General features: G+C 43.0%; 52 protein-coding genes, 1 pseudogene and 1 riboswitch (2 of these 54 cut by a window edge). Of the genes and pseudogenes, 36 read left to right on the top strand and 17 right to left on the bottom strand.

Annotation, left to right across the window (positions count from 1 at the left end; genetic code table 11):
* Nucleotides 1-600 carry the 5' portion of a PGAP1-like alpha/beta domain-containing protein gene (locus tag B9T38_RS09465; protein WP_086196562.1) on the bottom strand. It extends 732 nt beyond the left edge of the window, so 600 of the gene's 1,332 nt are visible here — the first part of the coding sequence; its start codon is at nucleotides 598-600; its stop codon lies beyond the left edge, outside the window.
* Between the two features lie 249 nt (nucleotides 601-849).
* Between B9T38_RS09465 and B9T38_RS09460 the strand changes: the two genes are divergently transcribed.
* Nucleotides 850-1,437, top strand: a complete 588-nt coding sequence (locus tag B9T38_RS09460) for a YqiA/YcfP family alpha/beta fold hydrolase (protein WP_086196561.1) — start codon at nucleotides 850-852, stop codon at nucleotides 1,435-1,437.
* A 14-nt stretch (nucleotides 1,438-1,451) separates the two neighbouring features.
* Nucleotides 1,452-3,332 carry a DNA topoisomerase IV subunit B gene (gene parE / locus B9T38_RS09455; RefSeq protein ID WP_086196560.1) on the top strand — a complete coding sequence of 627 codons (1,881 nt, stop codon included), beginning with the start codon at nucleotides 1,452-1,454 and terminating at the stop codon, nucleotides 3,330-3,332.
* A 54-nt stretch (nucleotides 3,333-3,386) separates the two neighbouring features.
* On the opposite strand, the gene B9T38_RS09450 is transcribed toward parE, so the two are convergent.
* On the bottom strand, nucleotides 3,387-3,893 hold the full coding sequence (locus B9T38_RS09450; protein ID WP_086196559.1) for a GNAT family N-acetyltransferase: 507 nt from the start codon (nucleotides 3,891-3,893) through the stop codon (nucleotides 3,387-3,389).
* A gap of 111 nt (nucleotides 3,894-4,004) precedes the next feature.
* Nucleotides 4,005-4,742, bottom strand: coding sequence for an outer membrane protein OmpK (locus B9T38_RS09445; protein ID WP_086196558.1), 738 nt, complete (start codon nucleotides 4,740-4,742; stop codon nucleotides 4,005-4,007).
* 493 nt (nucleotides 4,743-5,235) lie between these two features.
* Here B9T38_RS09445 and B9T38_RS09440 point away from each other — a divergent pair, with 493 nt between their 5' ends.
* The 5 genes from B9T38_RS09440 (at nucleotide 5,236) to B9T38_RS09420 (ending at nucleotide 9,659) form a co-directional block, all read left to right on the top strand.
* Nucleotides 5,236-5,613: an HPF/RaiA family ribosome-associated protein gene (locus B9T38_RS09440; protein WP_086196557.1), complete on the top strand. Its 378-nt coding sequence runs from the start codon at nucleotides 5,236-5,238 to the stop codon at nucleotides 5,611-5,613.
* A gap of 175 nt (nucleotides 5,614-5,788) precedes the next feature.
* Nucleotides 5,789-6,331: an ankyrin repeat domain-containing protein gene (locus tag B9T38_RS09435; protein ID WP_086196556.1), complete on the top strand. Its 543-nt coding sequence runs from the start codon at nucleotides 5,789-5,791 to the stop codon at nucleotides 6,329-6,331.
* A gap of 14 nt (nucleotides 6,332-6,345) precedes the next feature.
* Nucleotides 6,346-7,116, top strand: coding sequence for a transporter (locus B9T38_RS09430; protein WP_086196555.1), 771 nt, complete (start codon nucleotides 6,346-6,348; stop codon nucleotides 7,114-7,116).
* A 19-nt stretch (nucleotides 7,117-7,135) separates the two neighbouring features.
* The gene (dsbD, locus tag B9T38_RS09425; protein ID WP_086196554.1) at nucleotides 7,136-8,974 is read left to right on the top strand and encodes a protein-disulfide reductase DsbD; all 1,839 of its coding nucleotides are present in this window, start codon (nucleotides 7,136-7,138) and stop codon (nucleotides 8,972-8,974) included.
* A 4-nt stretch (nucleotides 8,975-8,978) separates the two neighbouring features.
* The gene (locus B9T38_RS09420) at nucleotides 8,979-9,659 is read left to right on the top strand and encodes a glutathione S-transferase family protein (RefSeq protein WP_086196553.1); all 681 of its coding nucleotides are present in this window, start codon (nucleotides 8,979-8,981) and stop codon (nucleotides 9,657-9,659) included.
* Here B9T38_RS09420 and B9T38_RS09415 read toward each other — a convergent pair.
* A complete protein-coding gene (locus B9T38_RS09415) occupies nucleotides 9,656-10,855 on the bottom strand; it encodes a GGDEF domain-containing protein (protein ID WP_086196552.1) in 1,200 nt (399 codons plus the stop codon). The two genes, B9T38_RS09420 and B9T38_RS09415, sit on opposite strands and share 4 nt — an antisense overlap.
* Before the next feature lie 259 nt (nucleotides 10,856-11,114).
* Here B9T38_RS09415 and B9T38_RS09410 point away from each other — a divergent pair, with 259 nt between their 5' ends.
* Nucleotides 11,115-11,681 (top strand): FMN-dependent NADH-azoreductase, encoded by a 567-nt coding sequence (locus tag B9T38_RS09410; RefSeq protein ID WP_086196551.1) that lies wholly within the window; start codon nucleotides 11,115-11,117, stop codon nucleotides 11,679-11,681.
* A gap of 83 nt (nucleotides 11,682-11,764) precedes the next feature.
* Here B9T38_RS09410 and B9T38_RS09405 read toward each other — a convergent pair whose 3' ends face one another.
* Nucleotides 11,765-12,676 (bottom strand): alpha/beta hydrolase, encoded by a 912-nt coding sequence (locus B9T38_RS09405; protein ID WP_086196550.1) that lies wholly within the window; start codon nucleotides 12,674-12,676, stop codon nucleotides 11,765-11,767.
* Nucleotides 12,677-12,830: 154 nt separating this feature from the next.
* Between B9T38_RS09405 and B9T38_RS09400 the strand changes: the two genes are divergently transcribed.
* Nucleotides 12,831-13,268, top strand: a complete 438-nt coding sequence (locus B9T38_RS09400; protein ID WP_086196549.1) for a DUF2147 domain-containing protein — start codon at nucleotides 12,831-12,833, stop codon at nucleotides 13,266-13,268.
* A 75-nt stretch (nucleotides 13,269-13,343) separates the two neighbouring features.
* Here B9T38_RS09400 and B9T38_RS09395 read toward each other — a convergent pair whose 3' ends face one another.
* Both B9T38_RS09395 and B9T38_RS09390 read right to left on the bottom strand, forming a co-directional pair.
* Complete coding sequence (locus B9T38_RS09395) at nucleotides 13,344-13,691, bottom strand: Spx/MgsR family RNA polymerase-binding regulatory protein (protein ID WP_086196548.1); 348 nt, start codon at nucleotides 13,689-13,691, stop codon at nucleotides 13,344-13,346.
* 479 nt (nucleotides 13,692-14,170) lie between these two features.
* Entirely contained in the window at nucleotides 14,171-14,989 is an 819-nt protein-coding gene (locus B9T38_RS09390) for an exodeoxyribonuclease III (RefSeq protein ID WP_086196547.1), read from the bottom strand.
* 40 nt (nucleotides 14,990-15,029) lie between these two features.
* Here B9T38_RS09390 and pyrE point away from each other — a divergent pair, with 40 nt between their 5' ends.
* A complete protein-coding gene (gene pyrE, locus B9T38_RS09385; protein WP_086196546.1) occupies nucleotides 15,030-15,680 on the top strand; it encodes an orotate phosphoribosyltransferase in 651 nt (216 codons plus the stop codon).
* A gap of 956 nt (nucleotides 15,681-16,636) precedes the next feature.
* Nucleotides 16,637-17,101, top strand: coding sequence for a MarR family winged helix-turn-helix transcriptional regulator (locus B9T38_RS09380; RefSeq protein ID WP_086196545.1), 465 nt, complete (start codon nucleotides 16,637-16,639; stop codon nucleotides 17,099-17,101).
* A 367-nt stretch (nucleotides 17,102-17,468) separates the two neighbouring features.
* Here B9T38_RS09380 and B9T38_RS09375 read toward each other — a convergent pair whose 3' ends face one another.
* Nucleotides 17,469-17,660, bottom strand: coding sequence for a DUF3565 domain-containing protein (locus tag B9T38_RS09375; protein ID WP_086196544.1), 192 nt, complete (start codon nucleotides 17,658-17,660; stop codon nucleotides 17,469-17,471).
* Nucleotides 17,661-17,776: 116 nt separating this feature from the next.
* Between B9T38_RS09375 and gshB the strand changes: the two genes are divergently transcribed.
* The 8 genes from gshB to lpxC all read left to right on the top strand — a co-directional run bounded on the left by gshB (nucleotide 17,777) and on the right by lpxC (nucleotide 27,169).
* The gene (gene gshB, locus B9T38_RS09370; protein ID WP_086196543.1) at nucleotides 17,777-18,727 is read left to right on the top strand and encodes a glutathione synthase; all 951 of its coding nucleotides are present in this window, start codon (nucleotides 17,777-17,779) and stop codon (nucleotides 18,725-18,727) included.
* 326 nt (nucleotides 18,728-19,053) lie between these two features.
* Complete coding sequence (gene murG, locus B9T38_RS09365; RefSeq protein WP_086196542.1) at nucleotides 19,054-20,151, top strand: undecaprenyldiphospho-muramoylpentapeptide beta-N-acetylglucosaminyltransferase; 1,098 nt, start codon at nucleotides 19,054-19,056, stop codon at nucleotides 20,149-20,151.
* 14 nt (nucleotides 20,152-20,165) lie between these two features.
* Nucleotides 20,166-21,614 carry a UDP-N-acetylmuramate--L-alanine ligase gene (gene murC / locus B9T38_RS09360; protein WP_086196541.1) on the top strand — a complete coding sequence of 483 codons (1,449 nt, stop codon included), beginning with the start codon at nucleotides 20,166-20,168 and terminating at the stop codon, nucleotides 21,612-21,614.
* Between the two features lie 56 nt (nucleotides 21,615-21,670).
* A complete protein-coding gene (locus B9T38_RS09355; RefSeq protein WP_086196540.1) occupies nucleotides 21,671-22,600 on the top strand; it encodes a D-alanine--D-alanine ligase in 930 nt (309 codons plus the stop codon).
* A 3-nt stretch (nucleotides 22,601-22,603) separates the two neighbouring features.
* Complete coding sequence (locus tag B9T38_RS09350; protein WP_086196539.1) at nucleotides 22,604-23,458, top strand: cell division protein FtsQ/DivIB; 855 nt, start codon at nucleotides 22,604-22,606, stop codon at nucleotides 23,456-23,458.
* A gap of 71 nt (nucleotides 23,459-23,529) precedes the next feature.
* The gene (gene ftsA, locus B9T38_RS09345) at nucleotides 23,530-24,792 is read left to right on the top strand and encodes a cell division protein FtsA (RefSeq protein ID WP_086196538.1); all 1,263 of its coding nucleotides are present in this window, start codon (nucleotides 23,530-23,532) and stop codon (nucleotides 24,790-24,792) included.
* A 159-nt stretch (nucleotides 24,793-24,951) separates the two neighbouring features.
* Complete coding sequence (ftsZ, locus tag B9T38_RS09340) at nucleotides 24,952-26,142, top strand: cell division protein FtsZ (RefSeq protein ID WP_086196537.1); 1,191 nt, start codon at nucleotides 24,952-24,954, stop codon at nucleotides 26,140-26,142.
* Nucleotides 26,143-26,266: 124 nt separating this feature from the next.
* On the top strand, nucleotides 26,267-27,169 hold the full coding sequence (lpxC, locus tag B9T38_RS09335) for a UDP-3-O-acyl-N-acetylglucosamine deacetylase (RefSeq protein ID WP_086196536.1): 903 nt from the start codon (nucleotides 26,267-26,269) through the stop codon (nucleotides 27,167-27,169).
* Between the two features lie 97 nt (nucleotides 27,170-27,266).
* Here the strand turns inward: lpxC and B9T38_RS09330 are convergent, their stop codons facing one another.
* Entirely contained in the window at nucleotides 27,267-27,707 is a 441-nt protein-coding gene (locus B9T38_RS09330; RefSeq protein WP_086196535.1) for a DUF721 domain-containing protein, read from the bottom strand.
* Nucleotides 27,708-27,815: 108 nt separating this feature from the next.
* On the opposite strand from B9T38_RS09330, the gene B9T38_RS09325 reads away from it, so the two are divergent.
* From B9T38_RS09325 to recJ, 10 genes are all read left to right on the top strand, one after another.
* Nucleotides 27,816-28,505 carry a M23 family metallopeptidase gene (locus tag B9T38_RS09325; RefSeq protein WP_086196534.1) on the top strand — a complete coding sequence of 230 codons (690 nt, stop codon included), beginning with the start codon at nucleotides 27,816-27,818 and terminating at the stop codon, nucleotides 28,503-28,505.
* A 259-nt stretch (nucleotides 28,506-28,764) separates the two neighbouring features.
* On the top strand, nucleotides 28,765-31,479 hold the full coding sequence (gene aceE, locus B9T38_RS09320) for a pyruvate dehydrogenase (acetyl-transferring), homodimeric type (protein ID WP_086196533.1): 2,715 nt from the start codon (nucleotides 28,765-28,767) through the stop codon (nucleotides 31,477-31,479).
* A gap of 2 nt (nucleotides 31,480-31,481) precedes the next feature.
* Nucleotides 31,482-33,482 (top strand): 2-oxo acid dehydrogenase subunit E2, encoded by a 2,001-nt coding sequence (locus B9T38_RS09315; protein ID WP_086196532.1) that lies wholly within the window; start codon nucleotides 31,482-31,484, stop codon nucleotides 33,480-33,482.
* A 226-nt stretch (nucleotides 33,483-33,708) separates the two neighbouring features.
* Nucleotides 33,709-33,854: riboswitch (yybP-ykoY riboswitch) on the top strand.
* A gap of 72 nt (nucleotides 33,855-33,926) precedes the next feature.
* Entirely contained in the window at nucleotides 33,927-34,505 is a 579-nt protein-coding gene (locus B9T38_RS09310; protein ID WP_086196531.1) for a TMEM165/GDT1 family protein, read from the top strand.
* Nucleotides 34,506-34,686: 181 nt separating this feature from the next.
* Entirely contained in the window at nucleotides 34,687-35,484 is a 798-nt protein-coding gene (locus B9T38_RS09305; RefSeq protein WP_086196618.1) for an oxygen-binding di-iron domain-containing protein, read from the top strand.
* A 95-nt stretch (nucleotides 35,485-35,579) separates the two neighbouring features.
* Nucleotides 35,580-35,945, top strand: a complete 366-nt coding sequence (locus B9T38_RS09300) for a YkgJ family cysteine cluster protein (RefSeq protein WP_086196530.1) — start codon at nucleotides 35,580-35,582, stop codon at nucleotides 35,943-35,945.
* A gap of 333 nt (nucleotides 35,946-36,278) precedes the next feature.
* Nucleotides 36,279-37,745 (top strand): IMP dehydrogenase, encoded by a 1,467-nt coding sequence (gene guaB / locus B9T38_RS09295; RefSeq protein WP_086196529.1) that lies wholly within the window; start codon nucleotides 36,279-36,281, stop codon nucleotides 37,743-37,745.
* Nucleotides 37,746-37,877: 132 nt separating this feature from the next.
* Entirely contained in the window at nucleotides 37,878-39,209 is a 1,332-nt protein-coding gene (gene glmM / locus B9T38_RS09290) for a phosphoglucosamine mutase (protein WP_086196528.1), read from the top strand.
* A gap of 9 nt (nucleotides 39,210-39,218) precedes the next feature.
* Nucleotides 39,219-39,875 carry a pyridoxamine 5'-phosphate oxidase gene (pdxH, locus tag B9T38_RS09285; RefSeq protein ID WP_086196527.1) on the top strand — a complete coding sequence of 219 codons (657 nt, stop codon included), beginning with the start codon at nucleotides 39,219-39,221 and terminating at the stop codon, nucleotides 39,873-39,875.
* Nucleotides 39,875-41,578 carry a single-stranded-DNA-specific exonuclease RecJ gene (gene recJ, locus B9T38_RS09280; RefSeq protein WP_086196526.1) on the top strand — a complete coding sequence of 568 codons (1,704 nt, stop codon included), beginning with the start codon at nucleotides 39,875-39,877 and terminating at the stop codon, nucleotides 41,576-41,578. The genes pdxH and recJ overlap by 1 nt, the downstream gene beginning before the upstream one ends.
* 43 nt (nucleotides 41,579-41,621) lie before the next feature.
* On the opposite strand, the gene B9T38_RS09275 is transcribed toward recJ, so the two are convergent.
* Together B9T38_RS09275 and B9T38_RS09270 are read right to left on the bottom strand one after the other, a co-directional pair.
* Complete coding sequence (locus tag B9T38_RS09275; protein WP_086196525.1) at nucleotides 41,622-42,455, bottom strand: putative porin; 834 nt, start codon at nucleotides 42,453-42,455, stop codon at nucleotides 41,622-41,624.
* Between the two features lie 172 nt (nucleotides 42,456-42,627).
* Nucleotides 42,628-43,416: a putative porin gene (locus B9T38_RS09270; protein ID WP_086196524.1), complete on the bottom strand. Its 789-nt coding sequence runs from the start codon at nucleotides 43,414-43,416 to the stop codon at nucleotides 42,628-42,630.
* Between the two features lie 419 nt (nucleotides 43,417-43,835).
* On the opposite strand from B9T38_RS09270, the gene prfB reads away from it, so the two are divergent.
* From prfB to B9T38_RS09245, 5 genes are all read left to right on the top strand, one after another.
* Nucleotides 43,836-44,931 (top strand): peptide chain release factor 2 gene (gene prfB, locus B9T38_RS09265; protein WP_143222687.1). Its coding sequence is split into 2 segments (ribosomal slippage): nucleotides 43,836-43,907 and nucleotides 43,909-44,931, totalling 1,095 coding nucleotides; the frame shifts between segments, so codons are not numbered across the junction.
* A gap of 232 nt (nucleotides 44,932-45,163) precedes the next feature.
* Nucleotides 45,164-45,466: an ArsR/SmtB family transcription factor gene (locus tag B9T38_RS09260; RefSeq protein ID WP_086196522.1), complete on the top strand. Its 303-nt coding sequence runs from the start codon at nucleotides 45,164-45,166 to the stop codon at nucleotides 45,464-45,466.
* A gap of 39 nt (nucleotides 45,467-45,505) precedes the next feature.
* The gene (locus tag B9T38_RS09255) at nucleotides 45,506-46,582 is read left to right on the top strand and encodes an alkene reductase (RefSeq protein ID WP_086196521.1); all 1,077 of its coding nucleotides are present in this window, start codon (nucleotides 45,506-45,508) and stop codon (nucleotides 46,580-46,582) included.
* 110 nt (nucleotides 46,583-46,692) lie between these two features.
* On the top strand, nucleotides 46,693-47,973 hold the full coding sequence (locus tag B9T38_RS09250) for a 3-deoxy-D-manno-octulosonic acid transferase (protein ID WP_086196520.1): 1,281 nt from the start codon (nucleotides 46,693-46,695) through the stop codon (nucleotides 47,971-47,973).
* A gap of 223 nt (nucleotides 47,974-48,196) precedes the next feature.
* Entirely contained in the window at nucleotides 48,197-48,910 is a 714-nt protein-coding gene (locus tag B9T38_RS09245; RefSeq protein ID WP_086196519.1) for a 16S rRNA (uracil(1498)-N(3))-methyltransferase, read from the top strand.
* Here B9T38_RS09245 and B9T38_RS09240 read toward each other — a convergent pair.
* Together B9T38_RS09240 and B9T38_RS09235 are read right to left on the bottom strand one after the other, a co-directional pair.
* The gene (locus B9T38_RS09240; RefSeq protein WP_086196518.1) at nucleotides 48,893-49,870 is read right to left on the bottom strand and encodes a mechanosensitive ion channel family protein; all 978 of its coding nucleotides are present in this window, start codon (nucleotides 49,868-49,870) and stop codon (nucleotides 48,893-48,895) included. The genes B9T38_RS09245 and B9T38_RS09240 overlap by 18 nt on opposite strands.
* 110 nt (nucleotides 49,871-49,980) lie before the next feature.
* Nucleotides 49,981-50,562 carry a DUF805 domain-containing protein gene (locus B9T38_RS09235; RefSeq protein ID WP_086196517.1) on the bottom strand — a complete coding sequence of 194 codons (582 nt, stop codon included), beginning with the start codon at nucleotides 50,560-50,562 and terminating at the stop codon, nucleotides 49,981-49,983.
* 295 nt (nucleotides 50,563-50,857) lie between these two features.
* Here B9T38_RS09235 and acs point away from each other — a divergent pair, with 295 nt between their 5' ends.
* Both acs and B9T38_RS09225 read left to right on the top strand, forming a co-directional pair.
* Entirely contained in the window at nucleotides 50,858-52,801 is a 1,944-nt protein-coding gene (gene acs / locus B9T38_RS09230; RefSeq protein ID WP_086196516.1) for an acetate--CoA ligase, read from the top strand.
* A 130-nt stretch (nucleotides 52,802-52,931) separates the two neighbouring features.
* Nucleotides 52,932-54,113, top strand: a pseudogene (locus B9T38_RS09225) (acyl-CoA dehydrogenase family protein).
* Between the two features lie 308 nt (nucleotides 54,114-54,421).
* Here the strand turns inward: B9T38_RS09225 and B9T38_RS09220 are convergent.
* From B9T38_RS09220 to sfnG, 4 genes are all read right to left on the bottom strand, one after another.
* Nucleotides 54,422-54,811, bottom strand: coding sequence for a hypothetical protein (locus B9T38_RS09220; protein ID WP_086196515.1), 390 nt, complete (start codon nucleotides 54,809-54,811; stop codon nucleotides 54,422-54,424).
* Nucleotides 54,812-54,823: 12 nt separating this feature from the next.
* A complete protein-coding gene (locus tag B9T38_RS09215; protein ID WP_143222684.1) occupies nucleotides 54,824-55,168 on the bottom strand; it encodes a hypothetical protein in 345 nt (114 codons plus the stop codon).
* A gap of 646 nt (nucleotides 55,169-55,814) precedes the next feature.
* Nucleotides 55,815-57,230 (bottom strand): PQQ-dependent sugar dehydrogenase, encoded by a 1,416-nt coding sequence (locus B9T38_RS09210; protein ID WP_086196513.1) that lies wholly within the window; start codon nucleotides 57,228-57,230, stop codon nucleotides 55,815-55,817.
* A gap of 231 nt (nucleotides 57,231-57,461) precedes the next feature.
* Nucleotides 57,462-57,671, bottom strand: the 3' portion of a protein-coding gene (sfnG, locus tag B9T38_RS09205) for a dimethylsulfone monooxygenase SfnG (RefSeq protein WP_086196512.1). Its footprint extends 897 nt past the window's final position; only the last 210 of its 1,107 coding nucleotides appear in the window; its start codon lies beyond the right edge, outside the window — the gene reads right to left on this strand; the stop codon is at nucleotides 57,462-57,464.

The following is a 57,671-nucleotide window of genomic DNA, read 5'->3' as shown; positions in this document are numbered from 1 at the left end:
GCTATTGTAGTTCAGGTACAGCATGGTGTTATTGTCACGTTGCGCCAACAATTTTTCGCCTATACCGCCATATTGCGTGTTGCTCCAGTCCAGATGGTTCATGCACAAGCCATGTACAAAAATGACCACGCGACCGGATAAATCCCCTTTTTGCAGTCCACCATAGTGGTCATACAGCACCATCGGCAGTGCCATCGGGTTCTGGTATTTTAATAAATAATCACCCAGCACCCCGTTGAGCACCCCGACGAGAAAGTGCAGCGCAGGTGTTAGCGGCCTGTCATGTAATTTTGGATATTTTTCAATAATCTGACGTAAACCGGGTGCCAGTAAATAGTTGCCGTAGTTGAGCAGGGTGTCGAAGGACAGCTGGTACAGTTTGTCGATATAAGGAATTTTTTGCAATTTTTTCGAGCGTTGTTCACTCATGCCAAACAGGCTAATTAAAATTTCACGTTGAATCGCCTGGATCAGCTCCTGCATGACGTCGTTGAGACGTGTCGTCACCAATTGTGCGAGACCTTCCAATACATCAGCTTGACTGGGCGGTGTACGGTCCCATCTACAATAGGTTTCATGTAATGGGGTTAAACTCGGCATTTGATCCTGTCCTTTCTGTGACCATGTTTCCCATACTCTTTATTTTTTCTTGGGATCACGGTATAAACTCTTAGCTTTTCATTTTATATCGTTCATCTGGAACAGCTTTTACAATAACGATGATTGAGCTTCGGTATTAATTTTTTTGTCTGACAATTTTGGTTATATCTAGATAAAAACAGATGGGTAGCTAAAACTCAGGTATAAAATAAATCTAGTTTAAATTTGGCAATGATACAATAAAAAAGCATGAACATCATTTATTTACATGGATTTCAAAGCAGTGCTTTATCCATAAAAGGCCAGCAAATTAAAGACTACTGTCAGCAGCAGGGTCAGAAGGTTCGGGTGCATCTGCCGGATCTTAATATGCCGCCCGAGCAGACAATGGCGCATCTAGCTGCCATGATTGAGAATCTTGACCAGGTCGTGCTGGTGGGGAGCAGTCTAGGCGGCTTTTATGCGACACAGCTGGTCGCAAAGTATGGCGTGCCGGCTGTTTTAATTAATCCTGCTATGCGACCATGGCAACTATTTCGTGACTTATTTGGCAGTGATCAGATTCCCTATGTGGTGAATGCTGAATGGACGCTGGATCATACCCATCTGGATCAGCTTGAGCAGATGGCAGTGCCATTTGTGCAAGATGCGGACAAAATTTTAGTGTTATTACAACAAGGGGACGAAGTTTTGGATTATCGTGAAGCACAGCGCTATTATAGCAATGCTTCACATCCGTCCATGCTGATTACCGAAGCAAATGGCAACCATGCGATGGAAAATTTCGCAGACAAAATACCGATGGCCTTACAGTTTTTATCGGATTGTATAAATTAAGGAAACAGTACAACGTGTCTCAATATACGGCTCAATCACTTGAAGTTTTATCTGGTTTAGATCCGGTACGTCGTCGTCCGGGTATGTATACCGATACCACTCGTCCAAACCATTTGGCGCAGGAAGTTATTGATAACGCTGTGGATGAGGCACTTGCCGGACATGCCAATAAAATTACCGTCACAGTGTATAAAGACGGTTCCCTGTCGGTTGAAGACAATGGCCGGGGGATGCCGGTGGATATCCATCCGGAATATGGCCAGAGCGGGATTGAAATTATTCTGACCAAGCTGCATGCCGGGGGTAAATTCAGTACCGATAACTACCAGTTTTCCGGCGGCTTGCATGGCGTGGGCATTTCAGTGGTCAATGCCCTATCTGACCGGGTGGAAGTCGAAGTTCAGCGTCAGGGCAACCTGTATAAAATGGCCTTTGAGCACGGTGAACCGGTTGCACCGCTTGAAGTACTGCAAGGTAAGGCACCGAAACGTGCGACCGGTACCACAGTACATTTCTGGCCAGAAGCCAAATATTTTGATTCGCCCAAGTTTGCTCTAAAAGCGTTAAAACATAATTTAAAAGCCAAAGCAGTTTTGGCGGCAGGCTTAGAGATCAACTATGTTGATCAAATCAATGATGAAAAGATCAGCTGGCAGTTCGAAAATGGTCTGGTTGATTATTTGATGGATGAGCTTGAAGACCGTGAAATCATTCCAAGTCCTGCTTTTGTGGCTACTGGCGAAGCTGAACGTGCCAGCGCCGAATTTGCGATTTGCTGGAATGCTGAAGGTGGCGAACAGATTCAGGAAAGTTATGTCAACCTGATTCCAACTGCGCAGGGCGGTACCCATGTCAATGGTTTACGTTCAGGGGTCACCGATGCCATGCGCGAGTTCTGTGAATTGCGTAACCTGTTGCCACGTAATCTGAAACTGTCTGCCGAAGATGTCTGGGACGGGGTGAACTACATTCTGTCGTTAAAATTTCAGGAACCACAATTTTCCGGTCAAACCAAAGAGCGCCTGTCGAGCCGTGAAGCCTCAGGCATTGTACTGAATATTGCCAAAGATGCTTTTGCACTGTGGCTCAACCAGAATTCAGACATTGCCATGCAACTGGCTGAATTGGCGATTGCCAAGGCAGGCCGCCGTTTAAAAGCGGCAAAAAAAGTTGAACGTAAGAAGATTGTTTCCGGACCTGCACTCCCGGGTAAACTGGCCGACTGTGTAGGACATACCTTGGAAGAATCGGAACTGTTTATTGTGGAAGGGGATTCTGCAGGCGGTTCTGCCAAGCAGGCACGTGACAAGAATTTTCAGGCAATCATGCCTATTCGCGGGAAAATCTTAAATACCTGGGAAGTCTCCTCCGATGAAGTTCTGGGTTCTCAGGAAGTGCATGATATTGCCATTGCGATTGGAGTCGATCCGGGCAGTGATGACCTGTCAGAACTTCGCTACGGTAAAATCTGTATTCTGGCCGATGCCGATTCGGATGGTCTGCATATCGCGACCCTGCTCTGTGCCTTGTTTGTAAAACACTTTCCGACCATGGTGGAAGAAGGGCATCTGTTTGTAGCCATGCCGCCTTTATTCCGTATTGATGATGGCAAGGATGTGCACTATGCGCTGGATGAAGACGAACTGGAAAGCATTCTGAAAAAATGCAAAAGTAAAAATCCGCAAATCACCCGATTCAAAGGTTTGGGTGAAATGAATGCCAGTCAGTTAAGGGAAACCACCATGGACCCAAATACCCGTCGTTTGGTACAGCTCGATCTGGACGACGCGCATTTTACAGCCGGTTTGCTGGATAAATTACTTGCGAAAAAACGCTCATCGGACCGTAAACATTGGTTAGAACAGAAAGGTAATCTGGCTGATCTGGTAGTTTAGTTTTTAAGTTAAATTATTATTTACATATAAAAAAGCCCTCAATTGCGGGCTTTTTTATATGTTTAAATTGAGTTGCATTAACACCAGATCACGCCATTTCCCAAATTTTTGTCCAACTTCTGACATATAACCTGTCTGCTTAAAACCTAATTTTTCATGTAACACAATTGATGCCTGATTTTCATGATCAATCGCAGCAACCATGACATGAATACGATTGTGCTGTGCATGTTCAATCAGTTTCAGCATTAAGGCTTTGCCCAGACCTTGTCCGATAAAGTCCGGATGAATAAAGACCGAATGTTCCACTGTATGTTTAAACCCGCTAATTTGACGGAAAGAAGAATAATCGGCATAGCCGGCGATGTGTTTAGTCTCTGAATGTTCAGCGACAAACAAAGGAAATTGTTGTTCAGTAAGGCTTTTAAACCAATTCAGAAAATCTTCTAACGATTTTTCCTGGTCATTCCAGGTTGCAGTACCATTTAAAATTTCAGCATTATAAATTTTCAGGATATGTTCTAGATCTTGTACTTGAGCGGGACGAATCAGAAAACCCATGAGCATATGCCGAACGACTAAATAGACTATGGATTTTAGAAATAAACCTGACTTTGAGCAATAAAAAAGCAAGACCGAAGCCTTGCTTTTTTATTGCTCAAAACGTGGTGCTTAGAAGTGGTATTTGACCAAAGCACTGACGTCGTTTTGATCAACGCCTTGAATACCAAATTTGTTGTTCCAAACTGAGTGTTCGATACCAACATATAATTTAGTTTTAGGTGAAATATGCTTACCTACATTCCATTTGTACTGGCTGGTCCAGTTCAGCTCGCTTGCTTGAGCACCTTTTTCAGCTGTTGACCAATCCAGGAAGGCATCTACCAGGAAATCTTCAGAACCCAATTTAAACGGAACTGCATAAGTGATCGTCATTTGATAATCATCTTTAGTTTTGTCGTTATCCGCTTTATAGAAGTTCACATTGGCATATTGGGTATATGGAATATCTAAAGAGAAACCTACACCATACAAGAAGTTATTAAACTCTTGGTTTTGATCGTATCCGGCATTGTGTTCCCAAGTTGTCGCAATAAGGACATCTTTAATTGGACCAAAAGAAAGATCTTTTCCAGATACTTCGCCTAAGCTTAAACGTGGCGCTAACTCGAAATATGTATTTTGTTCATCATTGCCATCCAATTGATGGTCAACAAAGAAAAATACATCCGAGTATTTAAGTTTAGCTGCATATTCTGCAGTCACGGTCGTACGGTCTTCAGTACCCACTTCATAGTTTTCACCATAAAGACCAGTTACGCTGAAGTCTTGCCATACCACTGGCGAAGCCTGTGTAAGTGCAGCTGTTGAAGCCAATGCACATGTAGCAAAAAATTGTGTAAGTTTCATTAAAAATATCTCCCCCGAGAAGCAAGCAAAGCATACAGATTCTTTAGCAAAAATAAAGCCAAAATTGATCAATGGTTAAAAAAATAGTCTGCTTTTCTCAGAGTGCTCCTGATTAAAATCAAGACACCGCTTTGATACCTAAAAATACATGTTGATAAAAAAAGTAAAGCAGTTTGAAGAAGGCATTTTATCCGCAAACAAATAATATGATATTTATCAAATTATTTAGAGGGAAAGTCAAATTCCTTATACGTTATAGGGTATTTAAAAAAAATATCAAAATACTACTTGCATAAGCTTCACCTAGACCCTTATATTCAAAGCATAAGGACACGAATCTGCAGAGTTAAAAGTGTTCATCATTCAATGTGGAGGAACTCGTTCCAAACTAGGTTGAAGATGCTCAGCGCTGTTGTTAACAGCAAGGTGAAACGTGCCAAGATAAGAAGTTTTGCACAAAAAAAGATTTGATGAATAAAGAGGATGAAATTATATGAACATTGAAATTCGTACCGATAAAAACATCCAAAATAGTGATCGTTTAATTACTTATGTTCGTGCAGAACTGAATGCTGAATTCCAACGTTATAGCGAACGTATTACCCATTTCTCGGTTCATTTTAGCGATGAAAATGGTCCAAAAGGTGGTGCAGATGATATTCACTGCATGATCGAAGCACGCCCGGCAGGTTTGAAACCGGTAGTGGTGAACCATCATGGTCATAATATCGATACTGCCATACATGGAGCCATTGACCGTTTAAAACGCAGTTTGGAACATCTATTTGAGAAAATAGATGACCCTCGTGCCGCAGTGCCGGTACTTGCTGAAACTGCAGAAGCCAGTGATGTGGACGATGTAAATGATTAAGCAACATCTTGCTTAAAGAAAAAAAAGCTCTTCGGAGCTTTTTTTATGGGCGTTTTAATGCGCTATTTGGGACAGGGCAACAGAAATAAAAAATATACTCCTTATACATTTAGCTAAAACAAATGACAGTTTATTCGGCATAATAGTTAAAAAATGATTGAAGAGTATTTTCTCCATGTTAACAGCACAACAACAAGTCTTTGTACAGGCAATAGAAGAGCTGGATCTTGCTCAGGTACAACGTCTTTTGGCAGAAGGTCTCGATCCGAATTTTATTGATCTGGAAAAAGGTCCGGCCATTTCTGTCTGGTCCGATGGTTTGTTCAAATGGTGGGAGCATATTTGCGAAGCTTATGAAGCCGGTTCACCTTTATCTGAACAAGAAAAAAAGCAGAATCTGGCAGTTCATCTTGAAATTTTAGAGGCGCTTATTCAAGCCAAAGTCAATTTATATTTATGGGATGCCGAAGAACTGTATGGTCCATTATGGGATGCTGCCAGCTCCGCCTGCATGCCTGCAGTGCAACGTTTACTGGATGAAAAAGTAGATCCTAATACCAAAGATGAAGATGGTCAGACCATATTATCCTCGATTAGTGATTTATTCTTTGATTGTGACTTTGACGAAATCAACTGGTCAGAAGCATTGGCCGAAGAAAAGCAAACTTTAGAGTTGCTCCGTAGTTATGGGGCTAAAATGACTAAAGAATTAACATAATTAGTGAGACAACCATGTCAGTCGTAAAAACAGTAAGTTTCATTTTTGCAGCGGGTTTCAGTATCAATGCGATGGCTGCCGATTTTTCTTTTGACCGTCCAGGTGCGGGAATCGGCACTGGCATTACGCCCGTCGGTCAGCTGGCATGGGAACAAGGCTTACCTAGCCTCAGCTATTCAGAAAGTAGAGATGAAACCGGAATTAAAGTTAAAAACACCACTTTAAATGCCGACATGTTGTTACGTACCGGTTTAGCTCAAGATCTTGAATTGCAGTTGGGCTGGCAAGGTCCATCCTGGTCAAAAACCAAAGCAGCGGGTCAGTCTGTTGAAGAAGACGGTTTGGGCGATGTCAGCATCGGGGTGAAAAAGGCTATTAATCTGGATGATGAAAAGCTTTCTATGGCCATTTTAGCTGAAGCGATTCTTGCGACTGGCAATGATGCGTTTAGCAATCAAGATGATATCTACAGTCTGACTTCGGCTGTGGCGTATAATTATAGTGATCTAATTCGTACTTCCATCACCATGCGTTATGAAGCACAAAACAGCAATTGGGCGGTAACTGCAATCCCGAACATTGAATATAAAATTACCGATAAATTGTCCGGTTTTTCTGAACTGGTCTATCGTAAAGCTGAAAGTCAGAATTATGAATATGCACTGGGTTCAGGACTCATTTATGCACTGAATGAGCGTGTGCAAATGGATGCCAGTATTGGTGTAGATTTAAATGGCCGAGATAAAAGCTATCAATCAGGTTTGGGGGTTTCATTTCTATTCTAATTAAAAAAAATAAACTGATATGAAAAAGCATTTTCCAGACATGAGTTTGTGGTTTCGGTTCGCTATATGCGGATTGATCGGTAGTGTGATTATATTGTGCTCCATGACACTGCAGGCGCAAGAGCAATTGCTTGCACCCGAGGATGCTTTTTCTTTTAGTGTTGAATCCAGTAGCACCCATGAAGCCCAACTCAAATGGACGATTCCGGATCGCTATTATTTATATCAGCATAAATTTGAAGTCCGGCAAGGGACGCAAACGCTGGCTTTAAAATTGCCGCCAGCAACCGATTTGCATGATGAAAATTATGGCCATACCCAGGTCTATTTTCACAAGGTCCAATTCACGGTTCCCACCGAAGCCTCAAAAACCTATCAGGTGACGTGGCAGGGCTGTGCCCAGGACCGGATTTGCTATCCACCGCAAACCATTAAGTTTCAGACCGATATTGACGGTTTGGTGCTGTTGCAAAATCAGGCCAGAGCAAGCAAGCGCCTGTTGGATCTTTCAACATCTTCAAACAGTTCTATAACTGGTCAAAACACTTTGAGTGCTGAACAGAATAGCATTCAACCGACAGTAAAGCCCGTCATACGCGATACTGCAAAAGATCAAATGTGGTCGGAAACACTGGCTGAAAGCTCTTTGCTGTATGGCTTATTGCTGTTTTTCGGTTTAGGCATCTTGTTGGCCTTTACGCCATGTTCATTACCGATGCTGCCGATTTTAACTTCGCTGATTGTCCGCGACAGTAAAGGGCTGAAAGCCTGGATGATTGCTCTGGTATTTGTCTGCAGTATGGCCATGGTCTATGCGGTTTTAGGCTTAATTGCTTCATCTGCCGGTTTGAATTTTCAGCGCTGGTTACAGCAGCCTTCCACCCTGATTGCTTTTAGTGCGTTATTTGTTTTATTTGCACTAAATTTATTCGGTTTATTTGAAATTAAATTACCGCAAGGCTGGCTCAACCGCCTGGATCAGGCCCAGTCGCTACAAAAAGGTGGTAGCCTGATTGGGGCAGGTGTTATGGGGATGATTTCGGCACTGCTGGTTGGGCCCTGCATGACCGCACCTCTAGCCGGGGCATTGTTATTTATTTCTCAGAACCAAAGCCAGTGGCAGGGGGCACTCTTGCTGTTCACCTTGGGTTTTGGCATGGGAACGCCCTTGCTTCTGGCCAGTGTACTGGGTTCCAGGGTGTTGCCTAAAGCAGGGTTGTGGATGCACCAGATTAAGGTGCTGTTTGCCTTTATCATGCTAGCCCTGGCCCTGTATTTTATTCGTCCGCTTATTTCTGAAGCCTGGCTGCAATGGGCAGGCTTAGGTTTAGGCATTGCTTTTATTGCGTATATCCTTTTTCGCATTCGGCAACAGACCCCGCTGAGGGCTTTATATATAATCGTCTTGCTCGTGGTGATGCCTTATCTGGCTTATACTCAATATCAACACAGTCAGCGGTTTTTTATCGGGCAAAGCACGACCCAGGCCAGCTGGCATGTAGCAAAAACAGCGAATGAATTTCAGCAGTTATTGGCCAGTGTACCATCCAATCAGGCGGTTGTTATTGATGTTTATGCAGACTGGTGTGTGGCCTGTCAGCCCATTGAACATCAGGTGTTAAAATCGGCTCAAGTCCAACAAGCACTTGCGCCGTATTTTCTGATTAAACTGGATTTGAGTAACTATGATGCAACGCATCAGGTCTTATTGAATCAATGGGATATTTTAGGGCCGCCCACCTATTTATTCTTGGATGCCAAGCAGCAGGAAATTCGTGGTTTACGTCTAACCGGTGCTTTTAGCGAGGCTGAATTACTGAAACAGCTCGATCTGTTTCAACAGCATATAGGACAATAATGTGATGTATCAGCTCTATATAGCCAATAAAAATTATTCCAGCTGGTCAATGCGCCCGTGGCTGGTGTTACAGGCTTTTCAGTTGCCTTTTCAGGAATTCATGATTCCGTTTCCCGCAGAACGCAACACCGGCACATTCAAGCAGGATGTATTGGCTATTAACCCGAATGGGAAAGTCCCGGTATTGATCGATCATGACTTGATGCTGTGGGATTCGCTGGCGATTTGTGAATATCTGGCCGAACGGCACCCCAATCAGCATTTGTGGCCACAAGATGTCAAGCAGCGTGCGCATGCACGTTGTATTGTGGCGGAAATGCATAGCGGATTTTCAGGTTTGCGCAATGCCTGCGGCATGAATATCCGAACCCATTTAGCCGATGTGGGTAAGCGTTTATGGCAGGACAATGCCGAGCTTAGGCAAGATGTGGCACGGATCGAACAGATCTGGTCACAACGTCCAGAGGTGAACGGTTTTTTATGTGGTGAATTTTCAATTGCCGATGCATTTTATGCTCCGGTGGTGACGCGGCTTATGACCTATGCCTTACCGGTCAGTGAGTCGACACAGCAGTATATGCACACCATGTTGCAGCATCCGGCCATGAAACTGTGGATTGAAGGCGCATTGCAAGAACAAGCCTGGGTGAATTATTTAGAGTCGTATCAACAGCAGCAGCTTTAGCAGGGCTTGGGCTCAGTAAACAACTCTGCCTGATAACACTTGACCTGATTGCGTCCGTAGCCTTTGGCTGCATACAGCGCCTTATCTGCCCGGCTGAGCAATTGTTGCGAATTGAGTGAGGGACTGGATAGCGCAATGCCAAAACTTGCGGTGACCGGAATGATCTCTCCCGATTCACTGTATAAATGAAGCTGTTGAATGGCCTGACGACACCGTTCAGCAATAATTTGTGCCTGTTCTAGAGAAGAATGATTTAAAATCAGAATAAATTCTTCTCCGCCAAAACGGCCTAGCATATCGCTATCTCGAATGATTTGAGAGAGTGCCTGACTGACCTGAATCAGGGTTTCGTCGCCTTTATCGTGCCCGTATTGGTCATTAATGCGCTTAAAATGATCCAGATCAATTAACACCAGCGCATAAGATTCATTGGGCTTGCGTTCCAGTTTTTCCAGACAATTGTTGATGCTGCGCCTGTTAAGAGTATTGGTCAGTGGGTCAACCTGACTTAAATGCTGAATCAGTTTTTCTCGATGTCGCCACTGACTTAGTAAAATTTCAAATAAAATCAAACAAGTAATAAGAATTGGTACAATGAAATACATCATTGTCAGTACCCAAAACATATTCTGGTAGGGCAGGGTGTGAAGATTAAACAACGGACCGTAGCTGATTTGACCTTGCAGGCCTAAATACCCGCAAACCAGTAAAAATAATGTGGCCGGGATGAGCGCGCAATAAACGATTTTACGCTTAAACAGCACTAGGCCCACCGTGAGCAGACACATGTAAGTTATCATGGTGGCCGGACTGAGTACGCCGATCACATAACCATCACGACATAAGGACATGACCAAAATCCCCACGGATACATAGGGTAGGCATTGCTGTACCCAAACTTTTTTACGCCATGCCGAACATGGGTAAATCAGCGCAATAAAGACGGTCAAAATCAGGATATTCATTTCCAGCTGTAGTTTGAGCAAGGGTAAATTTACCCAAGGCCAGACTTCAGGAGATAAAAGCACAAAAACTTTCCAGATAATCCAGATCATATGCACTGAACTTCCTAAAATCAGCATCAAAATGCATTTATTCAGGACACTCCAGTTCATTACACCCCCATCTTCTAACAGGTATTTCGCAATTTTTTCTTTGAATGAGAAGGCATGATTTGGTGAAAAGATTGGCTTCATTCGATAGATATAATCCTTGGTTGTTTAAATCATAAATTAATGTGAAATAAGTAGATTTATTTTTAATAATTCACAACATAGCACGTTTTTTCAGTAATGGTAATGGTTGTTTTTTGTACTTTTTGGTCTAAAAAGTACTTTTATCTGAATTATTGTTGTATTAAATATGGAACGTTGTGTTGTATATAAATGTATTATTCTATTTTTAGTGGTCGATTAAAATGCCTACATTGAATAAATAAAGATGAAGGTAACAGCCATGAAAGTTTTACATATCGATTCCAGTATTTTAGGTGATGCTTCTGTTTCACGCCAATTAAGTCAGGCGATTGTCACTCAGTTGCAAGCCAAGCATGCAGATGCGACCGTAGAATATCTGGATTTGGCACAACAGCCCATTCCACATTTAACCGCTGAAATTTTGATGGGGCAAGATGCTGAACAGGCAGCCTTAGGCGAAAAAATTATTCAGCAATATCTGGATGCGGACGTGGTCGTGGTGGGTGCAGCAATGTATAACTTTGGCTTGCCGTCTACGCTAAAAGCCTGGATTGACCGGATCAGTGTGGCCGGTAAAACCTTTAAATATACTGAAAATGGTCCTGTTGGTTTGGCTGGTGAGAAAAAAGCCTATATCGCCAGCAGTCGTGGCGGTGTATATGGTGAAAATAGCCCAGCAGATTTTCAGGAAGGTTTTTTGAAAACTGTATTTAATTTCACCGGTGTGAACGATGTCGAAATTATTCGTGCAGAAGGCGTCAATATGGGTGCAGAGTCAAAAGATCAGGCAATTGCCAGCGCTTTAGCTCAGGTGCAAAGCCTGTAATGTGAAATCATCCTATCCATGATTCCTCTTGGGTCAGCTTCGGCTGACCTTTTTTATGGAATATGGTTCATCGCGGATTAAATTTAGCTTTGATCCAATCCATGGGCAAATTCAGCCAGATCGGCCAGTGCCTGTTTGGCTTCATCAAACCAGGCATGGAACATCTGAAAATTGTGCCACATACCGGTATAAAGTTTAAAATTCACTTGAACATTGGCCTGTTCTGCTTTTTCTTTAAAGCGCTGTGCATCATCCAGCAGAATTTCTTTCGATCCTACTTGTACCAGTGTAGGAGGTAATCCGGTTAAATCTGCAAACAGGGGAGAAATTGAGGGGTGAGATTTATCCATCGATTTAGGGACGTAATAATCAATTCCGGTTTCTAAGGTTTCAATGGACAATAAGGCATCGTGTTTCTGGTTATAGCGTAAGGATTCACTGGTGAGGGTTAAATCTAAAAAGGGTGACAACAGCATCAAACCGCTGACCTGAGGCAGCTGTTCATCACGAATTTTAAGTGCCAAGGCCAAAGCCAGATTGGCACCACAGGAATCCCCAGATAAAATAATATCCTTGGCTTGTATGCCTTGGTCGAGCAAAATATTGTAAACATCAAACAGCGCATCCAGAGCTTCAGGAAAAGGCTGTTCAGGCGCGAGAGGATAATCTACATGCAGCGCTTGCATTTGAGTCCGTGCCACCATGTCGGATACAAATGCCCGATGGGTATTTAAGGATCCTAAAAAGAATGCACCGCCGTGAATATGTAAAATAAGCTGTGTGGCCTCATTGTGCGGTTTGATTTCTTCAGCACGTAAACCGGCAAGACGGATTGGGCGAATACTGACATTTTTATTCTGCGGAAATAGACGGCACATTTGTTCAATGACAAAGCGTGCTGAATTTGAAGGTAAGTTAAACTGGCTCGGTAGACGGATGGTGGTTTTTAAAAAACTTTCTGTAATTAATTGTTTCCATAACGGATTTATCTTCATGTTTTTTCCATCTTGTTATATCTTTTGGGGGATAACTGGTTGTTTACCAATTCAAGTTACAAGATTACACTAAACGGTCACACGGAAGAATTGCAAATATGTTGTGACTTTTTAATACTAAGGCCGTCTACACTAGACTAGGAAACGAAAAAAAATGAAAAGAATTGCTCTTGCATTAGGATTGCTCGGATTAACAGCTTTGGCAAATGCTGCTGATCCTTTAAATGGAACAGTTTGGAAAACGATTGACGATAAAACAAAACAACCTAAAGCAATCGTAAAATTTACTGAACAAAAAAATGGCACATTGTCTGCGAGTATTCAAAAAGTTTTGACACCGGGCGAAGAACAGGCATGTAAAAAATGTGAAGGTCCATATCATAATAAATCTTTAAAAGGTTTAAAGATTGTTCACGGTCTTAAAAATGTCGGTGGTACAAGTTATGAAGAGGGTACTATCCTTGACCCTTCTTCAGGCAAAACCTACAAACTCAAAGGTGAACTGGCAAATGGCGGTAAAACGCTCGAATTACGCGGTTTTATTGGCGTATCAGTGTTAGGTCGTAACCAAACCTGGGTTCGCGCAAACTAAGTTTGCTCAGCCAAATGGATTAAACGAAAAAGCCTGAAATTGTCAGGCTTTTTTAATATGGATGGTGCAGGCTGCTTACTTTAATGCCCGATACGCTTCTTCATCAAAGCCGACGATATAACCAGAAGCAGTTTCAAGCACAGGACGTTTGATTAAGCTGTTATGGCGGGTGAGCGCTTCAATGAGATTTTCTTCACTGCTTAAAGCCGTTTGTTGTTCCGCTTCGCTCAGTTTGCGCCAAGTGGTGCCTTTTTTATTCAGGATGACTTCCTGACCTTTGTTATCCAGCCATGTTTTTACCGTTTCAGCAGCAATGCCTTGTTTCTTGTAATCGTGAAACTCATAGGCAAGGCCAAGTTGATTAAGCAGGTCAAAGGCTTTTTTCATTGAATTACAGTTTTTGATACCATAAATCTTCAGCATAGGTGAATTATTCCATTTTCTATTCTTCAATAGCGTAACGAAAATCCATCAGAAGCTCTAGAGTGAATTAAATGATTAAAATTAAAAAATTCAGCTGTCATTAAACTGACATTTAGATTTGTAATTATAAAGCTATAAATAAGAACCATATGATTATTCTAAATATATAGAAAATAGAAAAAATATAGAAATAGAAAAAATAAAAATAACGAATAGAGAAAACCCGCATTCAATCATCCTGATTATGCGGGTCTCATTTCAACGTCCATTGTCACATCCTTGCAAAATAAGCTACCGAAGTGCTTTATTCTGTTTCATCCTACGGCGTCCTATCCCTTTTCAGTCATCCTGACTTGTCCCTGTGCCGTGCGACAATAATGCACTTAAAAGATCTATATAAAAAGCAACAAATTCGACATCTTTTGTAATCTATATGCCTGTATTGAGTGAACAATGGTTCACTCAATACGCATTATGGACTATATTTTATAATCAATAATCACTGGTGCATGGTCGCTAAACCAGGTCTCCTTATACACCCAGGCATTGACAGTACGGGCTTTCCAGTCTGGTGAGCAGGCTTGATAGTCAATGCGCCACCCGACGTTTTTGGCACGTGCCTGTCCGCGATTAGACCACCATGAATAAAGTTCGGCTTCCTTGCGCACTTCACGGAAAGTATCGACATAACCCAAATCATCATAAATATGATCGAGCCAGGCGCGTTCATGTGGCAGGCAGCCTGAAGATTTCTGGTTGCCCGACCAGTTTTTAATATCAATGCGTTTATGCACAATGTTGTAATCACCGCAGACGATGATCGATTTATCTTCATCCCGCCATTGTTTGAGAATATCTTGATACTGATCCAAAAAGTGATCTTTACGGGCCTGAGCTTCTTCACCAGATGAACCTGAAGGCAAATACAGCGAACAGATATATACCGGCTTGTCTAAACCGAGATCAAATTCGGCAGCGATAAAGCGCCCTTGAGAGTCGGCCAGTTCAAAGCCTAAACCATCTTTTACGGAGACAAAAGGTAGGCGACTATAAATGGCGGTACCAGCATAGCCTGCACGTTCTGCCGGGAACAGGTGCGTGTACCAGCCTTCAGGTCTAAATTTTTCAGTCCACTGCGCATGGGTGATCCGGCTTTCCTGCATACAAATGACATCGGCATCTGACTGTTCCAGCCATTCCAGCAAGCCTTTGGTCACTGCTGAACGCAAGCCATTTACGTTAATTGAAACGACTCTTAGAATTTTTTGATCACTTGGATAGCTACTCTTTGGTATCATGCGCAAGTCTTACCTCTATTTATGAATTTTGGAGCACCTCATGACGTCGCAAGCGACTTTTAACCCTCAAGCTTTTATCGAACTTGCATTATCACGTGGTGTGCTTAAATTTGGTGAGTTTACTTTAAAATCGGGTCGTGTGAGTCCTTATTTTTTTAATGCAGGTTTGCTCAATGATGGCGAGGCGTTAACACTACTGGCTTCAGGTTATGCAGATAAATTAACGGCATGTGACAATGTCGAAGTGATTTTTGGCCCAGCTTATAAGGGGATTCCATTTGTTGCTGCGACTGCCGTGGCATTGTCACAAAATCATGGTGTAAGTGTACCTTGGGGCTTTAACCGTAAAGAAGCCAAGGATCACGGTGAAGGCGGGGTGCTGGTTGGCGCATCGGTTGAAGGCAAAAAAGTCTGGATTATTGATGATGTCATTACTGCAGGTACAGCCATTCGTGAAGTGGTCACCATTCTTAAAAATGCTGGTGCGCAAATTGCCGGAGTATTGGTGGCTCTAGACCGTCAGGAAAAAGGACAGGGCGAATTGTCTGCTATTCAGGAAGTTCAAAAAGAACTGGAAATTCCAGTTCATGCCTTGATTACCATGAAAGATTTGATGGATTTCTTGGAAGCTAAAGGCGAAAAAGACGCTTTAGCGAAAATGGAAGCCTATCGTGTGAAATACGGTATCTGATCGGTCAATGGTTAAAAAGGGAAGCCATGTGCTTCCTTTTTTGTCATTTTAAGAAAATAAGAGATAACTTAAAAAAATCGACTAAAAAAGTACTCAGGCTTTAAACAAAGCTCTAGTCATATTCATCTTTTGTTTGTTTTTAGGTTGAAAGAAGACGCCAATACATGCTATTGAAGTTGAGCACCGTTTTAATCTATACCCTCTAAACCGGTATTTATTTAGGGCTAAGACTAGAAGATTTAAGAGAGACTTACCCCTTTTGCTCAGGCTCCGTATACGGATAGCTCTTAAAATTTTGCGACAAAGAAAACCCGATTTTTCAGAGTAAAATTCCACTTTAAATTTATTCTGTATAAAAATATCTAATAAATTCATGATTAGTTAATAAATTATACAAAATGCATATTGTAAGTTAGTAAAAATAGATTATTTTTCATTCTATTTTATAAGGTACTGTGATTTTATACCCTAAAGGTATAAAATTTTTATAGATAAAAATGCTAAATTAAACAGTATTTTATTTTTATTAATAAATATAAAAAGACTATAAATTAAATTATAACTTATTTTTTGATAATAAAAGTGCAAAAAATGGAGGATTTTTCCAAAATAAATTACTGTAAACTTTGTCACATTTTTACACATTTTCAGAAATAAAATGGTATTTTTTGTGATAGATCATTTAACCATTAAAATGATTTAATCGGCTTGCATAATAACAATAGATAAATATAAAAGGGATCTTCATTTAAACTTTGGCTCTCTAATTCTTTTTATAAAAAAGAGGCTCACAGAAGCGAAAAAGAATTAGAGAGTTAATATTAACTGAGAGTGAGTAGAAAATCTTAATACCAGATATTAAATGGATAAAAGTGTAACCTAAAACTAAAGAAGCTAAAATACAATGCGTCTTTAAAATAATTTTAATGGTCTTAATATATTAAAAAGGTGAGATTATGGCAAAAAAGTACAATAAATTTTTATCTGGATCTGCAGATTTTAATTTAGAAAATTCTCTGTATCACTGGATTACTCAAGTACATGCTCAATATATACAAAATGTTGATCATGCATTAAAGAAATATGGTTTAGATAATTCGCGCCGTCGTATCTTGCTGGCATTACAATCCAAAAATAAGGCTAGCGTATCTGATCTGTCGGAAATGTTGATTTCTAAAATGTCGACCACCACCAAAGTGGTCTATCGCTTAAAAGAAGAAGGATTAGTAAATACTTATTGTTGTGAAGATGATGCTCGAATTACGCGAGTATTATTAACAGATAAAGGACAACAAATGATTCAAAAAATTAATGATCTCAGCCTGGTCGTATTAGAACAATCTTTTGATGGCTTAACACCGCTACAAATTGAAAAAATGCTGGATAACCTGAAACATATTTTTAAAAATCTTGCCCCTTAAAATAAATTAAAGTGCATAGCTATTTAAATAAATTGCTCATGATTTTTTATTGTGAGAATAAAGAGGATTTTTTTTATATTAGAAATAAGTTAATCGTTATAATTTTAATAAAATTATGAAAGGTTATATTCTTTAAGGTTAATAAGGTAAATTTTTTGTTAAATAAAAATTAAACTGGTTGGGGTGAATATGATTGATGAAAATTTTATTTTTTAAATATTTTGATTTAAATTATCTGTACTTTATTATTTAAGCAGTTTTAAATTTCATAAGGTTAAAATAAAATTATTTTTTAAGATGGGGTAAATAAGATAGAATATTATATTCTGCATAAGTATTTTATTATTTATCCTTTATGGATTTATAATTAAATTGGTTCTTCACATTTCCTACACTCCAACATTATTCCTAGTTTCTCTTTTCGACCTTGTTCAGTTATCACCCATGGGCGGTTTTGCCAAGGCGGATTATGTCGAACATGCTGGGTATGGCCACAGGCCAGGTCTGCAACCCAATGGTTTTCTTCATCTAAATGAAATCCAAGAATCGCTTGTTGCATGAGGTACTCCTTGCCGCTTTCAAATGATTCGATACAAGCTTTATTAAAATTGAGAAAAAAGAAAGATTAAACTCCGTTATACTTTTCTCAAGTTAAAAATACATGAGCAGATCGATATGCGCGTACTTGTTGTGATGGATCCCATCGAAAATGTAAACCTGAAAAAAGATTCTTCTATGGCCATGCTGTGGGCTGCCAGCCGTCGTGGGCATGAGTTGGGTTATGCATTACAGCAAGATTTATATATCGATCAAGGTAAAGCCTTCGGTTTGATTTCACCCCTGAAAGTGTTTGAAGACTATAACCATTATTATGAATTGGGTGAAAAGAAAAAAGAATCGATTGCAGCTTATGACGTGGTGTTGATGCGTAAAGACCCACCTTTTGACATGAATTTTGTTTATACTACGTATATTCTGGAACAGGCTGAGCGTGAAGGGGCGTGGATTATTAACAAGCCGCAAAGCCTGCGTGACTGCAACGAAAAATTATTCGCCACCCAGTTCCCTGAACTTCAGGTTCCGACTCTGGTGACCTCAAATGAAGGGCTAATCCGCGAGTTTCTAAAAGAACAGGTGGATGTGATTGTAAAACCACTGGATGGTATGGGTGGTACAGGCATTTTCCGTTTGTATCAAGATGGCATCAATATTGGATCGACCATTGAAATGCTGACCAATAACGGTACTCTGCCGATTATGGCGCAGCGTTATATTCCGGAAATTGTTGAGGGCGATAAGCGCATCCTGATGGTAAATGGTGAGCCTATACCTTACTGTTTAGCCCGTATTCCGCAAAATGGTGAAGTGCGCGGCAACCTGGCAGCCGGTGGTCTGGGTCAAGCCCGTCCCTTAACTGAAAATGATAAAGCGATTGCGGCAAAAGTAGGCCCTTATCTCAGAGAAAAAGGCCTGATTTTTGTGGGATTAGATGTAATTGGCAATTATGTGACAGAAATCAATGTTACTAGTCCAACCTGTATTCGTGAGATTGATGCACAGTTTGGTACATCTATTGCCGACGATTTATTTGCTGTTCTGGAAACAGGTTTAAAAGTAAAAGCATAAGTCTGATGTTTATAAAAAAGAGTTCCTAAAATAGGAGCTCTTTTTTATTCTGTTTGATCCGTTCCTTTTCTTGCTTTTTATTTTGGGATACAAAGGGACTGGAATTTATGCATTGTTCAAAAGACGGGTCATAAAATTGCTTAAAAAATATATATTTTGCTCGATTATCAATAAAACTAGTTTAAACTTTAAAATCTGAAGAAAAAAACAATGAAACGCATGTTGAAAAAAAGTAAATAACCTTTCACGGTTATGCGTTTGTGATTACAATTGTTAGCTTAAAATCAAATTTCGTTATTCCTATTTTAGAATTGAAGAATTAGACTGTGACCGAAGCAACGCAAACAAAGCCGAAACATGTGATGATGATGGCTGCCGGAACCGGTGGGCATGTTTTTCCAGCACTTGCTGTTGCCAAAGAATTACAGCAGCAGGGAATTCAAGTGTCCTGGTTGGCAACGCCGACAGGCATGGAAAACCGCTTATTAAAAAATCACAATATTCCAATTTACCAGATTGATATTCAAGGTGTACGTGGTAATGGTGCTGTGCGTAAGTTATTGGCACCGTTTAAAATTTTAAAAGCTACTTTAAGCGCCATGCGCTATATGAAACAGCTGAAAGTCGATGCCGTAGCCGGTTTTGGCGGTTATGTGGCTGGTCCTGGTGGTTTGGCTGCCCGTGCCTTGGGCATTCCCGTGATTATTCACGAGCAAAACGCCATTGCAGGTTTTACCAATACCCAGTTATCACGTATTGCCAAAAAAGTGTGTCAGGCATTTCCCGGTACTTTTGCTGAAAGTGCAAAAATTGTGACCACAGGCAATCCGGTCCGTAAAGAAATTACTGAAATTTTAAGCCCGTCCTGGCGTTACCAGGAACGTGAAAAAGCTGGTTTGCCGCTACGTGTATTGATTGTCGGTGGCTCACTTGGTGCGCAGGCATTGAATGAGCGTGTACCGGAAGCGTTAAAGCAGCTAAACGTACCATTGAATGTGTATCATCAATGTGGTCAAAATCATGCCGAGGCGACCCGTGCCCGTTATGCCGATAAGCCGGCATCGTTGCAGGTTGAAGTCCAGCCCTTTATTGAAGATATGGCTAAAGCTTATGCTGATGCCGATCTGATTATTTGCCGGGCCGGTGCTTTAACCGTGACAGAAATTGCAACCGCAGGTGTGGCAGCTGTTTTTGTGCCGCTACCAAGTGCGGTCGATGATCACCAGACGGCGAATGCCAAATTTTTAGCCAAAACTGGTGCGGCAAAAATTTGCCCGCAAGCCACTTTAACCCCGTACAGTTTAAAAGAACTTTTAGTCCCGTTGATGAATCGCCAATTGTTGTCTGAAATGGCAGTCAAGGCACGTCAACAGGCTCAACCAGATGCAACCCAACACGTGGTTCGTTTAATTCAAGAATTGTAAAATTAGAGTAATATATGTCTCCATCTACTCCTGCTGATCAAGCAAAAAAGTTAATCAAAGTGCCTGAAATGCGCCGTATCAAACACATTCATTTTGTCGGAATCGGTGGTGCAGGGATGTGTGGCATTGCAGAAGTACTGAAAAACCAAGGCTATCGAGTGTCTGGGTCTGATATTAAGGCCTCAAAAACTACGGCTCAGCTCGAAGAAAACGGTATCAAGGTTTATATTGGCCATGCGGCAGACAATATTAAAGATGCCAATGTACTGGTGGTTTCAACTGCGATTGATCCGGAAAATCCGGAAATCAAGGCAGCGATTGAGAGTCGTATTCCAGTGGTTCGCCGTGCAGAGATGCTTGGTGAGCTGATGCGTTACCGTCACGGTATTGCTGTTGCTGGTACGCATGGTAAAACCACCACGACAAGTTTGGTGACTTGTATGCTGGCGGAAGAAAATCTTGATCCAACCTATGTGATTGGTGGTTTGCTGAACCGTACCGGTGTCAATGCGGCACTGGGTGCAAGCCGTTATATCGTGGCTGAAGCAGATGAGTCAGATGCATCATTCCTGCACTTGCAACCTATGGCCACCATTGTGACCAACATTGATGCGGATCATATGGATACCTATGGCGGCAGCTTTGATGTGCTCAAAGATACTTTTGTCCAGTTCCTGCAAAAATTACCATTCTACGGCCTGGCTGTGGTGTGCGGTGATGATGCCAACATCCGTGAAATCATGCCACGTATTGGTCGTCCAGTGTTGACTTATGGCTTTAATGAAGACAATGACATCCGTGCTGTCGATGTCGATCAGGACGGTATGCGTACTCACTTTACCGTGCTGCGTAAAAACCGTGAACCGCTTCGTGTGACGGTGAACCAGCCGGGTCTGCATAATGTGCTTAATGCTTTGGCAGCAATCGGTATCGCTACGGATGAAGGCGTTTCTGATGGCGCGATCTGCCGTGCATTAGAAGGCTTTAGCGGTGTGGGCCGTCGCTTCCAGGTTCAAGGTGAATTTGAGATTGAAGGTGGCAATGTGAAACTGGTGGATGACTATGGTCATCATCCTAAAGAAGTCGAAGCTACCATTAAGGCTGCACGTCAAAGTCATCCAGACCGCCGTCTGGTGATGATGTTCCAGCCGCATCGCTTTACCCGTACCCGCGACTGCTTTGATGACTTCGTCGATGTATTGTCACAAGTTGACCAATTGTTATTGCTGGAAGTGTATCCTGCAGGCGAGAAGCCGATTGTCGGGGCAGATAGTCGCAGTCTGGCGCGCAGTATCCGTTTGCGCGGTGAGGTTGAACCGATTTTGATTGATCCTGTAGATGGCAATTTACAAAATGTGATGCAAAAAGTCTTGCAGCCAAATGACTTGTTATTAACGCAAGGCGCAGGTAATGTGGGTGCGATCTCGGTTGAGCTTGCACAAAATAAGTTGTATTTAAAATAATCACTTTGTGTGTTTTTGAGTGTGATTGTTCAGTTATAAAGTTTAAGGATATAAACGTGGCAAATGCTTCAAAATTCGGCAAAGTTGCCGTATTGCTTGGTGGTAAATCAGCTGAGCGCGAGGTTTCTCTAGATAGTGGTAAAGCTGTGCTTGAAGCATTGGTGCGTTCGGGTGTGAATGCCGAAGCTTTTGACCCGCAAGAGCGTAGTGTAACTGAATTGGTGAACTATGACCGTGCCTTTATTGTCTTGCATGGCCGCGGTGGTGAAGACGGTCAAATCCAGGGTACATTGGAATGGTTGAATATTCCTTATACCGGTACTGGTGTGCAAGGTTCTGCGATTGGCATGGACAAGGTGAAAACCAAGCAGGTCTGGCAAGGTTCGGAACTGCCAACGGCCCCCTATCGCATTGTGACCAAAGATTCTGATCTGGATGCCATAGTGGACAGCATTGGTCTGCCGTTTATTATCAAACCGGTACATGAAGGTTCAAGTATTGGTATGAGTAAAGTTGAACGTAAGGAAGACTTTGCCGATGCAATTGCCAAAGCCACTGAGCATGATGCCGTGGTGATGGCAGAAAAATGGATTACCGGCCGTGAATTTACTATTGTGATTTTAAATGGTCAGGCTTTGCCGATTATTCGCTTGGAACCGCCAAAAGATGTGGCATTCTATGACTATGAAGCCAAATACAACCGTAATGACGTGCAGTACGGCATTCCGTGTGGTTTAACCGAAGAAGAAGAAAAACGTCTGCAAGCTTTGTGTTTACGTGCTTTCCAGGCCGTAGGTGCAAGTGGTTGGGGCCGTATTGATGCCATGCAGGATGAACAGGGCAACTTCTGGTTACTGGAAGTGAATACTGTTCCGGGCATGACCAGTCATTCTCTAGTACCAAAGGCGGCAAAAGCTGTAGGCTATAGTTTTGATGAGTTATGTGTGGCGATTTTAGAACAGACTTTAACGGCTGCGGCTCACTAGACTATGGCTCAACTCCCTGCTTCAATGCGTCGTAAACGAGCAGCAATTACCTCTATTCATGAGAAGCCACCTACACCCAAGGAAAAGCTTGCGAATTTGGGTGGCTGGTTGTTGCTGCTGGTTGCACTTGCCGTATTGGCAGTGGGGATTTATGGTCTGTATGGTGTCATGACGGATGCCCAAGTGGCTAAACTGAGTGTGGTGGGTACCCGCTCAGAGGCTGAAAATCGCCAGGTCATGACTCATGTTGCACCTAAGGTGACAGAAAATTATTTTACCTCTGATCTGGAACAAATCCGCGATCAGGCTTTAGCGTTGTCTTGGGTGGATCGCGTGGTAGTCTCACGTGCATGGCCAAATTCAATTCGTGTACGCGTCATGCCGCATCATGCCATTGCCCGTTGGGGAACCGGACGGCTATTGAGTGACAGTGGTGATATTTTTGCAGAAGTGGTGCCGCAGAATAACCAGAAATTACCTTTACTGCATGGTCCCGCTTCTCAGTCAAAAATGATGATGCGTCGCTACAATGAAATTAACCAGTTGTTCCTGCCGGTCAACATTCGTTTAAAAGAATTATATTTAACAGAACGTATGACCTGGTTCATGCAGTTTGATTCGGGTTTGCGCATTATTGTCGATCAGGATCAGACCATGGGTAAACTTCAACGCTTAAGTCATCTGGCACAAAGTGATCTAAAACCGGTTTGGGCTAAAATTTCATCAGTAGACTTGCGTTATAGAAACGGATTGGCCATACAATGGAAGAATGCAGCACCCCCGAATATTGTAAATGGTCATTTTGTTGTAACGATTGATGACACAAGCATTGCAGATACAAGAACGGTAAAGCCATAATTGAGCGGCTTTATATAAAATAGAGGCTTAAGGCCATAAATTAACTAAACACGTAATGGTAGTAGTAGATAATGAATGAAGCTGTTCCCTCGGTTGTTGCGATTGACATTGGGACACACAAAGTTTCAGTTTTGATTGGTAAGGTACATGCGCCAGACAATATCCAAGTGATTGGGATGGCAACAGCTCGTAACCGAGGCATGAATAAAGGGAAAATTGTAAGTCTCGATAAGGTCATCACTGCAATTAAAAATGCCGTACAAGAAGCAGAAGATATGGCTGAATGCCGGGTGCATTCTGCTTGGGTTTCCATTCCAAGTGCAGAATTAAAAAGCTTTTATGCCTCAGGCCGTACTCCGATTGAAAATGGCGACCACACAATTACAACAAGCGAAGTGGTTCGTGCACTCGAATTGGCCAAAGCCAGCCATTTAACTTCAGACCATTATCTGGTGAGTGCGGTACCTTTAGGTTTTGAACTGGATGATTCTGCTGAATGGGTGCAAAATCCGATTCGCATGTCTGCACATAGCATGATCGGGCATTACCAGCTGATGATGTTGCCGATCAGCACCATGCAAAATCTGGATCGTGCATTGAAAGGGGCTAATATTGGCGTGGAGAAAATGGTGGTTTCCTGTTTGGCAACAGCTGAAGCCAGTTTGCTGAAAGATGAAAAAGAATATGGGGTATGTTTGGTCGATATCGGTGCCGGTACCACCAATATTGCCGTTTATCTGGATGGTCGTCTGGCATTGACGCATACTTTGCAGCGTGGGGGAGAGCATGTCACCCGTGATATTGCTGCGGTATTGCAAACCACCACTGAAGAAGCTGAACGGCTGAAATTGTTGTATGGCTGTGTTGACCTGAAAGTGGTTAAACCTGACCATATGATTCAATTTCAGGGCATTGATGGTCCACAGACCATTAGCCGTATTGAATTGGCAGAAATCATTATTGCGCGTTATGAAGAAATTCTGACCCAGGTTCATCAAGAATTAAAGCAGAATGGGGCAATTCATGGTCTGTATCATGGTGTAGTTCTGACGGGTGATGCTAGTCAAATTGAAGGTATGGTGAATTTGGCACGTCATATGTTGGGGGTGTCAGCGCATTTAGGCAATCCACCAGTACAAGTACATGCTGATGAACAGAATCAGGCGGCTTTGCGCCGTTCACAGTATGCCACTGCTGCCGGCTTGTTGATGTTTAGCCAAAGTGATACGCAAGATACTATTGTAGAAGCGACAGATCCTGAAAAACTGACTCTATTTAAGCGGGTCGGTCGGGCATGGTCAGCGTTAAACAATCAGTTAAAATCGATATTTTAAGTGAAATTTATTGGGAATATTGTAAGGAAGTTGTTCGTCTAACGGCTTGCACTTGACAAGCGTGTGGTTGGACAGCATCCTAAACTCAATTTTTATTAAGATCAAGGCAGTATACGGGCTTAAGTGACTGCCAATTACGAATTAGGAAATCCAAAGGTCATGGCCTCATTTGAATTTTTAGAAGATGATCAAAACGATAGCAACGGTCAAGCCCGTTTCACTGTATTTGGTGTTGGTGGTGCTGGTGGTAATGCCGTGCAACATATGCTTGAATCCGACATTCAGGGTGTAAAATTTGTTTGTGCCAATACCGACAAACAAGCTTTAGACCGTATGAATGCGCAATTCAAAATCCAGTTAGGTGAACAAAGCACGCGTGGTCTGGGTGCCGGTGCAAATCCTCAAGTGGGCCAAACCGCTGCTGAAGAAAGCCGTGAGCTGATTCGCCAGCATCTGGAGGGTACCGACATGGTATTTGTCACTGCCGGTATGGGTGGTGGTACAGGTACGGGTGCTGCGCCAGTTGTTGCTGAAATTGCCAAAGAAATGGGCATTTTAACTGTGGGTGTGGTGACGACTCCGTTTAACTTTGAAGGTAAGCGTCGTCAACAGTCGGCAGAAAAAGGCATTGAAGCTCTGGAAGCACATGTCGATTCATTAATTATTATTCCTAACCAGCGTTTGCTTAAAGTCTTCCGTGACATTTCCATGAAAGATGCTTATAAAAAGGCAGATGATGTATTGCTGAATGCAGTGCGCAGTATCTTTGATCTGGTGGTTCGTCCCGGTCATATCAACCTTGACTTCGCCGATTTGAAAACTGCCATGAGTACGCGCGGTTATGCGATGATGGGTGTGGGTTCAGGTCGTGGTGAAACACGTGCCCGTCAGGCGGCTGAACAGGCTATTCGCAGCCCACTACTGGATAACGTGACTATTATGAATGCCAAAGGCATTTTAATTAACGTCACCGGTGGTGATGATGTGACCTTCGGTGAAATTGAAGAAATTACCGATGTCGTCAACCAGATTGTCGATCTGGATGAAGGTCAGGTGTTCTACGGTACGGTCTTTGATCCAGATGCGCGTGATGAAATCAGTGTCACTGTAATTGCAACTGGCTTAACCCGTAATTCAGCGGACTCTGCAGATACGGTAAAACGTCCATCAGTACAGTCTGCAACACGTCCAGTCAATCATACGGCTCAGGCTGTTGTTGAAGATGATGATGTGCCAGCCATTCAACGTCAGCAAAATGAGGCAGGAACGGCACCTGCTCCAGCAGTCGGTTCAGCCCGTCCAACGCCAATGAGTATTCAGGATTACTTGAAAAATCAGCAACGTAAATAATGGTAAATTTATGCAGAATGCATAAATTCAACAGAAAAGGTAGTCGCAAGACTACCTTTTTATTTTTTATCAATGGCTAAATATGCTAACGTATAGCGGTTTGATGAGCAGATGATAGAAAAACATGTTGAAACAACGTACCCTACAGCGTGTCGTGAAAGCGAGCGGTATTGGTCTTCATAGTGGGCAAAAAGTCTTAATTAACTTTGTGCCGCACCATGTGGATGGGGGTATTGTATTTCGACGTATCGATTTAGATCCGCAGGTGGACATTCCAGCAGATGCCATGCTGATTCAAGAAGCATTCATGTGTTCTAATCTGGTTCAGGAAAATGCCAAAGTCGGGACCATTGAGCATGTCATGAGTGCCATTGCAGGACTGGGGATTGATAACCTGATTATTGAAGTTTCGGCTTCAGAAGTTCCGATTATGGACGGCAGTGCTGGTCCATTTATTTACCTGCTGATGCAAGGCGGATTACAAGAACAGGATGCGCCGAAAAAATTTATAAAAATTTTAAAACCTGTTGAAGCATTCATTGATGATAAGCGTGCAGTATTTCATCCGCATGACGGCTTCCAGCTCAACTTTACCATTGATTTTGATCATCCTGCATTTAAAAAAGAATATCAGTCAGCAACCATCGACTTTTCTACCGAAACTTTTGTCTATGAAGTCAGTGGAGCACGCACCTTTGGTTTTATGAAAGATCTGGATTATCTAAAAGCCAATAATCTGGCCTTGGGGGCGAGTCTGGATAATGCCATTGGCGTGGATGAAACTGGTGTGGTCAATGAAGAAGGGCTTCGCTTCTCAGATGAATTTGTCCGTCACAAAATTCTGGATGCAGTCGGGGATTTATATCTCTTAGGCCACCAGATTATTGCCAAATTTGATGGGTATAAGTCCGGACATGCCTTAAATAATCAATTATTACGCAATGTTAAAAGTGATCCAAGTAATTACGAAATTGTAACATTTGATGACATTAATCAATGCCCAATTTCTTATGTAAGTGTGACATAAGTTATTGTCTTTTAATGCACACGTTATAATATAACAAAATGAATTGTTAAGCAGTTCACATGTTTTTTTTCTTAATTCAAAGATATGCCTAGATTGGTTACTTTTTATTTCTTGCCAAACGTAGCATAGCTTGGCTAAGCTTAGGGTCGCTTACAAAGTCAGCAGCACCACGCAGTAAGTCTTGAGTATCTGGACTAAGGGATCGGGACAGAGATTGGGGTTTTAAAGGGGGTTGCATCTGAATTCTTAATCGTACTTGCAATTTTTGTAAGTCTTTAAATTCAGGTAATTGTAACAATTGTGAGATATATTGCTTTTGAAGATAGGCAAGCTGGCTAATCATGGCTTGATTTGCACCCGTAATCGTCAAAATGCCATGTTGATAACAAACAACTTGCCATTGCTCCGGTTGGGGCAATATCGGTTGAATGAGTTTTGTAAGTTTCTGCCATGCAGCAACTTGTGTAGAGAGAAACGTAAAGTTTCCTGTTTTTAAGTGTTTTCTTGTTTGTTGAAAGATGTTAACTGGTTCCGACATACATTGTTCCTACATACTCGTGTCTTAATCTTACGCACTTCTTTTAGTGGATATCAAGGAAGAGATCACGCAAGGACATTGACTAAGAACAGTTAAAAGAGGTTTTTTATGCATACGCGACGTATTTTATTAGCGTTTTCATTGGCAGCTTCTGCCGCATCTGTGGCTTTTGCAGATTTAGTTGAATTAAATCCTAACTCTAATAATGTATCGGAAGATCGCATTGAACAATTGACTCGTACTTTGGCTCAAGGGTCTTATGCAGAGTCAAATGATATCGATCTTCCTGCTGAAACCAGAATGAATGTTCAATTGCGTGAAAAAACAATTGAATTAAACAATGAATCATTGGCTAAAAAATATGGTTCAAAGAATTCACAAACTTATTCTGGCAATGCTTACTCATGGTTAGTATCTCATCCCCTTCCAGCCATGAAACGTGTGAGCTCAGACTTTGGTGGCCGTACCATGGGTGGCCGCGCTGAAAATCATTCTGGTCTGGATTTGTCCGCACCAAGCGGTACGCCTATTTATGCAACTGGCCCGGGTGTAGTGACCAAATCGGGTTGGGGTACAGGTTATGGCCAATACGTGGAAATTAATCACGGTAATGGCTATTTAACCCGTTATGCGCATGCGTCGCGTTTGATTGCCCGTGTTGGTGATCGCGTAGAAGCTGGAGAGCACATTGCCAATGTGGGTTGTACAGGTCGTTGTACCGGTCCACATTTGCATTATGAAGTAGTGAAAGATGGACAACGCAAAAATCCATCTACTTATTTAGCAATGTTGCCATAAGACAGATGTACATATTCGTTAAAGAGTAACTCTAGGGTATTTAGAGCTTTCAAATATAATAGTATCATTCAAGAGAATAGTTATTGTATAAAAAACCGCCTTTATTGGCGGTTTTTTGTTTTATTGCGTAAAGAATGGTCAATGAGTATTTATTATCTAAATAATAGTGGTATTCCGTATTCAGTTGTGGCGATAACTGATGCCCTCTAAAGTGTGATACATATAGAAACTGTAAATAAGCTTAAGGAATAGGTGAAATATGGCGTTTTATGGTGATACCGACGCGCAAGAAACCCAAGAATGGCAAGATGCATTTGACTCGGTTTTACAGCATATGGGTACAGAGCGTGCTGCATTTTTGTTAGAAAAACTCTATCAGCGCGCGATTGCCAAGCATGTTCCTATTCAGCGTCTAAATACTCCTTATCTTAATACCATTTCAGTTGAAGAAACCCCGGCCATGCCAGGTGACCAGGATATGGAACGCCGTATCCGTGCCCTGATTCGCTGGAATGCCTTGGCAATGGTGTTACGTGCCAATAAAACCGGTGATGACCTGGGTGGTCACCTGGCCAGTTTTGCATCTTCTGCAACCTTGTACGATGTTGGTTTTAACCACTTCTTCCGCGCCAATAGCGACAGCTTTGGTGGTGACATGATCTATTACCAAGGACATTGTGCACCTGGTATTTATGCGCGTTCATTCCTTGAAGGCCGTTTGACTGAAGATCAGCTCAACAATTTCCGCCGTGAAGTGGGTGGTAATGGTTTACCGAGTTATCCGCATCCGTACTTGATGCCGGATTATTGGCAGTTCCCAACCGTATCGATGGGTCTGGGTCCGATCATGTCGATCTATCAGGCGCATATTCAAAAATACTTGATGAACCGTAGCCTGATTAAAGAAGAAGACCGTAAAGTCTGGGCTTACCTCGGCGATGGTGAGATGGATGAGCCAGAAAGTACTGGTGCGATTTCACTTGCTGGCCGTGAAAAGCTGGACAACCTGGTATGGGTGGTGAACTGTAACTTACAACGTCTGGACGGTCCTGTTCGCGGTAACGGTAAAATCATTCAGGAACTTGAATCTTTATTCCGTGGTGCCGGCTGGCGCGTAATTAAAGTCGTGTGGGGTCGTCATTGGGATCCATTACTTGCCAAAGACGAATCTGGTGCTTTAAAAGCCGTGATGGAAGAAGCGGTGGATGGTGATTATCAGCGTTATCAGGTGAAAGGTGGTGCATATACCCGTGCTCACTTCTTTGGTAAATACCCAGAAGCAGAAGCATTGGTCAAAGATTTAAGTGACGAAGATATCGATAACTTAAATCGTGGTGGTCACGATCCATATAAAGTCTATGCTGCGTATGCTGAAGCAATGAAATCAACAGGTCAGCCAACAGTTATCTTGGCGAAGACCGTCAAAGGCTATGGTTTGTCTGAAGAAATTGAAGCGGTCAATAAAACCCACCAAATCAAGAAAATGCAGCTTGAATCACTCAAGTATGTACGCAACCGTTTCAACTTGCCATTTACCGATGAACAGCTTGAAGAAGTTCCATTCTACCGTCCAAGTGAAAACTCGCCTGAAATTAAATATATGAAGGCGCGTCGTGAAGCTTTGGGAGGGTATTTACCCGCTCGTCGTAAAGAAAGTGAATCATTGCCAATCCCTGATTTGTCTGTCTTTGATGCGGTATTAAAAGGTTCAAATGGCAAACAACAATCAACCACGATGGTGATGGTCCGTTTAATCTCGGCACTACTGAAAGAAAAAGCAATTAAAGACCGCGTGGTTCCGATCGTACCGGATGAAGCGCGTACCTTTGGTTTAGAAGGCATGTTCCGTCAGCTCGGTATTTATGCTGCACATGGTCAGAAATATACTCCCGAAGATCAAGAACAGCTGATGAACTATCGTGAAGCCAAAGATGGTCACATGTTGCAGGAAGGAATTAACGAGGCCGGTGCGATGAGTGCATGGGCAGCCTTGGCAACCAGTTATTCAACCAATAACTTGCCGATGATTCCAATGTACATGTACTACTCGATGTTCGGTTTCCAGCGTATTGGCGATATTGCCTGGGCAGCCGGTGATGCACAGGCACAAGGTTTCTTGCTGGGTGCAACTGCGGGCCGTACTACATTGAACGGTGAAGGTTTGCAGCATCAGGATGGTCATTCACATATTCTGGCGAATACTATTCCGAACTGTGTCTCTTATGACCCATGTTTCGGTTATGAACTTGCGGTGATCGTACACGATGGTTTGCAACGCATGTATGTCAATCAGGAACGTGTGTTCTATTACCTGACCGTCATGAACGAAAACTATGAGCATCCTGAAATGCCGCAAGGTGTGGAAGAAGGCATCAAGCGTGGTATGTATCTGCTTGAACAGGATGATAAAGCCACTGTTCAGCTGATGGGTTCCGGTGTGATTCTTCGTGAAGTGATTAAAGCAGCGAAAATCTTACGTGATGAATACCAGATTCACTCGAACGTGTGGAGTGTGACCAGCTTCAATGAACTGGCACGTGATGGCATGGCTTGTGAAGAATACAACCGCCTGCATCCATTGACTGAAGAAGCGAAGGAGTCTTGGGTGTCACAACAATTGCGTGATACTGACGGTATTGTGGTTTCTGCAACCGATCATATGCGTGCATACAGTGAACAGATCCGTGCCTATCTTCCAGACAACCGTCCATTCGTAGCCTTGGGCACCGATGGTTACGGCCGTTCCGATACCCGTGGCAATTTGCGTAGTTACTTCGGTGTTGATGCTGCGCACATTGTCGTGGCAACCTTGAAGAAACTGGCTGATGAAGGTGAAGTTGATGCGCGTTTGGTGAAAGATGCCATCTCCAGCTTCGAACTTGATACTGATCGTCCAGTCGCTTGGGCACCTCAAGCACACCCTGAAATTCAGGCGGTTGCGGACTATAAAGAACAATCAGGTGAGGAGAACTAAGCATGCAAATCAAAACACCTGATATTGGGGTAGATAAAGCCACCGTTGCTGAAATTTTAGTGAAAGTGGGCGATAGCGTTGCGGTAGATGACAGTCTGGTTTTGCTTGAATCGGATAAAGCCTCTGTTGAAGTGCCAAGTACTTCAGCGGGGATCGTGAAAAGTATTACGGTTGTAGCAGGCGATGTGGTTTCAGAAGGTTCGGTCCTGATTGAACTGGAAGCTGAAGACGGTTCAACCAGTGCGACTGAAGTCCAGGAAGTAGATGCTTCACAGAAGACTTCGGAAAATACTCCGACCTCGCTGCCTAATCAGGAAATTATGCAGGAACTGGCATCCCATCAACCAGCAGCTTCTGCACCGAAGGCTCCGACTGGCAGCTCTTCAATTGTTGAAGTGCAAGTCCCTGACATTGGGGTAGAAAAAGCCCTGGTCGGTGAAATTTTGGTTCAGGTAGGTGATGAAATCGCTGTCGATCAAAGCATTGTAGTGGTGGAATCTGATAAAGCCACTGTAGAAGTGCCAAGTACCGTTTCAGGTACGGTTGAGAGCGTTGAAGTTCAGGCAGGTGACACAGTCAAAGAAGGTGTGGTTCTACTCAAAGTGAAAACTGCATCTTCAGCTGCTGAATCAGCACCAAGTACAGCTTCTGTGAATGCGCCAAAAGCAGAAACATCAGTTCAGGCACTTGTAGCCTCTGCACCAAGCGGAGACGTTGAAATTGCTGTGCCTGATCTGGGTGTAGATAAAGCTGTAGTGGCGGAAATTTTAGTTCAAGTCGGTGACACGGTTGAGGCGGATCAAAGCATTATTGTGGTTGAATCTGATAAAGCGACCGTTGAAGTACCAAGCTCATCGGCAGGGGTGATTAAAGCCATTCACGTACAAATGGGGCAAAATGTCTCACAAGGCATGGCTCTGGTAACCATCGAAGTGGAAGGACAGGCAGTTGTAGCTCAGCCAGCTAAAGTTGAAGCTACTCCTGCAGCCAAAGCAGCACCTGCTCCGGCAGCAGTGCCACAAGCGGCTACATCTGTAGAACAAGCACCCGTTCAATCGGCTGATAAGCTGAGCAAAGAGCAGAATGCTGCCAATGCCAAAGTCTATGCCGGTCCTGCGGTGCGTAAGCTGGCACGTGAGTTGGGCGTGGTCTTGGCTGATGTGAAAGCATCTGGTCCACATGCACGCTTGATGAAAGAAGATGTTTTTGCTTATGTAAAAACACGCTTAACTGCACCTCAAGCTGCTCCTGTAGCACAGGCCGTAGCACAAGTTCCTGGTTTACCTGCATTGCCAAACTTCTCGGCATTTGGTGGTGGTGAAGTGAAAGCCATGACCCGTCTGCAACAGGTATCTGTGCCGCAATTGTCATTGAATAACTACATTCCACAGGTGACCCAGTTTGACCTGGCCGATATTACCGAGCTTGAAGCATGGCGCGGTGAACTCAAAGCCAAGTTTAAACAAGACGGTATTAGCCTGACGATTCTGGCTTTTATTGCCAAAGCAGTCGCTCATCTGTTGAAGGAAGAGCCGTATTTTGCAGGCCATTTGGCAGACGATCAAAAATCAGTATTGCTGCGTAATGAAATCCATATGGGGATTGCCGTGGCAACACCGGATGGTTTGACTGTGCCGGTACTTCGCAACCCTGACCAAAAATCAATCAAGCAAATTGCAGTTGAACTGGGTGAATTGAGCAAGAAAGCACGTGACAAGAAATTGTCACCGAAAGACTTGCAAGGGGCAAACTTTACCATTACCAGCCTGGGTTCAATTGGCGGTACCGCATTCACACCATTGGTGAACTGGCCTCAGGTGGCGATTTTAGGTATTTCACCAGCCACCATGCAACCAGTCTGGAATGGTACAGGTTTTGATCCTAAGCTGATGCTTCCATTGTCATTGTCTTATGACCACCGTGTGATTAATGGTGCAGATGCAGCACGCTTTACCCATAAGCTGACCAAATTGTTGGCGGATATCCGTAGTCTGTTGCTCTAATTTTCAGTTTAGGCTACAAAAAACCCTGCTTCGGCAGGGTTTTTTTATGAAATCTTTGGTATTGAGACATACGCAGACTCATTCTTATGATAGGGATAAGATGGTTAACACAGCCGCTTAAAATGATCTTTAATGCAATTTTTGTCATGAGTAGCAATGTTTAGCATTGTCCTGAAATGATATTTTTAAAGTCATTTGAAAATTTTTATCTTTCAGCTTAAAATGCATGCACTTCATTGGGGAGTAGCCGCTTTTTACGCAATGTAAAAAGGTGATGGTCAACATAATTGTTCCACAGAACATGGTCATCATAGCAAAGAACCAAATGATCTTTTGATCACGATTTTCTTTTTGTTGGCAAGACCTTTGATTTACCACTCTGCTCAATTTGGCTAGCAGGAGGGGTGAGTCACAGGTTTTATTATGCTAGCCAGAGAATACATCATGCTTTCAGCCTTCCTGATTTCTTTAGCTGTTGTTGCCTTGTCCGAAATGGGTGACAAAACTCAATTGCTGGCTTTACTGCTGGCCGCGCGTTTCCGTAAACCTGTACCAATTCTGATTGCAATTTTTCTGGCGACCGTGGTCAACCATGGTGTTTCCGCTGTACTGGGTCAATGGATTACGACTGTTCTGAGCCCGACCGTATTGTTATGGATTGTTTCTCTTGGATTTATTGGGATGGCGGCCTGGATGCTGATTCCAGATGAACTGGATGATGAAACTGAAAGCATTAATAAATGGCAAAAATATGGCGTTTTTAGTGCCACGTTTGTTTTATTCTTTCTGGCAGAAATTGGTGATAAAACCCAGATTGCTACCGTGGCCCTTGCCGCGCGCTTTGACAGTGTTGGCTGGGTAACATTGGGAACTACACTGGGCATTATGCTGGTCAATGCTCCTGCGGTCTTTATTGGTAACAAACTGGCAGAAAAACTACCGATTTCACTGATTCATAAAATTGGTGCAGTTGTGTTTTTAGTGATTGGTGTGGCGGCACTGGTACAACATTATTTCTTTTAAATTTGAATAGCATTAAAAAAATCCTGGCATTTTTGTCGGGATTTTTTATTGTGAAATACCACACAATTTACTGATAAATCTACCAGTATTCAGATGTTATTTTGTTGTAAATTTCCATGAATCCCTATATGTTGAGAGGAATTAAAAATTTAGTTTAAAAACGATATTTTGGGGAATGGGTATGGCGTTTGATCGCACCACATCACAGGTACTATTTGATAATGGTACGCATAAATGTATTAGTTTTACCAGTTTAGTGAAAGGTGAAGGTGTACAGGCAAACCAGTTTCTAATCTTGGATCATGAACGTGCTGCAGTGCTTGATCCAGGGGGCGACTTGACCTATGTTCCATTGACCATGGAGCTGAACAAATATACCCGTCTAACCAATCTTGATTATGTCATGGCCTCCCATCAGGACCCCGACATTATTACTTCTATGCCACGCTGGCTGGTCTACACCGAAGCCAAAATAGTAGCATCAAAATTATGGGCACGTTTCTTGCCACATTTGAGCTCGGCTTTCATGAGCGACCGGATGAAAGGGAACTGGCTGGATCGTCTGGTTGAGCTGCCTGACCATGGTCAGGTGATTCCGTTGGGTGAATCGAGCATTGTTGCCGTTCCGGCACATTTTCTGCATTCGGTCGGTAATTTCCAGTTTTATGATCCGATTGCCAAAATTCTGTTTTCTGGTGATATGGGCGCATCCATGGTAGATGATGTCTCTAAACCGCTGGAAAATTTTGCTGCGCATATTCCGAAGATGAAAGGCTTTCATCAACGCTATATGTGTTGCAATAAAGTGATCCGTCTGTGGGTACAAATGGTTCGTAGCATGGATGTGGAAATGATTGTGCCACAGCATGGCACGCCATTTATTGGCAAAGAGCAGATCCATCAATTTTTGGACTGGATTGAAACTTTGGAATGCGGCACAGACCTGATGGACGAAAGCGTATTTACCTGTCCTGAATAGTTCAAGAAAATACAAAATTTTTCTTGAGTCAAAAAACAACATTTTTTATATTTTCTAGCCCAAAAAACTTTTTTGATGACGAGAATTTATAAGAAATGTTGTCTCAAGTTCCTGCACAGGATGCATGTTTAAGCTGTGGCGCATGTTGCGCCTATTTTCGGGTTTCATTTTATTGGGCAGAGGGAATTCCCATGCCTGAACACTATACTGAACCTGTCACAGCAGTCTATTCATGCATGGCAGGAACCAATCAAAAAAATCCACGCTGTATCGCGCTAGAAGGCAGCATAGGTGAACAGGTCAGCTGTGGCATGTACCAGCTGCGCAGTTCCTCGTGTAAAGAAGTGCAAATTGCCGATGAACAATGTAACAAGGCCCGTATGGCCCACAATATGATTCCCTTTATCCAGATTGAGGTAGAGGATGCCGAGAATGATGACAGTTTTGAACGTGTCAGCTAGATCGTGATTCGTCATCCAAGAATAAAAAAGTAGGGCCCTGGCTCTGCTTTTTTATTTAAAAACACACTTTTTTGATGGGTAAAGCCATGATTAGAGGCTTTTGCACTGGTTAGCGGGGCTTGCGGTGTCTAGGTGATACAGCGCGAGGTTTTTTGTTGTCCAGTCTGAATGAAATACTGATCAGGAAATTCAGCCCGAATTGCGGTATTTAAATTCAAAAACCCAATAATATTCAGTAATCTAAATTTATTTTACATTGCTGCCTGAAATAAGCATGAATAAAATTGTTTTTTTTGTTTATAATAGCGCACGGAAATTACCAGTGAGACTGTTATGTTGACCATCGTTCAAGAAGCTTTAACCTTCGATGATGTCTTATTACTCCCTGCCTACTCAACTGTTCTCCCAAAAGATGTCTCCTTAAAGACACGCCTTACTCGTGGCATTAATCTGAATATTCCTCTTGTGTCAGCAGCTATGGATACAGTGACTGAATCCCGTATGGCAATTGCAATGGCGCAAAATGGCGGTATCGGTATCTTGCACAAAAACATGGACATTGCTGCGCAAGCTGCAGAAGTACGCCGTGTGAAAAAATTTGAAGCGGGTATGGTGAAAGATCCTATCACCGTAACGCCAGAAACTACTGTTCGTGAACTGATCGCAATCACTCAAGCTAACAACATCAGCGGTGTGCCTGTGGTTAAAGATGGCAAGGTTGTCGGTATTGTGACCGGTCGTGACACACGTTTCGAAACCAATCTGGAACAACCTGTCAGCAATATCATGACTGGTCAAGACCGTCTGGTAACTGTTCGTGAAAACGAATCAAAAGAAAATATCCAGGCACTTCTACAAAAAAATCGCATTGAAAAAGTACTGGTGGTGGGTGATAACAACGAACTGAAAGGTTTGATTACGGTCACTGATTTCCGTAAAGCGGAACTTTATCCAAACAGCTGTAAAGATGACCTCGGTCGTCTACGTGTCGGTGCGGCAGTCGGTACTGGCGCAGAAACACCAAGCCGTGTTGAAGCACTGGTTGAAGCAGGTGTAGATGCCATTGTTGTCGATACAGCCCATGGTCACTCTGCAGGCGTGATTGAACGTGTTCGCTGGGTCAAAGCCAACTATCCGCAAGTTCAGGTGATTGGCGGTAACATTGCCACTGGTGATGCTGCACTTGCGCTTCTTGATGCCGGTGCAGATGCGGTGAAAGTAGGTATTGGTCCTGGTTCGATCTGTACCACACGTATTGTTGCCGGTATTGGTATGCCGCAAATCTCTGCAATCGACAGCGTTGCCAATGCCTTGAAAGACCAGATTCCTTTAATTGCTGACGGTGGTATCCGCTTCTCTGGCGATATGGCGAAGGCAATTGGTGCCGGTGCAAGCACCATCATGGTCGGTTCATTGATGGCCGGTACTGAAGAAGCACCGGGTGAAGTAGAATTCTTCCAGGGCCGTTATTACAAAGCTTACCGTGGTATGGGTTCATTGGGTGCAATGGCGGGTGCAACAGGTTCTGCTGACCGTTATTTCCAGGACGCTAAAGCCGGTCAGGAAAAACTTGTACCAGAAGGTATTGAAGGTCGCGTACCCTACAAAGGCCCTATGGGTAACATCGTTCATCAAATGATGGGTGGCCTGCGCTCTTCTATGGGTTATACCGGTTCTGCAACCGTGAATGATCTTCGTCAAAATGCCAAGTTTGTGAAAATTACTGCAGCAGGTATGTCTGAATCACACGTGCATGATGTGACCATTACCAAAGAAGCACCGAACTACCGTGTTGGTTGATTTTTAGTAATCAACCTTATGAAAAAGCCGTCATTTATATGACGGCTTTTTTGATTTTGGTGTAAAGTATTTGCATGAAAATGGGATGGTTAATTTCCCTATAAATGTATAAGAAGTGAGTAGAGAAAGAGAATGAGCTATTTTGGTACAGATGGAATTCGTGGAAAGTTTGGGGAACTTCCGATTACACCTGAATTTGCCCTGAAGTTGGGTTTTGCTGCAGGTAAAGTTTTAAAACAGTTCAGTAATAAGAAAAAACCGATTGTTGTGTTGGGTAAGGATACGCGTTTATCAGGCTATATTTTAGAATCTGCATTACAGGCCGGTCTCAATGCGGCGGGTGTATATGTGCATTTGCTTGGTCCTTTACCTACCCCTGCGATTGCCCATTTAACCCGTGCTTTACATGCCAGCTTAGGGATTGTGATTTCAGCTTCACACAATCCTTATTTTGATAATGGAATCAAATTCTTCTCTAGCGAAGGCAAGAAACTGCCGGATGAATTACAGGATGCGATCAATAAAGAGCTCGAAAACGAACTTAAAATTGAAGATACCGCAAACCTGGGTAAAAGTGTGCGTGTAAAAGATGCCAATGGCCGTTACATTGAATTCTGTAAATCGACTTTCCCTTACCATTTTGACCTCAGTAACCTGAAAATTGTGGTGGACTGTGCCAATGGTGCTGCCTATAACGTGGGGCCATCGGTGTTTAAGGAATTGGGTGCCAAAGTCGTAGCACTTTATAATGAACCGGATGGCTTAAACATCAATCAGGACTGTGGTTCGACCCATCCGGAAAACCTGCAAAAAGCCGTGCTTGAACATCAGGCAGATTTGGGTATTGCCTTTGATGGCGATGCAGACCGTGTGATTATGGTGGATAAACATGGTGAGCAAATCACTGGCGATCATATTTTATATATTCTGGCAACACAGGGCTCGAAAAAGCCGGCAGGCATTGTCGGTACGGTCATGAGCAATATGGCACTTGAATTGGCTTTGGAAAAAGCTCAGGTTCCATTTGTCCGTGCCAGCGTAGGTGACCGTTATGTGCTACAAGCCCTGGATGAAAATGGCTGGGCCATTGGTGGTGAACCATCAGGACATATTCTGACGCTGGATAAAAGTACCACAGGCGATGCGATTATAGCTGCCTTACAGGTATTGACTGTCATGGTCGAACAGAAGAAAGCCTTACATGAACTGGTTGAAGGTTTCCATTTATTGCCAAATGTCTTGGTAAATGTACGTTTGCAACAAATGTTTGACCCGTATGCTGTGCCTGCATTGGTGGCTGAATTTGATTGGGCTGCAGCACAATTAAAAGGCCGTGGTCGTTTACTGATTCGTAAGTCAGGAACGGAACCGGTCATTCGGGTGATGGTTGAAGGGGATGATCTGCAAGAAGTCACGGCTTTGGCCAATCAGCTTGCAGACAGTGTACGTTCTAACGCAGTATAAGGGAACAATATGAGTGATCTGATTAAAGACTTAAGCGAACTGCGCTTGAGTTACCAAAAAGGGGAATTGCATGAAACTCAGGTGGTTGAAAACCCGCATGAGCAATTCTTGAACTGGTTTAACCATGCCTTAGAAGCAAAACTGCATGAACCCTATGCGATGTCGCTAGCAACTGCGAGTGCACAAGGTCGTCCGCATGTACGTACCCTATTATTACGTGGTGCGACTGAAGCAGGTTATGATTTTTATACCAATTACGACAGTCAAAAAGGCCTGGATTTGGCAGAAAATCCCTATGCCGAATTGCTGTTCTATTGGCCTGAGCAAGAACGCCAAATTCGTGTCGGTGGCCGCGTTGAAAAAATCTCTTTAGAGGAATCAACGGATTATTATCATAAACGCCCGCGAGACAGCCAGATTGCAGCGCATATCAGTACCCCACAAAGTGGTGTGATTGCCAGTCGTGAGGAACTGCAGACTCGTTTTCAGATTTTGCAAGATCAGGTGGCAGAAAAAGCAGAATTGGTAAAACCTGAATTCTGGGGCGGCTATCGCCTGCAACCGGATTATTATGAATTTTGGCAAGGTCGTCCTAACCGTTTACATGACCGCTTGTGTTATGAAAGAATCGACGGTAAGTGGAACTTACAACGACTCATGCCTTAATGCCAAAAACACTGATTCAGCAAAGACCATTTATTACACGCCCTGAAAACTTTCAGGGCGTGTCGCCGTTTATTGCGCAAATTTTAGCGCGCCGCGGTGTGCAGTCAGAACAAGAACTTGAACTGAAATTGAAGCATCTTTTAGCTCCAACCATGAAAGGTTTGGATGCTGCCATTCAGCTGATTGACTTAGCCATTGATCAGCAAAAGAAAATCGTGATTGTGGGAGATTATGATGCCGATGGTGCCACCAGCACGGCATTGATGATTTTAGCGCTGCGGGATATGGGAGCGAATGTCGCGTATCTGGTACCGGATCGTTTTAAATATGGTTACGGTTTAACACCAGCCATTGCCGATTTAGCGTTTACCACTTTCAAGCCAGATCTGCTGATTACTGTAGATAATGGTATTTCCAGCCATGCCGGGGTGGAACAGGCACAAGCACATGGCATGCAGGTGATTATTACTGATCATCACCTCACCACTAAAGAAACGCCTAAAGCGGAAGCTGTGGTCAATCCGAACCAGTTGGGCTGTGAATTTCCAAGCAAGGCCCTAGCCGGGGTGGGGGTCGCATTTTATCTGCTTGCCAATTTGTCCAGTTATCGCAGTCAATTAGGCAAGTCCACTGCTAAAGTTACCCAATATCTCGATCTGGTGGCTTTAGGCACCTATGCCGATGTGGCCAGCCTGGACTATAACAACCGGATTTTGGTCGATGCTGGAGTAAAGCGCATACGGCAAAATCAGTGCCGTGCAGGGATTAGTGCATTACTGGATATTGCCGGACGTGATCCAGCCTCCGTAAAAGCTCAAGATTTGGGTTTTGTTCTGGGACCGCGGATTAATGCAGCTGGACGCATGGAAACCATGGACATAGGGATTGAATGTCTGCTGGCTGCCGATCTGCAAACCGCTTATCCCTTGGCACAACAATTAAATCAATTGAATACTGAGCGCCGTCAGGTCGAGAGCCAGATGAAGCAAGAGGCTTTGTCTGAGCTTACCCAGCTGGAGCTCGATCAAGAGCATTTACCAGCTGCGCTCATTCTGTTTGAACCGCATTGGCATCAGGGCGTGATTGGGATTGTGGCCGGTCGCTTAAAAGAACAGTTTCATCGCCCCAGTATTGTTTTTGCCTCCGATGAAGATGGTATACATATTAAAGGCTCTGCCCGTTCTATAGATGGCGTACATATACGCGATGCGATTGAAATGATTGCCGAGCAGCATCCCCATTTGGTCAGTCATTTTGGCGGACATGCCGCCGCTGCCGGTTTGACCATTCAGAAACAGCATTTTGATGAATTTAAGCAGGTCTTTGAGGCTTTAATCTCAACGATGGATGAGTCACTGTTTCAGGCCACTTTATGGACTGATGGTGAATTACCGACAGAAAATTTTCACATTCAAACAGTCGATTTTCTGCAAAATTTAACCCCTTGGGGGCAAAAGTTCCCATCACCGATTTTTGAAGGGATATTTAAGGTTCTGGATTATCGCTGGCTGAAAGAAATGCATTTAAAGCTGCGTCTGGCTTTGCAAGATGGTCAAATTGTGGAAGCCATCGCCTTTAATGCACGTAACAAGTTTGAATTTGATGCCATGCAGGGCAGTGTACGACTGGTCTATGAAATTGATAAAAATGAATTTAATGGAAATGTCAGTTTACAGCTGCGCGTGATTCATCTGGAACAATAAAAAAACCGCTCAATTGAGCGGTTTTTGTTTTTAATCTTAAAGCTTAGAAGCGGAAAGTACCGTTGATTCCAAAAGAGTCCGCACCATCAGTTGTCGTGTAATTCATACCTGCAGCAATGGCTGGAGTAAAGAATTTCTGACCACGAATACTGAAAATGGTATCTGAATCTTCAATCGTTGAGTCAGCGAAGGAAATACCAACACTAAGTGTAGGATCGAGGTAAAGGTCTGCACCTAGACGATATGCAGTTTCATCTCCAAAATATGTTGCTCCCTCAAAATTGGTAAAATGATTGCCAATTTGAGTGACGTATTTTGCGCGCAAAGTCACAGCAGTCTCATCTGCTACAGAGGCTATATTGGTAAAAGTGTCTATGAAACCATTTTTTGAAACATATACCGGATCAATGTTTTCTTTAGAAATACCTGCAGCTAACAGTAAGCCGTTAACTGGTAGGTAACCTGCTTCAATTGCATAACCTGTATTGTCATCAGATGCTTTACCAAATTCACTTTCAACAGTCACTTCAGCACGATTGATGCTACCAGCAACATAAAATTGAGAGTTAGGGATAAAGAATTCACCATTAATACCTACAGTATCAATTTCTAAGTCTGCAAAATCATCATCAGTACGGGCATTGGCATAGCCAAGACCAATATTGCTTGCTTTGCTTAAAAAAGCTGCTTCTGCAAGTGGACCATTTTTAGCATTTACACCATTTAGATAATATTTGCCACTGATCGCAAATGTATCGAGATCTCCGCTGTCATCGATATCGGTATTTTCATAGCTCCCATTAATTTCAGCTTGATAAGCATGTGCAGTTCCTAGGCTAGCCAAAAGTGCTGTAGCAAGAGCAAGTTTTTTAAGCATTTAGATTTCTCTCTTTGTTATAAAAATATGACTGTTTCATGAACAGTTGTAACAAAGTGTACAGTTTATATTTGCCCCGTCAATGTGCAAAAACGATCTAAATGCTTTATTACAGAGCAAAAAAATGGCCCATCCGAAGATGGGCCACTTGATGAAAAGGGATTATATGTGCTTAGAAGCGGTATTTAGCAGCTACACCAAATGAGTTGTAGTCGTTATTACCCACTTCACCGAAACCAACTCGACCTTCAAGGCTGACTTGTTGGTTAAAGAATTTACGCGCATTAATGCCAAATTCATTTTGATCAGTTAAGTCGTTGTTGTAATAGTCAGCACCAACACTTAATGATTTATCAATGAAGTAATCGGCAGCAAGATTGAACTCGTCTAGATCACCAAATGATGCGCCTGCTTCAAGGTTGATATCTTTACCATTACTCAGCTGGGTCACGTATTTGGCACGAAGTGTAGGGTCTACACCATCATCATTGTCGTTGTCATATCCTTTTACACCAGCGGCAATTAATAGGCCTGGTGCTGGAAGATAACCGACTTCAGCAGAATAATAAGTGGTATCAAAGTCATATTTTTGACCCAATACATCACGATATTCAGTGTTGTTACGGCTTACATCACCACCCAGATAGAAATCTGAGTTTGGAACATAAACTTCAGCACCCACACCATAAGTGTTGTCATCTACATCGCCACGATCGGCAAATGTGGCGTGTGCATTGACGTTGCTGGCACGGTCAAGGAATGCCGCCTCTGCAAGTGGCGCATTACGAGTTTGAACGGGGTTAAAGTAATAAGTACCATCTACACCGAAGGCACTACCTGAACTGCCGTTGTCTGGATCAATATAAGCTGCTGCTGCACCGACTTCGGCCTGGTAGGCATTGGCTGTACCTGTGACTGCTAGAGCAGAAAGAAGTGCTGAAGCAATGGCTAATTTTTTCATGGATACTACCCCTCAAATTTCGGTTAAAAATAATACATTTTTTGTTACAACTTTTAGTCTAGAGCAAAACAAAACTAGGTCAATCCACCCAAGGTTACAGAAATGTTTCTAAGGTAATATTGTGTAATTTATTTTTAACAACTATTTGAAAAATATAAAAATATTAAAATGTTTTGTTTTATTAAAATTGTGGAGGTTTTATGAATTTAGACGTTTTTTACATAAAAAACCGAGTATTTTGTAACATAAAAATGATTTGAATCTTAAAAATGCTCTCCTGATTAAGTGTTTTTTATAAGCTGTTTTTATGCAGTATTTGCTCAATTGTTATTGAATTAAAGCCCTCTAAAACTGCATCGATGCTCTGTGTTATAATTGATGGCTATTTAAGCCTAATATTCTGATTGAGAGTAATTCACGTGGAAATTAATCCTTATCTAAACCAATTAAAAGACTTAAACGACCGTGGTCTGACATTACGGGGGTATCTTTGACTACGATCTGAAAAAAGAGCGTTTAGAAGAGGTTCTGCGTGAACTGGAAGATCCGGCGATCTGGAATGACCAAAGCCGAGCCCAAGCTATGGCCAAAGAAAAAGGCGAGCTTGAGAATGTACTGAATGTACTGGATGGTTTAGCTACTCAGCTTGAAGATGCCCAAGCCATGCTGGATCTTGCGGTTGAAGCCGATGAAGAAGCCATGCTTGAGGATGTTCAGGCTGAACTTGATGTTGCAGAAGCGGAACTGGCAAAACTTGAATTCCGCCGTATGTTCAGTAATCCGATGGATCCGAATCCATGTTACGTGGAGATTCAGGCTGGTTCTGGCGGTACGGAAGCACAGGACTGGGCTTCAATGCTGCTTCGTATGTACTTGCGCTGGATTGAACGTCATGGCTTTAAAGCTGAAGTGATGGAAGAATCTGACGGTGATGTTGCCGGAATTAAATCGGCGACCATTCGTGTAGAAGGCGAGTATGCCTATGGCTGGTTGCGTACTGAATCCGGTGTACACCGTTTAGTGCGTAAATCGCCATTTGACTCAGGTAACCGTCGTCATACTTCATTCTCTGCCGTGTTTGTATCGCCAGAAGTGGATGACAACATTGAAATTGATATTAACCCGGCAGATGTACGTACCGATACTTATCGTGCATCCGGTGCCGGTGGTCAGCACATTAACAAAACTGACTCTGCGGTACGTTTAACCCATGCACCAACCGGTATTGTAGTGGCCTGTCAGAACCAGCGTTCACAACATGCCAACCGTGACCATGCCTGGAAACAGTTACGTGCCAAACTCTATGAATTAGAGATGAGCAAACGTAATGAAGCGGCGCAGGCGCTGGAAGATACCAAATCTGATATCGGCTGGGGCAGCCAGATTCGTTCATATGTACTGGATGACTCGCGTATTAAAGACTTGCGTACCAGTGTAGAAACCTCGAATACTGGTGCAGTACTGGATGGTGATCTGGATAAATTTATTGAAGCCAGCCTGAAACAGGGTCTATAAGTTTATTTCGTGGAAAAGCAGAGGCGGGTCCTCTGCTTTTTTAGCTTTAACATTTGTCGATCAGCAGGATGAATGCCCCTGACCAGACAATGCTAGAATGATCTGGATTTGGATAAAATGACAGCAATTTACAAAATGACTCATAATATCGATAATTTTCGATATTAATATCGCATAAATTCGATATAATGATTTTTGCGAAAGTGCTGATCATGAACATGAGTGAAATGAGATGGACACAGAAGCGATTTATAAAGCCTTAGCCAACCCGATTCGACGCCAGATTCTGCAATGTTTAAAAGAACCTGAACGTTTCATTGCCACTGAAGAATGTGGCAGTGATTTCAGTCGTGGCGTATGTGCAGGGCAGATGGAAAAAATCGCGGATATTTCCCAATCGACCATGTCCAATCACTTATCGGTGTTGCAACAGGCAGGACTGATTCAGGTGACCAAATATGGCCAATGGTCTTATTTCTCTCGTAATGAAGCACTGATTCAGGAATTTTTACAACATTTACAGCATGCGCTTTAGACTTTAATCAGTCCAGGCCAGCTGTAAGAGGATGGCTTGATGACAGATTTTTCTACCCCAATTCAATTTGGTGAACTCAAACTTAAAAACCGTGTGGTGATGGCACCACTGACACGTAGCCGTGCTACCGCAGACCGTGTTCCAACGGCCATGATGGCGGAATACTATGCACAGCGTGCTAGTGCAGGTTTAATCATCTCCGAAGCGACAGTGATTTCAGAAGAAGCCAACGGTTATGAAAAAACCCCGGGTCTGTTTACCGATGAGCAGGTAGAGGGCTGGAAACTGGTTACCAATGCGGTGCATGGTAAAGGCGGTTTGATCGTAGCGCAGTTGTGGCATGTGGGACGTGTCTCCCATCCTGATCTGTTAAAAGGTGAAACACCAGTTTCAGCCAGTAATGTGAAGCAAGCTGGCTATGTCAGCCTGCTGCGTCCAAAACGTGAATATGTGGTGCCACGTGCCCTGGAAATCTCGGAAATCCATGCCATTACTGAACAATACAAACAAGCTGCAATTAAAGCCAAAGCGGCCGGTTTTGACGGGGTAGAACTGCATGCCGCTAACGGTTATTTAATTGACCAGTTCCTGCAAAGCAAAACCAATCTGCGTGAAGATGAATATGGCGGTTCTGCTGAAAACCGTGCCCGCTTCTTATTAGAAGTGGTGGATGCACTGATTGAAGTGTGGGGCGCAGGTCGTGTCGGTGTACATCTGGCACCGCGTGGCGATGAGCACGATATGGGTGATGCCAATCCTAAAGAAACCTTTGGTTATGTCATGCAAGAATTGGGTAAACGTCAAATTGCCTTTTTCTTTACCCGTGAATATCTGGCCGAAGACAGCATCAGTCTGGAAATGAAGGCGCGTTCCAACGGTGTACCGTATATTGCCAATATGCGTTTAAGCCGTGAAGATGCGCTTGAGCTGCTGGCATCGGGTAAAGCGGAAGCAGTGTCTTTCGGTAAGGCTTATATTGCCAATCCAGACCTGTTTGAGCGTTTGGTGGAAGATGAACCACTAAATGAATTGAAACTGGAAAACATGATTGGAACCGATGTGGCAGAAGGCTATATTGACTATCCATTCCTGAATAAACAGCTTGCTGAAAGTTAAGCAGCTACTTCCATAAAACAGAATAAATGATGTCACAGAGCAGAATTCATTAACATGTGAAGGCTGCTCTGTTATATTTTGCCGATTGAACATGATTTGAGGCAACTTGTTTGGCTACTCCTTTTTGGTACAATGCGGCACTTACTCTAATTAAGCCATTGTATAAATGGCAGATAAAAAAACGTGCGCTGACTACGGAGCAATTGCAACAAGAATGTCTTGAGCGCTTTGGTCCATTTCAACCGCCGAAAAACCTGTATGCCCTCTGGTTTCATGTGGTATCGGTTGGAGAAACCAACGCAGCCCAGCCTTTAATTGAACATTATCTCAAACTCGGCCATCCGGTACTGGTCACTAATACCACCAAGACGGGTCAGGCTCGGGCCAAGTCACTATTTCTAAAAGCACCTTATGAACATTTGTTTCAGGCCGTGTATTTACCTGCCGATCAGAAAAAATTAGTCCAGACATTTTATCAAAAATATCAGCCGAAGCTCTTGGTTTTGATGGAAACTGAAATCTGGCCGAATTTAATCGATCAGGCACAGCAATTTAAGGTGCCATGTTTACTGATTAATGCCCGACTTTCGGAAAAATCGGCCAAAGGCTACAGTAAGGTTCAAGGGCTGACCCAAGGCATGCTGAATGGGCTGAATCGCTTGCTGGCTCAAGACCAGGCGACTTTAGACCGTTACCGTAATTTAGGTATGGCAGTAAATAAAAGTCAGGTACTCGGCAGCATTAAATTTGATATTCATGCGCCGGACAGTTTTATTCAACAGGCGCAGCAATTGCAGCAGGACTGGAATTTATCAGCACGGAAAATAATCACCCTCGCCAGTACCCATGCGCCTGAAGAACAAAAACTGTTAACGGTTTTCAAGCCTTATTTAACACCACATCCAGAACTGCTGGTCATTGTGGTGCCACGTCATCCGGAACGCTTTGATGAAGTGTTTCAGCTTGCGCAAAACCTGAATCTAAAAACCAGTCGTCGCAGTGCAGGGGAAGCTATTCAGTTAGATACCCAAGTCTATTTAGCCGATTCGATGGGGGAAATGTGGCTGTGGTATGCACTTAGCCAAGCCTGCTTTGTTGGCGGTTCGTTGAATGAACCGGGTGGCGGACATAATATTCTGGAGCCGATTGCCTTAAATGTGCCGACGGTTTTGGGTAAAAATTATTTTAACTTCCAGACCATTATCGATGAATTTGTTGCTGTAGACGGTGTGAAAATCGTGGAAGATGCAGAGCAGGCCGCGCAGGTTTTAATTGAATTGTTAAATGATCGCGTGACTACACACCAGCTGAACCAGCATGCACAGAAAATTATGTTGCAGAACAAGGGTTCTTTAGCCAAACATATTGCGGTGATTGATCAGTATCTTTAAATAGCCCTATGTTGTTATCGTTACGCTGAAACTTATTTCGCGGAGGCGGCAGGGATGCCGCCGTTAGGCTATGGTAAAGGGACTTACCATTAGCCTAACAAAGAGTTTTGCCTACTTTTGCTCTATCAAAAGTAGGAATATGCCTACGCAAAGTAAAATAAAGTCATGAGATGATACGTGGCTGTGCACGCGTCTTGCTTTTAATAGTTGAAATTTATAGCTTATGAATATTGTCCTCCTTGACCCACGCCAAACTGAATCTGAATACTGGTCTATTACCAGCAAACGTCAGTTAGAGCATCTACAGCAACATCTAGAGATTACAGTCGGTGATACGCTCAAAGTGGGTATTCGTGAGGGGAAACGCTATCTCACCGAAATTGTAGAAGTGACCGAACACGCTATAAAATTAAAACCGCTCAAAGAAGAAGTTGTTCCAGCCAAGTTGCCAGTAACTTTAATTGTCGCCATGCCACGTCCGAAAGTGCTGCGCCGCCTGATTATGGATAGCGTGACTCTGGGGGTGGAAAAAATGATTTTGCTGCATAGCTATCGGGTGGATAAAAGCTATTGGCAAACCCCATTTCTACAGCAGCTGGATCATTATGTCACACTGGGTCTGGAACAGGCAGGGGATACGGTTGCACCGCAAATTGAAATTCATAAACGCTTTAAACCTTTTGTTGAAGATGTGTTGCCCGGTTTAATTACGGCAGAATGTCCTGCTTATGTGGCCCATCCTTATGTAGAGCAATCCATGCCTTTTGCGATTGATCATCCCTGCACCATTGTGATTGGCCCAGAGGGCGGTTTTATCCCTTATGAAATTGATTTACTCATAAAAAACGGCTGCCAGGCAGTCAGCCTGGGCAACCGTATTATTCGGACCGAAACGGTAATTCCTTACGTATTGGGCCGCTTATTTAGCACGTGCTGATTCAGCGAGTTCTGTCGTGTCATTGCCACGATAGATTTTGATTTCCTGTACCGGATAAGGAATCGAAATTTCATGTTCAGCAAAGGCTTTAATCACGCGTTCCTGAACTTCGCTGATTGAACCTGCAGTGGTGGTTTCTGTAGTATCGACCCACCAACGTACATTCAGGTTAATCGAGAAGTCTGCAAGTGCATTGACGTTTACTGCAAATCCGGGCTGGCTCAAAATGGTCGGGTCTTTATCTAAAATGCTTAAAATAATGCTCTTGGCTTTTTGTACATCATCTTCATAACCAATCCCCACCACAAATTCACAACGACGGCGTTGATAGGCCGTGTTTACAATCACGGCACTGGTATATACCGTCGCATTGGGAATCACGATGCGGCGACCATCGGGAGAACGTAAGTAGGTTGCACGAATCTGGATATCCTCAACCGTTCCTTCCATACCCGAAACAATAATGTCATCGCCAATTTTGAACGGTTCACCCAGCAGGATTAAGATGCCAGAGAGCAGGTTCTGGAAAATGTCCTTGAACGCAAAACCGATGGCAACCGAACCAATTCCCAGAGCACTCATCAGCTGACCCGGGGTAAAACCCGGAATGGCAATGACCATGGCAATTAAAAAGCCAATAAAAATGATGGCTGAGCTGCCGACACGGTTCAGCACCAGTACCAGGTTTTGTTTGGTATAACTGCGGTCAGTGAGTGCTTTACGGACAAAGAGCTTAAACAGTTTTGACAGCAACCAGAAAATGCTAAAGACCACCAACGCGATACATAAATAAGGCAGGCGTTCCCAAAAGGCATCAACAAATTTGTCGATGGTGGAATAGGCATCATTGTATTTTGCCGTATGTTCAATGACAGTTTGCGCTGTCTTTTCTGTTGCTTCTTGCAAAAGTTGAGAGGTGTCCTGAGTTACCTCATTCAAGGCGTTTTGTTTTTCAGCCACAAGTTTTCCGGATGATGATCATTGCCGGACATTTTGCCTGAAACTGAACAAAAATTTAACCGACAATATTTAGCATTCATTGACGTTTTGTCAAAAATTGTCAGCCAACTTTAGAAATATTGTGTGCCTTTTTGGATGACTTGAGGGGGAACTTCCAGCTCACCTGTACCAAACTGATAAGATATTATGCTGCCTGAAGCCAGAAAGCTCAGAACTGAAATGATGATCATCAACCAAGCCAATATTTTTTCCCAGACCAGTGTTTCACGCGGCAGTCCATATTTATTGCTGCCTTTAGTCCCTGAACCCAAAAGCAAATACAGCCCCATAAAAATATTCACCAGTGGCAGCAGAAACAGCAGGGTCAGCCAGCCACTACGGTTCAGATCATGCAAACGGCGTATGCTAATCACGATCAGAAAATAGATATACAGCACCAGAATGGCTACGAAACCGAGTCCGGCGATTCCTGTAAGGGTATTGACGAACTGATTGTCCATCGACAGGGTATGAAAGTTAAAGATACCCATCGTCAGGCTAAGAGCAATGGTGGCAAAGAAAGCAATCAGATGCACAAACCCATACCAGCCAATTGAACTCAGACGACCAAAGCGACCTTCTGGAGAGAGTGGATTATCTGACCTGGCCGGTTGGGCGCGTGAAAAAAAGGAGGAGTCGTCGTGCGGGTTCATACGCGTTTTCCAAATAAAATTCAGAGAAGAAAAATATTGTATTTTGTAAAGTTAACAGTACGTTCTATGCTTAAATTATAAGATTAAAAGAACAGGTCAGATACTCATAAAACCATATTTTTTTGTTGAATATGATGAGAGGTCTGTGTTTTAAGTTGTATAAATAAACTACGACCAAAGCATGATTGAAGCGGTTGAAAAATAATCGCCATACTGTAAATACGCAGTCAATAAATAAAGCAATAACGCGGCATAACATCTCGTGATGAGATGAATAAGATCAAGGAAGTAAGCAATGAATGAAATCTATCCTGTACCAGAAGAATTTAAAAAAACCGCTCGCACCAATGAGTCTGAATATTTCGAGCGTTATCAAAAATCCATCGAGCAGCCTGATGAATATTGGGCTGAACAGGCCAGCAAGCTGGACTGGATTAAACCTTTTACCCAAGTCAAAAATACCAGTTTTGACAAAGACAATTTCAAGATTGAATGGTTCGCTGATGGCCAGCTGAACCTCAGTGCCAACTGTCTGGACCGTCATCTCAAGGAACACCCTTATAAACCGGCCATTATCTGGGAGGGTGATCACCCGTCCCGTCACAAGATTATTTCCTTTAACGAACTTTATGATGAGACCTGCCGTTTTGCCAATGTCCTGAAAAAGAACGGGATTAAAAAAGGCGACCGGGTGGTGCTGTATATGCCGATGGTTTCGGAAGCCGCAATTGCGATGCTGGCCTGCGCCCGGATTGGTGCGGTACATTGTGTGGTATTTGGCGGCTTTTCTCCCGATTCACTGGCCAGCCGGATTGAAGACAGCCAGGCCAAAATGGTGATTACCGCCGATTCCGGAATGCGCGGCGGCAAGCCGATTCTACTTAAAGCCAATGTTGATGAAGCCTTGAAAATTGCCGGGACTGAATCGGTTGAACATGTGATTGTGGTACACCGTACTGGCAACCCGATTGAAATGCAGCCAGGACGTGATTTGTGGTATCACATGGAAATCATGTCGGTGAATGAAATCTGCCCACCTGAACCGATGAATGCCGAAGATCCGCTATTCATTCTGTATACCTCGGGTTCGACTGGCAAGCCTAAAGGAGTGTTGCATACGACCGGTGGCTACCTGACTTATGTGAATTCCACTTTCCGCGAAGTGTTCGATATCAAGCAGGATGATGTGTTCTGGTGTACTGCGGATGTGGGCTGGATTACCGGGCATTCCTATGTGATCTATGGTCCACTTTCCAATGGCACCACCACGGTGATGTTTGAAGGTGTACCACAATATCCAACCTGGGCGCGTACCGGTCATATTGTCGATAAGCACAATGTTTCCATCCTCTATACCGCACCCACGGCGATTCGTGCCATGATGCGCGAAGGCGATGCCTTTGTTCGGGAAAGTGACCGCAGCAGCTTGCGCCTGATCGGTTCGGTGGGTGAGCCGATTAACCCGGAAGCCTGGAACTGGTATTACACCGTGGTCGGTGAAAGCCGCTGTCCAATTGTCGATACCTGGTGGCAAACCGAGACTGGCGGAATCCTGATTTCACCTTTGCCGGGTGCAACCGATTTAAAACCGGGTTCTGCAACCCGACCATTGTTCGGCATACAACCCGCCATCGTCGATGCTGAAGGCAAGGAACTTGAAGGTGAAGCCGAAGGCAACCTGATCATCAAGGATTCCTGGCCGGGTCAGATGCGTACCATCTGGGGTGATCCTGAACGTTTTATCGAAGCCTATTTCTCGACTTATCTGGGGACGTATTTCACTGGAGACGGTGCCCGCCGTGACAAGGATGGCTATTACTGGATTACCGGACGCGTCGATGATGTGCTGAATGTTTCTGGCCACCGTTTGGGTACGGCAGAAGTGGAAAGTGCCTTGGTGGCGCATGAGCATGTGGCTGAAGCGGCAGTGGTCGGTATGCCGCATGATATTAAAGGTCAGGGTATTTGTGCATTCGTCACCTTACAGGCAAATTTTGAGGAATCTGAAGAGCTGCGTCATGAACTGATCAACTGGGTGCGTAAGGTTTTGGGACCCGTAGCTACACCGGATGCCTTGTATTGGGCACCGGCTTTACCGAAAACCCGTTCCGGTAAAATCATGCGCCGTATATTAAGAAAAATTGCCGCCAATGAACTGGACACTTTAGGAGATACTTCAACCCTGGCCGACCCACAGGTGGTGAACAATCTGATAGCAACGGTCTATCCTGACAAATAAGTCATTTATAAAAATACCGCCTTATTTTCAGGCGGTATTTTTATTTTATGCATAAGCACAGCAGGCATTCAGATAAAGCAGCAAAACATCATCTGCTAAGCTAAAAATATAGCAATAATCAGATCATATTATGAATGCTTCATCCCCGCTTTTAACGTCAAATCCCTTACACATCGCTCAACAACTTGCGGAACAGTTTTCAACCACTGCTGCTGAACGTGATAAACAGGGTGGCAACCCAAAACAGGAGCGTGATTTAATCCGTCAAAGTGGTTTACTGGGACTTGCCATTCCAACCCAATATGGTGGACAGGGTGCGGGCTGGAAAACGGTATTTCAGACTATTCAGGTCATTGCCCAGGTCGACAGTTCACTGGCACATGTTTATGGTTTTCATCATTTACTGATTGCGACGGTGCAACTGTTTTCACAGCCTGAACAGTATGGCAAATGGTTTGAGCAAACCGCACAAGAAAACCTGTTTTGGGGCAATACTTTAAATCCCTTAGACCGACGAACCATTGCAACCCAAGTGTCTGAAAATGAATATCTATTTCATGGCGACAAAAGCTTCTGTTCAGGTTCGATCGATTCTGACATCTTGCTCTGCTCAGCTTATAATGATGAAGGTAAATTGCTGATCGGTGTGATTCCGACAGCCCGAGAAGGGGTGAGCTTCTTAGGTGACTGGAACAATATGGGACAACGCCAGACTGACAGCGGTACCAGTCATTTTGAGCAGGTTAAAATTAAAAAAGATGAGTTATTGCTCAATCCGGGACCCCTGAGTACGCCGTATTCGAGTTTACGTCCGTTGATTGCGCAACTGATTTTTGTGCATCTGTTTTTAGGCGTAGCAGAAGGGGCTTTTGCAACTGCCAGACAAACCGTACAGAGCCAAAAAGCCTAGTCAAAATCTTTGGTGGAACATGCCATCAATGATCCATTTACGCAAAAACACTTTGCCGAATTTTATGTACAGCTTGAAGGCGTGCGTTTACTGGCAGCTAAAGCAGTTCAGAGCTTACAGACGGCATGGGATCTAGGTAATGATCTCACTGCTGAACAGCGCGGTGAAGTGTCCATTGCAATTGCGACTGCCAAAATTGCTGCGACTAATACCTCACTGTATATCACACAAAATATTTTTCAGGTGATGGGTGCGCGTGCCACCACAGCCCAATTAAATCTGGACCGTTTCTGGCGCAATGTCCGTACCCAAACTTTGCATGATCCGGTGGATTATAAATATCAGGAAGTGGGGGAATGGGTGCTGACGGCTAAAGTACCTGATCCGAGTTTTTATTCATAATGAAATAAGAAAATGCCATTTTATGAAATGGAGCCTTTTTACTTCTAGATTTAAAAATGAATTAAGAGCGTGGAACGTGAAAAATCACTTAAAAAAGCCTAATTTGTGAAAATTAGGCTTTTAATTATACATAAGTAATTGATTTATATTAACTAAATTTTAATTTCGTATAGGGTGTATTATTTTAAGCTTAGAAATAATTGAAAATCTAGTGACATCACCTGACGGTCAATAAAATCCTATTGTTGGGAGAAAACTATCTATCAAGATAAATAACAGATTCAAAATTATATTAAAAGAGATGAAATTTATTCTTTAATTTCTGGTAAGTATTTAAGTGAATCATGACAACGATTTAAGACAAATATAGTATAAGAATTAATTAGCAATTTTTTATCAGATTCATTTTTCAAAATTGGGAAATACTGTGTTTCATTCACAAGCATTTCTAAACTATTGATCAATTGTTGCTTAATTATTTTACCTTTTACATCACTATTTGATTCAATACCCAGTTGAATCATTTTTTTCACTTGATCACTTGAAATATTCTTTTGTCGAGCCTCCATAACACTGGAAGATAAATTAGAAATAGAAGGGCATAATTTTTTTACGAACAATTGCATTGGATCACTTTCTGCAAAACAGATCTGTGAGTTAATCAAGTAAGTAACTAATAATAAAAAAGTAAATTTCATTGGATAAACTATTTATTTCATTTGTTTTTCACAAAGCTTCTTTCCAATAAATGCAGCTTTGTTTAAAGCATTTTGTTTTTCTTCAGGAGTGATGCCAACAGGTTCTTTATAGGCCACTACAGTATAAGCTGCATATACCTTAGCCAACTGAATTTCTTCAGGCGTAATAGCATTATTTTTCTTTTCTAGAGCAATATCAATAAGCTGTTTAATATGTTTACCATTTTGAACTTCTTGCATAACTTCAGTAGTTGTTGCCATATAGTGAGAGCAATCTATATTTGTAGTAGTAGCTTCAACAGCATAAGCATTATGAAAAATAAAAAGGGAAAGTATAGAAAAAATTAGATGTTTCATAGATCATTTACTATTCATAATAATTGTATGAATGATATTTCATAAAAAGCCGATTTGACAAATAAATCTATAATTAATTTAGAATTAGGTGTTGTAAATAGCTATTGAAATTAAGGAGTGAGAAAAATTTTTTGAATTAGTAGTGTGTCAATAATTAAATCTAATTTAACATAATGGCCGTTATACAAAATTTGTTTTTAATATTTTTATTTATCAACCACTTAAATCGATAAATTCAAAAATAAAAAGATCAAAAACACATGACTTAACAACTCGTGTGTTTTTTAGCCGCATCTGTAATGTTCTGTCAATAAAGTTGATCAATAAAAATTCAATTTTATAATTTTTGTGAGTTATTAATTCTTCCGGGACAAAAAGAATGCCCATATTTTATGGATGAAAAAATGTCCGTTTTTGTACGCTTTGGCGCACATCAATTTAAGGATTTTGCGGATGGGCGCAGCCGAGTTTTTTTCCTATGATGAATTCATACAGGAACAGGATGTTCCGGAACATAAAACAACAATCAAACGTTCATATACCAGGATCGTGAAGCAAGACAGGAGTCAAGTCATGCTTAACTAACCCATACGAAAAAGCCCGACAGGATGTCGGGCTTTTTTTATATCATTTTATTAAGCCACTATTACTTTGCTGCCTGTTCTACGGCAGGTGGTGAACTCACAGGCTGTTGACTCGCAGAAGCAGGGCTAATCGTTTTATTGACTGGCCGGTTATCCATCATTGTCCCGATAGGCGATACGCGCCAAATTATATTGCCCACATCATCAGCGACCAATATTGCCCCCGAACGATCAACTGCTACCCCAACAGGCCGTCCAAGTGCCTCACCTTGATCATTTAAAAAACCGCTTAATACATCTTGCGGCTGACCTGAAGGTTGGCCATTTTGAAAGGGCACAAAAATAACCTTATAGCCGCTATGCGGTTTACGGTTCCATGAGCCATGTTGACCAATCAGCGCACCACTGCGATATTGCGGCATTAATTGAGCCGTATAAAATGTCAGGCCTAAGGAAGCCGTATGGTTACCCAGAGCATAATCAGGTTTAATCGCACGTGCGACCAGCTCAGGATTTTGAGGTTTGACCCGCGTGTCTACATGTTGGCCATAATAACTATAGGGCCAGCCATAAAAAGCACCATCCTTGACTGAGGTCAGGTAATCGGGCACCAGATCATTGCCAATTTCATCGCGCTCATTCACGACCGTCCATAACATGCCACTCTGTGGTTGCCAGTCCATACCATTGGGATTGCGCAGCCCTGTGGCAAATGGCCGTGCTTTGCCACTGGCAATATCAAATTCCATAATCAAGGCACGCCCGACTTCTTTATCGAAGCCATTTTCCGCCACGTTACTGTTTGAACCTACGGTAATATAGAGTTTGCTGCCCGCAGAATTGGCAATGACGTTTTTGGTCCAATGATGATTGAGCGGGCCACCGGGTAAATCCAGTACTTTGCTGCCGCTTGCGGTAATTTGAGTTGCACCTTTTTGATAAGGAAAGCGTATTAAGGCATCCGTATTGGCTACGTAAAGCGTATTGCCGACCAGCGCCATGCCAAACGGAGAGTTCAGATTTTGTAGAAATATGGTTTTTTGATCAGCCACACCATCGCCATTACGATCACGCAGCAGGCTAATACGGTTGGCACTCTGATGCGATGATCCGGCACGTTTCATCATCAGCTTCATGATTTTGCCTCTAATGCCCTTGCTGTCATCAGGCTTGAGCGGTGCATCGGTTTCAGCCACCAGCACATCGCCATTTGGCAATACATACAGCCAGCGCGGATGTTGCAGTTCTTTGGCAAAGGCCTGAACTTTCAAACCCGCAGCAGGAGTGGGCATGGTATCGGCAGGCCAGCCTTTGGCCGGTGCGATATTCACTGTAGGAAACAGACTGGATTGGGGTTCAGGCAGATGAGGGTATGGACCATAACTGTCTGAAATTGGAGACCTGGATGGCGACGCACATCCGCTTAATGCCAGTACAATGGCAGCACCCACAAGGGGCAGTAAGAATTGAGCAGACATCTTTATTTCCAGCTTATTTTTGCCGCTATTGCCTTACTTTAAAATTTCGTTCCGGCGGTCACCATGCTGTTCTTGTTTTTTCTGGTTGCCGATTGGTTATTGCGTTCGGTTTGAGCGAAGGCAGCTCTGCTGCATAAGCAAAAAAATCCCTCAAGCCGAGTCTTGAGGGAAGATTGGAGATGCCTTTGATTCTTGTTTTTTAGTTCATCAACTGTCGCTTAATCATTCAGCTTAAGCGGACTTGGCGGTCACAACGGATAGCTGTTGCGCTTCCAGTTCACGAACCAATGGCAATACTTTTTGTCCGAAATATTCCACTTCTTCAATAAAATGCAAGAAACCAGACAGGATCAAGTCCACACCGACTGCTTTCAGTTCAACAATACGTTCTGCAATTTGCTGCGGCGTGCCAACCAAATTGGTTTTAAAGCCATCGTTGTA

It is taken from the genome of Acinetobacter sp. ANC 4218, from assembly GCF_002135245.1.
Taxonomy (GTDB): domain Bacteria; phylum Pseudomonadota; class Gammaproteobacteria; order Pseudomonadales; family Moraxellaceae; genus Acinetobacter.
The sequence above is the reverse complement of the archived record's forward strand: the minus strand, read 5'-3'. Positions and strand labels throughout refer to the sequence as shown.

Bases quoted from the DNA above. Each gene is read 5' to 3' on its own strand.
- B9T38_RS09445 (WP_086196558.1), bottom strand. From the start codon at position 4,742: ATGAAACTTACACAATTTTTTGCTACATGTGCATTGGCTTCAACAGCT.
- B9T38_RS09300 (WP_086196530.1), top strand. From the start codon at position 35,580: ATGTTGTCTCAAGTTCCTGCACAGGATGCATGTTTAAGCTGTGGCGCA.
- gshB (WP_086196543.1), top strand. From the start codon at position 17,777: ATGCGCGTACTTGTTGTGATGGATCCCATCGAAAATGTAAACCTGAAA.
- B9T38_RS09435 (WP_086196556.1), top strand. From the start codon at position 5,789: ATGTTAACAGCACAACAACAAGTCTTTGTACAGGCAATAGAAGAGCTG.
- B9T38_RS09235 (WP_086196517.1), bottom strand. From the start codon at position 50,562: ATGAACCCGCACGACGACTCCTCCTTTTTTTCACGCGCCCAACCGGCC.
- pdxH (WP_086196527.1), top strand. From the start codon at position 39,219: ATGAGTGATCTGATTAAAGACTTAAGCGAACTGCGCTTGAGTTACCAA.
- B9T38_RS09350 (WP_086196539.1), top strand. From the start codon at position 22,604: ATGGCTCAACTCCCTGCTTCAATGCGTCGTAAACGAGCAGCAATTACC.
- B9T38_RS09400 (WP_086196549.1), top strand. From the start codon at position 12,831: ATGAAAAGAATTGCTCTTGCATTAGGATTGCTCGGATTAACAGCTTTG.
- murC (WP_086196541.1), top strand. From the start codon at position 20,166: ATGTCTCCATCTACTCCTGCTGATCAAGCAAAAAAGTTAATCAAAGTG.
- lpxC (WP_086196536.1), top strand. From the start codon at position 26,267: ATGTTGAAACAACGTACCCTACAGCGTGTCGTGAAAGCGAGCGGTATT.
- B9T38_RS09415 (WP_086196552.1), bottom strand. From the start codon at position 10,855: ATGAAGCCAATCTTTTCACCAAATCATGCCTTCTCATTCAAAGAAAAA.
- B9T38_RS09420 (WP_086196553.1), top strand. From the start codon at position 8,979: ATGTATCAGCTCTATATAGCCAATAAAAATTATTCCAGCTGGTCAATG.
- dsbD (WP_086196554.1), top strand. From the start codon at position 7,136: ATGAAAAAGCATTTTCCAGACATGAGTTTGTGGTTTCGGTTCGCTATA.
- B9T38_RS09410 (WP_086196551.1), top strand. From the start codon at position 11,115: ATGAAAGTTTTACATATCGATTCCAGTATTTTAGGTGATGCTTCTGTT.
- B9T38_RS09330 (WP_086196535.1), bottom strand. From the start codon at position 27,707: ATGTCGGAACCAGTTAACATCTTTCAACAAACAAGAAAACACTTAAAA.
- B9T38_RS09260 (WP_086196522.1), top strand. From the start codon at position 45,164: ATGGACACAGAAGCGATTTATAAAGCCTTAGCCAACCCGATTCGACGC.
- acs (WP_086196516.1), top strand. From the start codon at position 50,858: ATGAATGAAATCTATCCTGTACCAGAAGAATTTAAAAAAACCGCTCGC.
- B9T38_RS09395 (WP_086196548.1), bottom strand. From the start codon at position 13,691: ATGCTGAAGATTTATGGTATCAAAAACTGTAATTCAATGAAAAAAGCC.
- B9T38_RS09275 (WP_086196525.1), bottom strand. From the start codon at position 42,455: ATGCTTAAAAAACTTGCTCTTGCTACAGCACTTTTGGCTAGCCTAGGA.
- B9T38_RS09210 (WP_086196513.1), bottom strand. From the start codon at position 57,230: ATGTCTGCTCAATTCTTACTGCCCCTTGTGGGTGCTGCCATTGTACTG.
- guaB (WP_086196529.1), top strand. From the start codon at position 36,279: ATGTTGACCATCGTTCAAGAAGCTTTAACCTTCGATGATGTCTTATTA.
- ftsA (WP_086196538.1), top strand. From the start codon at position 23,530: ATGAATGAAGCTGTTCCCTCGGTTGTTGCGATTGACATTGGGACACAC.
- B9T38_RS09215 (WP_143222684.1), bottom strand. From the start codon at position 55,168: ATGAAACATCTAATTTTTTCTATACTTTCCCTTTTTATTTTTCATAAT.
- aceE (WP_086196533.1), top strand. From the start codon at position 28,765: ATGGCGTTTTATGGTGATACCGACGCGCAAGAAACCCAAGAATGGCAA.
- B9T38_RS09305 (WP_086196618.1), top strand. From the start codon at position 34,687: ATGGCGTTTGATCGCACCACATCACAGGTACTATTTGATAATGGTACG.
- B9T38_RS09440 (WP_086196557.1), top strand. From the start codon at position 5,236: ATGAACATTGAAATTCGTACCGATAAAAACATCCAAAATAGTGATCGT.
- B9T38_RS09245 (WP_086196519.1), top strand. From the start codon at position 48,197: ATGAATATTGTCCTCCTTGACCCACGCCAAACTGAATCTGAATACTGG.
- B9T38_RS09310 (WP_086196531.1), top strand. From the start codon at position 33,927: ATGCTTTCAGCCTTCCTGATTTCTTTAGCTGTTGTTGCCTTGTCCGAA.
- B9T38_RS09220 (WP_086196515.1), bottom strand. From the start codon at position 54,811: ATGAAATTTACTTTTTTATTATTAGTTACTTACTTGATTAACTCACAG.
- glmM (WP_086196528.1), top strand. From the start codon at position 37,878: ATGAGCTATTTTGGTACAGATGGAATTCGTGGAAAGTTTGGGGAACTT.
- B9T38_RS09315 (WP_086196532.1), top strand. From the start codon at position 31,482: ATGCAAATCAAAACACCTGATATTGGGGTAGATAAAGCCACCGTTGCT.
- pyrE (WP_086196546.1), top strand. From the start codon at position 15,030: ATGACGTCGCAAGCGACTTTTAACCCTCAAGCTTTTATCGAACTTGCA.
- B9T38_RS09255 (WP_086196521.1), top strand. From the start codon at position 45,506: ATGACAGATTTTTCTACCCCAATTCAATTTGGTGAACTCAAACTTAAA.
- B9T38_RS09325 (WP_086196534.1), top strand. From the start codon at position 27,816: ATGCATACGCGACGTATTTTATTAGCGTTTTCATTGGCAGCTTCTGCC.
- ftsZ (WP_086196537.1), top strand. From the start codon at position 24,952: ATGGCCTCATTTGAATTTTTAGAAGATGATCAAAACGATAGCAACGGT.
- recJ (WP_086196526.1), top strand. From the start codon at position 39,875: ATGCCAAAAACACTGATTCAGCAAAGACCATTTATTACACGCCCTGAA.
- B9T38_RS09430 (WP_086196555.1), top strand. From the start codon at position 6,346: ATGTCAGTCGTAAAAACAGTAAGTTTCATTTTTGCAGCGGGTTTCAGT.
- B9T38_RS09270 (WP_086196524.1), bottom strand. From the start codon at position 43,416: ATGAAAAAATTAGCCATTGCTTCAGCACTTCTTTCTGCTCTAGCAGTC.
- B9T38_RS09390 (WP_086196547.1), bottom strand. From the start codon at position 14,989: ATGATACCAAAGAGTAGCTATCCAAGTGATCAAAAAATTCTAAGAGTC.
- B9T38_RS09460 (WP_086196561.1), top strand. From the start codon at position 850: ATGAACATCATTTATTTACATGGATTTCAAAGCAGTGCTTTATCCATA.
- B9T38_RS09450 (WP_086196559.1), bottom strand. From the start codon at position 3,893: ATGGGTTTTCTGATTCGTCCCGCTCAAGTACAAGATCTAGAACATATC.
- B9T38_RS09380 (WP_086196545.1), top strand. From the start codon at position 16,637: ATGGCAAAAAAGTACAATAAATTTTTATCTGGATCTGCAGATTTTAAT.
- B9T38_RS09375 (WP_086196544.1), bottom strand. From the start codon at position 17,660: ATGCAACAAGCGATTCTTGGATTTCATTTAGATGAAGAAAACCATTGG.
- B9T38_RS09405 (WP_086196550.1), bottom strand. From the start codon at position 12,676: ATGAAGATAAATCCGTTATGGAAACAATTAATTACAGAAAGTTTTTTA.